The sequence below is a fragment of the Labrys okinawensis genome (assembly GCF_002982075.1).
Classification (GTDB): Bacteria; Pseudomonadota; Alphaproteobacteria; order Rhizobiales; family Labraceae; genus Labrys; species Labrys okinawensis_A.
In genome coordinates, this window is sequence record NZ_PUEJ01000003.1 from 338,011 (window position 1) to 393,475 (window position 55,465).

Annotated in this window: 53 protein-coding genes and 2 tRNA genes (2 of these 55 running past the window's edge); 25 read left to right on the top strand and 30 right to left on the bottom strand. The window is 65.0% G+C overall.

Annotated features, from left to right (window positions below; translation table 11 throughout):
• Positions 1-214 carry the beginning of a peptidoglycan editing factor PgeF gene (gene pgeF, locus C5L14_RS08650; protein WP_181161088.1) on the bottom strand. Its footprint begins 575 nt before the window's first position, so the window shows 214 of its 789 coding nt (coding positions 1-214); it begins with the start codon at positions 212-214; the stop codon falls past the left edge of the window.
• Positions 215-392: 178 nt separating this feature from the next.
• Between pgeF and C5L14_RS08655 the strand changes: the two genes are divergently transcribed.
• The gene (locus tag C5L14_RS08655) at positions 393-968 is read left to right on the top strand and encodes a DUF992 domain-containing protein (protein ID WP_245196556.1); all 576 of its coding nucleotides are present in this window, start codon (positions 393-395) and stop codon (positions 966-968) included.
• Between the two features lie 72 nt (positions 969-1,040).
• On the opposite strand, the gene C5L14_RS08660 is transcribed toward C5L14_RS08655, so the two are convergent.
• Together C5L14_RS08660 and lgt are read right to left on the bottom strand one after the other, a co-directional pair.
• Positions 1,041-2,129: a class I SAM-dependent methyltransferase gene (locus C5L14_RS08660; protein ID WP_105861634.1), complete on the bottom strand. Its 1,089-nt coding sequence runs from the start codon at positions 2,127-2,129 to the stop codon at positions 1,041-1,043.
• Complete coding sequence (lgt, locus tag C5L14_RS08665; RefSeq protein WP_105861635.1) at positions 2,126-2,986, bottom strand: prolipoprotein diacylglyceryl transferase; 861 nt, start codon at positions 2,984-2,986, stop codon at positions 2,126-2,128. The genes C5L14_RS08660 and lgt overlap by 4 nt, the downstream gene beginning before the upstream one ends.
• Positions 2,987-3,257: 271 nt before the next feature.
• On the opposite strand from lgt, the gene C5L14_RS08670 reads away from it, so the two are divergent.
• From C5L14_RS08670 to C5L14_RS08690, 5 genes are all read left to right on the top strand, one after another.
• Positions 3,258-3,512 carry an accessory factor UbiK family protein gene (locus C5L14_RS08670; RefSeq protein WP_105861636.1) on the top strand — a complete coding sequence of 85 codons (255 nt, stop codon included), beginning with the start codon at positions 3,258-3,260 and terminating at the stop codon, positions 3,510-3,512.
• A gap of 178 nt (positions 3,513-3,690) precedes the next feature.
• Positions 3,691-4,191, top strand: coding sequence for a YbjN domain-containing protein (locus tag C5L14_RS08675; RefSeq protein WP_105861637.1), 501 nt, complete (start codon positions 3,691-3,693; stop codon positions 4,189-4,191).
• 174 nt (positions 4,192-4,365) lie between these two features.
• Positions 4,366-5,193 carry a pyrroline-5-carboxylate reductase gene (gene proC, locus C5L14_RS08680; RefSeq protein WP_105861638.1) on the top strand — a complete coding sequence of 276 codons (828 nt, stop codon included), beginning with the start codon at positions 4,366-4,368 and terminating at the stop codon, positions 5,191-5,193.
• Between the two features lie 99 nt (positions 5,194-5,292).
• On the top strand, positions 5,293-6,033 hold the full coding sequence (locus C5L14_RS08685; RefSeq protein ID WP_181161089.1) for a TetR/AcrR family transcriptional regulator: 741 nt from the start codon (positions 5,293-5,295) through the stop codon (positions 6,031-6,033).
• On the top strand, positions 6,030-6,392 hold the full coding sequence (locus C5L14_RS08690; protein ID WP_105861639.1) for a tRNA-binding protein: 363 nt from the start codon (positions 6,030-6,032) through the stop codon (positions 6,390-6,392). The genes C5L14_RS08685 and C5L14_RS08690 overlap by 4 nt, the downstream gene beginning before the upstream one ends.
• Positions 6,393-6,726: 334 nt before the next feature.
• On the opposite strand, the gene C5L14_RS08695 is transcribed toward C5L14_RS08690, so the two are convergent.
• Positions 6,727-7,917: an acetyl-CoA C-acyltransferase gene (locus C5L14_RS08695; protein ID WP_105861640.1), complete on the bottom strand. Its 1,191-nt coding sequence runs from the start codon at positions 7,915-7,917 to the stop codon at positions 6,727-6,729.
• An 87-nt stretch (positions 7,918-8,004) separates the two neighbouring features.
• Between C5L14_RS08695 and C5L14_RS08700 the strand changes: the two genes are divergently transcribed.
• Together C5L14_RS08700 and C5L14_RS08705 are read left to right on the top strand one after the other, a co-directional pair.
• A complete protein-coding gene (locus C5L14_RS08700) occupies positions 8,005-8,799 on the top strand; it encodes an alpha/beta fold hydrolase (protein WP_105861641.1) in 795 nt (264 codons plus the stop codon).
• A gap of 18 nt (positions 8,800-8,817) precedes the next feature.
• Entirely contained in the window at positions 8,818-9,426 is a 609-nt protein-coding gene (locus C5L14_RS08705) for a TetR/AcrR family transcriptional regulator (protein WP_105861642.1), read from the top strand.
• 33 nt (positions 9,427-9,459) lie between these two features.
• Here the strand turns inward: C5L14_RS08705 and C5L14_RS08710 are convergent, their stop codons facing one another.
• The 3 genes from C5L14_RS08710 to C5L14_RS08720 form a co-directional block, all read right to left on the bottom strand.
• On the bottom strand, positions 9,460-10,812 hold the full coding sequence (locus C5L14_RS08710) for an ATP-binding protein (protein ID WP_105861967.1): 1,353 nt from the start codon (positions 10,810-10,812) through the stop codon (positions 9,460-9,462).
• A 95-nt stretch (positions 10,813-10,907) separates the two neighbouring features.
• Positions 10,908-11,621 carry a response regulator gene (locus C5L14_RS08715; RefSeq protein ID WP_105861643.1) on the bottom strand — a complete coding sequence of 238 codons (714 nt, stop codon included), beginning with the start codon at positions 11,619-11,621 and terminating at the stop codon, positions 10,908-10,910.
• A complete protein-coding gene (locus C5L14_RS08720) occupies positions 11,618-12,169 on the bottom strand; it encodes a MarR family winged helix-turn-helix transcriptional regulator (protein WP_105861644.1) in 552 nt (183 codons plus the stop codon). Before C5L14_RS08720 ends, C5L14_RS08715 begins: the two co-directional genes overlap by 4 nt.
• A 572-nt stretch (positions 12,170-12,741) precedes the next feature.
• Between C5L14_RS08720 and C5L14_RS08725 the strand changes: the two genes are divergently transcribed.
• Together C5L14_RS08725 and C5L14_RS08730 are read left to right on the top strand one after the other, a co-directional pair.
• On the top strand, positions 12,742-13,635 hold the full coding sequence (locus C5L14_RS08725) for a branched-chain amino acid aminotransferase (protein ID WP_105861645.1): 894 nt from the start codon (positions 12,742-12,744) through the stop codon (positions 13,633-13,635).
• A gap of 163 nt (positions 13,636-13,798) precedes the next feature.
• On the top strand, positions 13,799-14,149 hold the full coding sequence (locus C5L14_RS08730; protein ID WP_146126866.1) for a hypothetical protein: 351 nt from the start codon (positions 13,799-13,801) through the stop codon (positions 14,147-14,149).
• Positions 14,150-14,253: 104 nt separating this feature from the next.
• On the opposite strand, the gene C5L14_RS08735 is transcribed toward C5L14_RS08730, so the two are convergent.
• From C5L14_RS08735 to C5L14_RS08750, 4 genes are all read right to left on the bottom strand, one after another.
• Entirely contained in the window at positions 14,254-14,841 is a 588-nt protein-coding gene (locus tag C5L14_RS08735; protein WP_105861647.1) for a dihydrofolate reductase family protein, read from the bottom strand.
• A gap of 24 nt (positions 14,842-14,865) precedes the next feature.
• Positions 14,866-15,342 carry an SRPBCC domain-containing protein gene (locus tag C5L14_RS08740; protein WP_105861648.1) on the bottom strand — a complete coding sequence of 159 codons (477 nt, stop codon included), beginning with the start codon at positions 15,340-15,342 and terminating at the stop codon, positions 14,866-14,868.
• A complete protein-coding gene (locus C5L14_RS08745) occupies positions 15,335-15,685 on the bottom strand; it encodes an ArsR/SmtB family transcription factor (RefSeq protein WP_105861649.1) in 351 nt (116 codons plus the stop codon). The genes C5L14_RS08740 and C5L14_RS08745 overlap by 8 nt, the downstream gene beginning before the upstream one ends.
• Positions 15,686-15,969: 284 nt before the next feature.
• Complete coding sequence (locus C5L14_RS08750) at positions 15,970-18,246, bottom strand: heavy metal translocating P-type ATPase (RefSeq protein ID WP_105861650.1); 2,277 nt, start codon at positions 18,244-18,246, stop codon at positions 15,970-15,972.
• A gap of 81 nt (positions 18,247-18,327) precedes the next feature.
• Between C5L14_RS08750 and C5L14_RS08755 the strand changes: the two genes are divergently transcribed.
• Both C5L14_RS08755 and C5L14_RS30305 read left to right on the top strand, forming a co-directional pair.
• The gene (locus C5L14_RS08755) at positions 18,328-18,756 is read left to right on the top strand and encodes a MerR family transcriptional regulator (RefSeq protein ID WP_105861651.1); all 429 of its coding nucleotides are present in this window, start codon (positions 18,328-18,330) and stop codon (positions 18,754-18,756) included.
• On the top strand, positions 18,743-18,886 hold the full coding sequence (locus C5L14_RS30305; protein WP_181161090.1) for a hypothetical protein: 144 nt from the start codon (positions 18,743-18,745) through the stop codon (positions 18,884-18,886). Before C5L14_RS08755 ends, C5L14_RS30305 begins: the two co-directional genes overlap by 14 nt.
• On the opposite strand, the gene C5L14_RS08760 is transcribed toward C5L14_RS30305, so the two are convergent.
• Together C5L14_RS08760 and C5L14_RS08765 are read right to left on the bottom strand one after the other, a co-directional pair.
• On the bottom strand, positions 18,883-19,200 hold the full coding sequence (locus C5L14_RS08760) for a hypothetical protein (protein ID WP_105861652.1): 318 nt from the start codon (positions 19,198-19,200) through the stop codon (positions 18,883-18,885). The genes C5L14_RS30305 and C5L14_RS08760 overlap by 4 nt on opposite strands.
• A 363-nt stretch (positions 19,201-19,563) precedes the next feature.
• Positions 19,564-20,778 (bottom strand): alanine racemase, encoded by a 1,215-nt coding sequence (locus C5L14_RS08765; protein ID WP_105861653.1) that lies wholly within the window; start codon positions 20,776-20,778, stop codon positions 19,564-19,566.
• Positions 20,779-20,995: 217 nt separating this feature from the next.
• Between C5L14_RS08765 and C5L14_RS08770 the strand changes: the two genes are divergently transcribed.
• The 5 genes from C5L14_RS08770 to C5L14_RS08790 all read left to right on the top strand — a co-directional run bounded on the left by C5L14_RS08770 (position 20,996) and on the right by C5L14_RS08790 (position 24,840).
• A complete protein-coding gene (locus C5L14_RS08770) occupies positions 20,996-21,436 on the top strand; it encodes a hypothetical protein (protein WP_105861654.1) in 441 nt (146 codons plus the stop codon).
• Positions 21,433-22,098, top strand: a complete 666-nt coding sequence (locus tag C5L14_RS08775; RefSeq protein WP_245443311.1) for a ribonuclease T2 family protein — start codon at positions 21,433-21,435, stop codon at positions 22,096-22,098. The genes C5L14_RS08770 and C5L14_RS08775 overlap by 4 nt, the downstream gene beginning before the upstream one ends.
• A gap of 21 nt (positions 22,099-22,119) precedes the next feature.
• Positions 22,120-22,470 (top strand): cupin domain-containing protein, encoded by a 351-nt coding sequence (locus tag C5L14_RS08780; RefSeq protein WP_105861655.1) that lies wholly within the window; start codon positions 22,120-22,122, stop codon positions 22,468-22,470.
• A gap of 319 nt (positions 22,471-22,789) precedes the next feature.
• Positions 22,790-23,989, top strand: coding sequence for a low temperature requirement protein A (locus C5L14_RS08785; RefSeq protein ID WP_105861656.1), 1,200 nt, complete (start codon positions 22,790-22,792; stop codon positions 23,987-23,989).
• Complete coding sequence (locus C5L14_RS08790; protein ID WP_105861657.1) at positions 23,986-24,840, top strand: 23S rRNA (adenine(2030)-N(6))-methyltransferase RlmJ; 855 nt, start codon at positions 23,986-23,988, stop codon at positions 24,838-24,840. Before C5L14_RS08785 ends, C5L14_RS08790 begins: the two co-directional genes overlap by 4 nt.
• Positions 24,841-24,853: 13 nt before the next feature.
• Here C5L14_RS08790 and C5L14_RS08795 read toward each other — a convergent pair whose 3' ends face one another.
• Positions 24,854-26,107 carry an ROK family protein gene (locus C5L14_RS08795; protein WP_105861658.1) on the bottom strand — a complete coding sequence of 418 codons (1,254 nt, stop codon included), beginning with the start codon at positions 26,105-26,107 and terminating at the stop codon, positions 24,854-24,856.
• Between the two features lie 352 nt (positions 26,108-26,459).
• Here C5L14_RS08795 and C5L14_RS08800 point away from each other — a divergent pair, with 352 nt between their 5' ends.
• On the top strand, positions 26,460-27,167 hold the full coding sequence (locus tag C5L14_RS08800) for an SDR family oxidoreductase (RefSeq protein ID WP_105861659.1): 708 nt from the start codon (positions 26,460-26,462) through the stop codon (positions 27,165-27,167).
• Between the two features lie 4 nt (positions 27,168-27,171).
• Entirely contained in the window at positions 27,172-27,705 is a 534-nt protein-coding gene (locus tag C5L14_RS08805) for a 2,4'-dihydroxyacetophenone dioxygenase family protein (RefSeq protein WP_105861660.1), read from the top strand.
• 5 nt (positions 27,706-27,710) lie between these two features.
• Here C5L14_RS08805 and C5L14_RS08810 read toward each other — a convergent pair whose 3' ends face one another.
• Positions 27,711-28,163 carry a hypothetical protein gene (locus C5L14_RS08810; RefSeq protein WP_146126867.1) on the bottom strand — a complete coding sequence of 151 codons (453 nt, stop codon included), beginning with the start codon at positions 28,161-28,163 and terminating at the stop codon, positions 27,711-27,713.
• A 155-nt stretch (positions 28,164-28,318) separates the two neighbouring features.
• A tRNA-Gln gene (locus C5L14_RS08815) sits at positions 28,319-28,393 on the bottom strand.
• 143 nt (positions 28,394-28,536) lie between these two features.
• On the opposite strand from C5L14_RS08815, the gene C5L14_RS08820 reads away from it, so the two are divergent.
• Together C5L14_RS08820 and C5L14_RS08825 are read left to right on the top strand one after the other, a co-directional pair.
• Positions 28,537-28,613: transfer RNA gene (locus C5L14_RS08820), tRNA-Pro, on the top strand.
• A gap of 393 nt (positions 28,614-29,006) precedes the next feature.
• Positions 29,007-30,248 (top strand): polysaccharide biosynthesis/export family protein, encoded by a 1,242-nt coding sequence (locus C5L14_RS08825; RefSeq protein ID WP_105861662.1) that lies wholly within the window; start codon positions 29,007-29,009, stop codon positions 30,246-30,248.
• Positions 30,249-30,260: 12 nt separating this feature from the next.
• Here C5L14_RS08825 and C5L14_RS08830 read toward each other — a convergent pair whose 3' ends face one another.
• The 14 genes from C5L14_RS08830 to tssA all read right to left on the bottom strand — a co-directional run bounded on the left by C5L14_RS08830 (position 30,261) and on the right by tssA (position 48,957).
• The gene (locus C5L14_RS08830) at positions 30,261-31,184 is read right to left on the bottom strand and encodes a protein kinase domain-containing protein (protein WP_105861663.1); all 924 of its coding nucleotides are present in this window, start codon (positions 31,182-31,184) and stop codon (positions 30,261-30,263) included.
• On the bottom strand, positions 31,181-32,569 hold the full coding sequence (tagF, locus tag C5L14_RS08835; RefSeq protein ID WP_245443312.1) for a type VI secretion system-associated protein TagF: 1,389 nt from the start codon (positions 32,567-32,569) through the stop codon (positions 31,181-31,183). Before tagF ends, C5L14_RS08830 begins: the two co-directional genes overlap by 4 nt.
• A 6-nt stretch (positions 32,570-32,575) precedes the next feature.
• Positions 32,576-36,046, bottom strand: coding sequence for a type VI secretion system membrane subunit TssM (gene tssM, locus C5L14_RS08840; protein ID WP_105861664.1), 3,471 nt, complete (start codon positions 36,044-36,046; stop codon positions 32,576-32,578).
• Positions 36,043-37,554 carry a type IVB secretion system protein IcmH/DotU gene (gene icmH / locus C5L14_RS08845; protein WP_105861665.1) on the bottom strand — a complete coding sequence of 504 codons (1,512 nt, stop codon included), beginning with the start codon at positions 37,552-37,554 and terminating at the stop codon, positions 36,043-36,045. Before icmH ends, tssM begins: the two co-directional genes overlap by 4 nt.
• Before the next feature lie 13 nt (positions 37,555-37,567).
• Positions 37,568-38,908 (bottom strand): type VI secretion system baseplate subunit TssK, encoded by a 1,341-nt coding sequence (gene tssK, locus C5L14_RS08850; protein ID WP_105861666.1) that lies wholly within the window; start codon positions 38,906-38,908, stop codon positions 37,568-37,570.
• Positions 38,905-40,155, bottom strand: a complete 1,251-nt coding sequence (locus tag C5L14_RS08855; protein WP_181161091.1) for an FHA domain-containing protein — start codon at positions 40,153-40,155, stop codon at positions 38,905-38,907. Before C5L14_RS08855 ends, tssK begins: the two co-directional genes overlap by 4 nt.
• Before the next feature lie 10 nt (positions 40,156-40,165).
• Complete coding sequence (gene tssG, locus C5L14_RS08860) at positions 40,166-41,161, bottom strand: type VI secretion system baseplate subunit TssG (RefSeq protein WP_105861668.1); 996 nt, start codon at positions 41,159-41,161, stop codon at positions 40,166-40,168.
• A 16-nt stretch (positions 41,162-41,177) separates the two neighbouring features.
• Positions 41,178-42,956 carry a type VI secretion system baseplate subunit TssF gene (tssF, locus tag C5L14_RS08865; protein WP_105861669.1) on the bottom strand — a complete coding sequence of 593 codons (1,779 nt, stop codon included), beginning with the start codon at positions 42,954-42,956 and terminating at the stop codon, positions 41,178-41,180.
• Positions 42,949-43,458, bottom strand: a complete 510-nt coding sequence (tssE, locus tag C5L14_RS08870; RefSeq protein ID WP_105861670.1) for a type VI secretion system baseplate subunit TssE — start codon at positions 43,456-43,458, stop codon at positions 42,949-42,951. Before tssE ends, tssF begins: the two co-directional genes overlap by 8 nt.
• Complete coding sequence (locus tag C5L14_RS08875; RefSeq protein WP_105861671.1) at positions 43,451-44,272, bottom strand: type VI secretion system accessory protein TagJ; 822 nt, start codon at positions 44,270-44,272, stop codon at positions 43,451-43,453. The genes tssE and C5L14_RS08875 overlap by 8 nt, the downstream gene beginning before the upstream one ends.
• Positions 44,269-45,657 (bottom strand): type VI secretion system contractile sheath large subunit, encoded by a 1,389-nt coding sequence (gene tssC, locus C5L14_RS08880; RefSeq protein ID WP_105861970.1) that lies wholly within the window; start codon positions 45,655-45,657, stop codon positions 44,269-44,271. The genes C5L14_RS08875 and tssC (C5L14_RS08880) overlap by 4 nt, the downstream gene beginning before the upstream one ends.
• A gap of 79 nt (positions 45,658-45,736) precedes the next feature.
• On the bottom strand, positions 45,737-47,218 hold the full coding sequence (tssC, locus tag C5L14_RS08885; protein WP_105861672.1) for a type VI secretion system contractile sheath large subunit: 1,482 nt from the start codon (positions 47,216-47,218) through the stop codon (positions 45,737-45,739).
• Positions 47,219-47,244: 26 nt separating this feature from the next.
• Positions 47,245-47,760: a type VI secretion system contractile sheath small subunit gene (gene tssB / locus C5L14_RS08890; RefSeq protein WP_068288619.1), complete on the bottom strand. Its 516-nt coding sequence runs from the start codon at positions 47,758-47,760 to the stop codon at positions 47,245-47,247.
• A 132-nt stretch (positions 47,761-47,892) separates the two neighbouring features.
• A complete protein-coding gene (gene tssA / locus C5L14_RS08895; RefSeq protein ID WP_105861673.1) occupies positions 47,893-48,957 on the bottom strand; it encodes a type VI secretion system protein TssA in 1,065 nt (354 codons plus the stop codon).
• A gap of 371 nt (positions 48,958-49,328) precedes the next feature.
• Here tssA and tssH point away from each other — a divergent pair, with 371 nt between their 5' ends.
• The 4 genes from tssH to tssI all read left to right on the top strand — a co-directional run.
• Entirely contained in the window at positions 49,329-52,103 is a 2,775-nt protein-coding gene (gene tssH / locus C5L14_RS08900) for a type VI secretion system ATPase TssH (protein ID WP_105861674.1), read from the top strand.
• Positions 52,104-52,145: 42 nt separating this feature from the next.
• Positions 52,146-52,622, top strand: coding sequence for an Hcp family type VI secretion system effector (locus C5L14_RS08905; protein WP_105861675.1), 477 nt, complete (start codon positions 52,146-52,148; stop codon positions 52,620-52,622).
• 120 nt (positions 52,623-52,742) lie between these two features.
• On the top strand, positions 52,743-53,339 hold the full coding sequence (locus tag C5L14_RS08910; protein WP_105861676.1) for a hypothetical protein: 597 nt from the start codon (positions 52,743-52,745) through the stop codon (positions 53,337-53,339).
• An 84-nt stretch (positions 53,340-53,423) separates the two neighbouring features.
• A protein-coding gene (gene tssI / locus C5L14_RS08915; protein ID WP_105861677.1) for a type VI secretion system tip protein TssI/VgrG crosses the window boundary here: on the top strand, positions 53,424-55,465 show its 5' portion. Its footprint extends 316 nt past the window's final position; only the first 2,042 of its 2,358 coding nucleotides appear in the window; it begins with the start codon at positions 53,424-53,426; its stop codon lies off the right edge, out of view.

Below are 55,465 nucleotides of genomic sequence, written 5' to 3' on the forward strand. Positions count from 1 at the left end.
AGGTGATGAAACGATCGCGCGGCACGCCGAGGCTGTCGGCCATACGCCCCCGGTTCTCGCGGACATGCTCCTGGTTGTCGTCGGAGCCTGAACCGCCGTTGAGCGAGGCATAGATGCCGTTTGACACCCCTCCCTGGCGCGTGAAGAAGCCGTGGCGGATGCCGGGCAGGTCGAGGGCGGCATGCTGGAGAGCGATGGCGGACGAATCGGTCATGGCGGCAGGATCGGGACGAAGGGGAGAGATGTCAAACGGGCGTCCGCCGGGACCGGCGCAAGTCAGGATTGTGATACCGTCGATTTCGCGGCGGGAACCGTTGCGTTTTCAGGTCGTTGGTTCAAAGTGCTCCGGTATCCGGCCGTGGCCAGGAACGATTTTTTGAAATAGGTGCCCCATGAACATCGCGAAAACCTTGTCCGCATTTGCTTTGGCGGCCTTGCTGGCGCCTGCGGCGGCCGGCTCGGCCGAGGCCGCCGTCAGGACGGGAACGCTCACCTGCGACATTGGCGGTGGTATCGGCGTGGTGCTGGGATCACGCAAGCCGGTCGCCTGCCGGTTTTCGGACTTCAACGGCTACAGCGAACTCTATGACGGCACCATCACCAAAGTCGGCGTGGATGTCGGCTTTACCTTCGCCGGGCGAATGGTCTGGGCCGTGTTCGAGCCGTCCAATCGCCATGCGCCGCTGGGCGGCAATTATGCCGGCGTGTCGGCCGAAGCCAGCGCTGCCCTCGGCGTCGGAGCCAATGTCCTGCTCGGCGGCGGCAATGGCGGCGTGACGCTGCAGCCGATCTCGGTGCAGGGGCAGACCGGCCTCAACGCGTCGGCCGGCATCGGCAGCCTGCATATCCGACCCGTCGCGGCCCCGGTGATCATTCAGCCCGAACGGGTCTACCGTCCCCGCCACAAGGCGCATCGCCATCACTACAAGGCGAAGAAGCACCGCAAGAGCTGCCGCTGCAAGGTGTGAGGCCTTGCGGGAGGGCGAAGGATCGCAAGAGCCGCCTCGGAGCAGCCAGGCATGACCATGGCCTGGCCTCTCTCAGTTGCGCTCGGTTCCCGGCGCTGAAACGGCCAGCACCTTGAATAGCGAGCCCATGGCGCGCGGCGCGTCGTCAGTCAGGCGTTCCAGCGCCCTCGCTATCGCCTCCGCTTGCTCCGGCGTGGCATGGCGGCTGAGATTGGCGGCCATGGGACGGATGCCGAGTTCGTTGAGAAACTGGGCCTGCGTGGTGAGGATGTCGATCGACAAATGTCGGTCGGCGGCGATGCGGGCCAGCGTCTCGAAGCAGACATGGGTGGTCAGATCTGCCTCGCCGGGCCGGGCCAGCGGATCGACGAAGGCATGCCCCGCCATGGCCTGCAGCGTATCGCCCACGCCGAATTCGATATGCCCGTAGTCGATGATCAGGGCGGCGCCGCCGAACCGGGCCAGCCGCTCGGAAAGGCTGGCCATCACCCGTGAACCGGCTTCCGGATATTCCACGATGGTGCCGTCGAGCGCGCCACCGGAAAGGGACGGCGCCTGGCTGGCCGCTACGGGTTCCGGTGCAAGACCGAAGGCAAGCTCGTCATCGACCAGGCCGACAAGCCGCTCATGCCAGCGCCCGCCCCGATGCACCAGCTGGTGCACGGGCAGGGCGTCGAAGAACTCGTTGGCGATGACGATCGACGGTCCGTCGGGCAGGCCGGCGATGTCGTCATGCCAGGTCGGGTGCCGCCCCCCGAGGCTGTCGGCCAGGGCAGCGGCCTGAGCCTTGCGCAAGACGGGGCTCGTCTCGACCAGATGGAGCGCGATGGCATCGGCGAAAGCCGGCACGACCTTGCCGATGGCCCGCAGGGCGTCCGCCATCAGCGTGCCGCGTCCGGGGCCCAGTTCGACCAGGTTGATGCGGGAGGGCGAGCCGAGAATCATCCAGCGATGGGCCGCCCACAGGCCGATGATCTCGCCGAACATCTGGCTGATTTCGGGTGCGGTGGTGAAGTCCCCGCCCGCGCCGAGCGGATCGCGCGTGATGTAATAGCCGTGACGCGGATGGCCGAGTGCGAGCGCCATGTAGCGCGCCACGTCGATCGGCCCTTCCTGGCGGATCAGCTCCTTGATCTCGCGGGCGAGCGGGGTCTCGCTCATGCCGATTTCGATGCGTCGGAGGCCTTGGGTGCCTCGGGGCGGTGCACCAGGGCATAGATCACCAGGCCAAGGCCAGCCGCGACCATCGGCAGGGAATAGGCCTGGCCGACGGTCAGCACGTCCTGGATCCACCAGCCATCGGGCTCGCGATAGAGTTCGCTGAACGAGCGGGCGGCGGCATAGCCGATGCCGAACAGGCCGGCGATCAAGCCGGGCCGTTTCAAGGCACCCAAGCGCGTCATGATGGCAAACAGCACGAACAGGGCGAGGCCCTCCAAGGCGGCCTCGATCAACTGGCTCGGATAGCGCGGCGTCGGCCCCTGCGGAAACACCGAGAACGGACTCGATGGCGAAATCATGCCCCAGGACGAGCCCCAGGCCGGACGCCCCCATAATTCATCATTGATGAAATTGGCGATGCGACCGAGGAAGAGGCCGATCGGTGCGACGCAGGCGGCAATGTCGAGATAGGACAAGACCGGGATCTTGTTGAGCCAGGCGAACAGGATCACGGCGAGCGCCGCTCCCAGGAAGCCGCCATGGAAGGCCATGCCGCCTTCCCAGACCTTGAGGATCTCGATCGGGTTGGCGAGATAATAATCCGGCTCGTAAAGCAGCATGCCGAGCCGCCCGCCGATCACCACGCCGAGCGTGACCCAGATCAGCAGGTCATCGAATTGCAGCTTGGTGCCCGGTTGCACCGGCCAGAGCCGGGCGTTGCCGATCAGGCGGCGCCCATACCACCAGCCGCCGAGCAGGCCGAAAATATAGGCCAGCGCATACCAGCGGATGGCGAGCGGGCCGAGATGGATCAGCACCGGATCGAAGGCGGGAACGATGAAATATTGCTCAGGCATGAGGGCCTTTTGGTGACTGGAGATGACAGCGTCAAGGCAGAAGCTTCTAGGGCGTGTCGTCAGTTATGGTTTCGGGCTAGACGGGGAGCGATTTTGGCCGTCTGCAACGTCGCTTCGCTCGCCAAGACACAAGTCTTGGCAGCGCTCGCTCCTCCATCTCGCCATTTTTGACCTCATCTCGCTCCAAACCATAACTGACGACACGCCCTAGCGGGGCCAAGCTTTTATCGAGGTCTGGCCCGTGCTATCGACGCCGCAAAGGAGTTTCGTGATGCCACAGCAATCCGGCCGTATCTACGACGAGTTCGCCAAATTGATGACCGACGCCGCCGGCGTCGCCCAGGGCGTGCGCCGGGAAGTCGACAATGTCGTGCGCAGCCAGGCAGAGCGCATCATGCGCGATCTCGATTATGTCCGCCGCGACGAGTTCGACGCGGTGCGCGAGATGGCGATCAAGGCGCGCGACGAAAACGAACGCCTGGCGGTCCGTATCGCCGAACTCGAAGCCAGGCTCGCTGCGCGTTGAGCGCGGGGGCGCCCGCCGTGCGACAATAAGACCGGCACGGAATGAGAGGCCTCCTTGTGGACGGCGGGAACGAATCCTTGCCGATTCAGCCCGAATGCCGGAACTCTCCCCACACAGGCTGCGTATCGATCGGTATTCGCAGCGCCAATGCGCCTCCCCGGAGGCGCCGGGAGTTGCAATGTCGGTAATCGAGCTCCAGAGCGAGCGGGCCGGTCATCCGGTTGATCTCGTCGAACATCTGGCGAGTCTTCACGACTGGGCCTTCGACAGGCTCGGCGAAGACGAGATCTCCATCGTGGTGAAGGGGCATGGCTGCGACTATGCGGTGTCCTTCACCTGGATGGACGATATCGAGTCGCTGCATCTGGCCTGCTCCTTCGATGCCAAGATTCCCAAGCGCCGCCACGCCGATCTCCTGCAGACGATTGCGCTCGTGAACGAACAGCTCTGGGTCGGCCATTTCGATGTCTGGAATGCCGACCAGGTCATCATGTATCGCCATGCCCTGTTCCTGGCCGGCGGCGCCGAAGCCACGCCGCGCCAGTGCGAGGCCCTGATCGAGATCGCGGTGGAAACCTGCGAGCGCTATTTCCAGGCCTTCCAATTCGTGATCTGGGCCGGCAAGACCCCCAAGGAAGCGCTCGAAGCCGTGCTTTTCGAGACCGTGGGCGAAGCCTAGTATCTGGCGGCTTTCCGCGGTCATCGCGGACGCAGAGAAGCAATCCGGTCCTCATACTCTAGTGTTCCTGGGTTGCTTCGCCGCGCTCGCAGTGACGACCCTTTTCCGGCGACCCGAGGCCGCTCCGAGCCGGCGGCTGCCAAAGCCGGCTTTCCACCCGCAGGAGTTCTTCCCATGGCTGATACATTGGACATTGGCGGCAAGCTGTTGCTGCTGGGCGCCGGCAAGATGGGCGGGGCGATGCTGGAAGGATGGCTGAAGCTCGGCCTCGATCCTGCCGGGGTCGGGGTGATCGATCCCTATTTGCCGCCGGAAATCGCCGGCGACCTCTCCGTGAAAGGGATCGCGGTCAATCCGATGCTGGCCTCCTTCGGCACGCCGGCGGTGGTTCTCCTGGCGATCAAGCCGCAGATGATGGATGTCGCAATGAGCTCCGTCGCGCCTCTGTTCGGATCGGATACGCTGGCCGTCTCCATCATGGCCGGCAAGACCATCGCCAGCATCGCGGCATTGCTGCCGGCCGACACCGCCATCGTGCGCGCCATGCCGAATACACCGGCCGCCGTTGGCCGCGGCATCACCGCAGCGGTGCCGAATGCCTTCGTGACAGCCGATCAGGAACGGGCGGCCGATGCCCTTTTGCGGGCGACCGGCGCCGTGGAGTGGGTTGCGGATGAAAGCCTCATCGATGCGGTGACGGCGGTTTCCGGCTCGGGGCCGGCCTATGTCTTCCATCTCGTCGAAGCCATGGCCGAGGCCGGAGCCGCGGCGGGACTTCCTGCCGATCTCGCCATGCGTCTCGCACGTGCCACCGTGGCCGGGTCCGGCGAGTTGCTGCACCGGTCCGACCTGCCGGCGGCCACGCTGCGCCAGAACGTCACCAGCCCTGGCGGCACCACAGCGGCGGCGCTGGAGGTGCTGATGGCCGAAAACGGTTTGACGCCCTTGATGGAGCGGGCGGTGGAGGCGGCGCGCCGGCGCGCGGGCGAACTCGCTTCCTGAGGGCCGCGGAGGCCATGCCTGCCAACGCGCCGCATTGATCCGGACCGCAATCAGCCTATCTTTACCGGACGAGGCACATCGAAAAACGAGGTTCGAGCCATGGTTGCCAAGCCGAAAGCCGATAATGCCGTCGATCCGCGTCAGGCCGCGATAGAAGCCTTGCTGGCGCTGTGCGCCGACAATCCCTGGGGCGAGATCGGCCTGGCCGACATCGCCGGCAAGGCGGGACTGTCCCTGTCGCAATTGCGTGGCCTCTACCCTTCCAAGGGGGCCATCCTCGCCGCCTATTCCCGTCAGGTCGACCAGAAGGTGCTCGACGGCATCGACGAGGGCATGGCCGGAGAGCCGGCCCGCGAGCGGCTGTTCGACATTCTGATGCGCCGCATCGATGTTCTCTCGCCGCACAAGACCGCGATCGCCAACATTTCCAGGGCCTTTGCGCTCGATCCGCTCGCCATGGCCGCCTGGAACCGCGTGGTCACCAATTCGATGCAATGGATGCTGACGGCGGCCGATATCGACGCCGATGGCCCGATGGGAGCCGTGCGTGCGCAGGGCTTGGCGCTGGCCTGGGCTCGCATCATCAAGGTCTGGCTGAAGGACGAGGACGAAGGTCTTGCCACCACGATGAAGGAAGTGGACCGGCAGCTTCGCTCGGGCGAGCGCTGGATGGAGCGGGCCGACGACCTTTGCCAGATCTTCGCGCCATTCCGCCGTATCGCCGAACGGTCTTATGAGCGCCGCGCCCGCATGCGCGAAAGGCTGCGGGAGCGTTTTCACGATTTCGCCGAGTCGCGCCGGCGGGGCAGGGATGATCGCGACGATGCGGAGGCGGTGTGAGTAGCAGTAGCGGGCAACCGTCGGCCGAGATCGGCTTCGATGATTTCCTCAAGGTCGATATTCGCATCGGCACGGTGCTGGAGGCGGTGCCCCTGGAAGGAGCCCGCAAGCCGGCCTATCGCATGCGCATCGATTTCGGCGGCGAGATCGGCATCAAGGCCTCCTCCGCCCAGCTCACCGCCCTCTACAGGGCTGATGAGCTGGTCGGGCGCCAGGTAATGGCGGTGGTGAATTTCCCGCCGCGCCAGATCGGCAAATTCATGTCGCAGGTGTTGACGCTGGGCTTTCCCGGCCCCGACGGCGCCGTCGTGCTGGCGACACCGGAACGCCAAGTCCCGAACGGCTCGCGTCTGTTCTGAGGCGCTCCTTTCAAGATGTTTGGAACGAACCCGAAAAAGACTGGGATGGGGCAACGCGACCCCTCATCCGCCCCCAAAGTTCTTTACTTGAACGCGTGGTCTTGAAAGGACCACGCTATGGCACCTTCTCCCGCAAGGGGAGAAGGCGATCGACCAGCACTGAGCCTCGCGAAAATGATTCCCTTCTCCCCTTGTGGGAGAAGGTGCCGGCAGGCGGATGAGGGGGGAACCGCTCGATCCGGATTTCACACATCAACGCCTTGAAAAGGGTTGTTCTGAGAGCAGAGGCGGCGCGACCTCTCCGCGTAAGGATGGGATTCCACTATGCTTGTCCCTACGCAATCCTCTCGATTGCGATCGCCGTCGCTTCTCCGCCGCCGATGCACAGCGAGGCGATGCCGCGCCTGAGATCGTGGCGGGCCAGGGCGTGCAGCAGGGTGACGATGATGCGCGCGCCGGTCGCGCCGATCGGATGGCCGAGTGCGCAAGCCCCGCCATGGATGTTGAGGCGGTCGGCAGGGATGCCGAGGTCGTGGCGGGCGGCCATCGCCACCGCGGCGAAGGCCTCGTTGATTTCGAACAGGTCGACCTCTCCCACGCGCCAGCCCGTGCGTTCGAGCAGCTTTCGCATGGCCGGGATCGGCGCGGTGGTGAACCAGGCCGGATCCTGGCTATGCGTTGCGTGTCCCTTGATCTCGGCCAGCACGGGCAGGCCGTCGCGCTCGGCGATGGAGCGGCGGGTCAGGACGAGGGCGGCGGCACCGTCGGCATTGGCGGAGGAACTGGCGGCGGTGATGGTTCCGTCCTTGCGGAAGGCGGGCCTGAGCTGCGGGATCTTGTCGGGCGAGACCTTGAGCGGGTTCTCGTCGTTGGCAACCAGCCTGGAGCCACCCTTCCCCGGCACTTCCACCGGTGCGATCTCGGCGGCGAAGGCACCGGTTTCGACCGCCTTGCGGGCGCGGTTCAGGGTCTCGACGGCATAGGCATCCTGGTCGTCGCGGCTGAATTGATAGGCCTCAGCCGTCGCTTCGCCGAAATCACCCATCGGGCGGCCCCCTTCATAGGCGTCCTCGAGGCCGTCGAGCATCATGTGGTCGAGAAGGCGATCATGACCCATGCGGTAGCCGCTGCGGGCCTTGGCCAGCAGATAGGGCGCGTTCGACATCGATTCCATGCCGCCCGTCACCACGATGTCGGCGGAGCCGGCGCGAAGGAGATCGTGGCCGAGCATGGTTGCCTTCATGCCCGAACCACAGACCTTGTTGACGGTCGTGGCCCCCGTGGCGTCGGGCAGCCCGGCATGGCGGGCGGCCTGACGGGCCGGCGCCTGGCCAAGGCCGGCAGGGAGCACGCAGCCCAGCAGGATTTCGTCCACCCGATCGGCAGCGAGCTTCGCGCGTGCCAGGGCCTCCTTCACGACATGGGCGCCGAGCGCAGGGGAGGGCAGGCTCGAAAGGTCGCCCTGGAACCGTCCCAGCGGGGTGCGTGTGGCGGAGACGATGACGACGGGGTCGCTGGTGGACATGGCTCGATCCTCAATGACACTGCAGAGCGCTATTGCATGAGGGATGACATATAATATTATAACCATAATTTAAAGAGGAGAGCGGCCATGGACGTTTCGGAGTGCGTCGACCCGCGCAAACTGGCGTTGCGGATGATCACGCCCCGGCGGCTTCCCCCGCGCGCCGTGCCGATTCCCGAAGGCGCGACCCCCTTTTCCGTCGCGCATGATGGCGGCTTGATCGCCGGCTGGCGCTGGGGCCATGGCGAGCCCGTGCTCCTGGTGCATGGCTGGGAGGCTACCCATGTCGACATGCTTGCTTTCGTGGAGCCCCTGCTGGCACGCGGCCTCGGCGTGATCGCCGTCGATCTGCCGGCCCATGGCGCTTCCGAGGGCGTCTCGGCGACTATCCCGCAGATGGCCAAGGCCGTGACCGCCGTCGGGCAGACCTGCGGGCGCCTGCATGGCGTGATCGGCCATTCCGTCGGCGGGCCGGTTCTGACCGTCGCACTGGCCGGAGGGCTGGATGCGGGGCGCGTCGTCCTCATCGCCTCGCCCGCCAATTATGGCCGCCAGATGCGGGCGGCGGCGATGGCGTCGGGGGGCGTCGACGCCAGGGATCTCGCCCACCTGGCCGACGAGCTCATCCGCCTGGGTACTGAACTGCCGATCATGGATCTGCCCAGCTTCGCCGAACGGTTGACGCAACCGGCTCTTCTCTTCCATTCCAGGGACGACCGCGTCGTCGCCATTGGCGAAGCGCGGGAAATCGCCAGATATTGGCGAGGATCACGATTGATCGAGCTGGACGGACTTGGCCATGGCCGTATCCTTGGCGATGCCGGCGTGATCAGCCGAGCCGTGGACTTTCTGGCCGCGGATTTTCTGACGGTACCTTCCTGACGGGAGACGAGGTGCGCCATGCGCTATGACAAGGGCCATAAGGATGCGACGCACCGGCACATTCTCGAAACGGCCGCGTTGCGCCTGCTGCGCGATGGCATCGACGGCACCGGCATTGCGCCGTTGATGGCCGATGCGGGCCTGACCCATGGCGGCTTCTACAGCCATTTCACTTCGAAGGATGCCCTGGTCCGCGAAGCCGTAGCCCATACGTTGGCGCAGCGACGCGGCAAGCTGCGCCGCTCCGCCGAGCGCGCCGACGATCCGATCGAAGGGCTGATCCGCTATTATCTGCGCCCCATCCACCGGGACACGCCCGAAAAAGGCTGCGCCATCGCCGCGCTTTCCGGTGAGATCGCGCGCCAATCGGAGACGACGCGGGCCGCCTTCACCGAGGAACTCTTCGGCAGCATCGGCGTGATCGCGGATAATCTGCCCGGAGGCAATGCCGAAACGCGCCGCAGCACCGCCATCGCCATCATGGCCCTGCTGGCGGGAACGCTGCAGCTCGCACGCGTCGTCCCCGATCCCCTACAGTCCAATGCGATACTGGAGAACGGCATCGAGGCGGCGCTGAAGCTGGCTCGCGGCTCCGCCGCCGGTGGCGAGGACGGCAGGGGCGCATAGGCGGCGCCGAGCCCGCCCGATCACCGGCCGGCATCAGACCGGGATGCGTACATTCGCCCGCAGTCCACCCAGCGGGCTGGTGGCGAGGGTGATGTCGCCGCCGTGGAAGCGGGCGATGTCGCGGGCGATGGCAAGGCCGAGGCCGGTGCCGCCATGATCCTGGTTGCGGGCCTCATCCAGCCGGAAGAAAGGCTTGAACACGTCCTCGCGGCTTTCTTCGGGTACGCCGGGCCCGTCATCGTCGACAGTGACGATGAGGTAGCGTTGCTCGCGCACGCCGGTGATGAGGATGGTCCTGGCGAAACGCTGGGCATTGGACACCAGGTTCGTCAGGCAGCGCCGGAAGGCGTCCGGACGTACCACCACGATCGGATCCCCCTGGAAGCTGACCCGCGCATCCTGGCCCTGGCGTATGGCATTGGCACGCAACTCTTCCAGCAGCGCGGCGATGTCGGTAGGCTCGGCCTGTTCGGCGGCATCGCCGCGCGCGAAGGCGAGATAAGCCTCCAGCATGCGGCTCATCTCGTCGACGTCCTTTTGCAGATCCTCATATTCGGGACTGTTTTCGTCGAGCAGGGCCAAGGACAGCTTGAAGCGTGTCAGGATGGTGCGCATGTCGTGCGAGACGCCGTTGAGCATGGCGGTGCGCTGCTCGAAGGCGCGCTCGACGCGCCGGCGCATCTCGATGAAGGCGCTGGCGGCCTGGCGCACCTCGCGCGCGCCGCGCGGGCGGAAGTTCTGGACGTCGCGCCCCTTGCCGAAATCCTGCGCGGCATTGGCGAGCTGCTGGATCGGCCGGATCTGGTTGCGCAGGAACAGGATCGCCACCGTGATGAGGATCAGCGAGGAGCCGAGCATCCAGAGCAGGTAGATATAGGAGTTGGAGGCGAAGGTCTGGCTGCGGCGGGCGAAGACGCGCAGGACGGCATCGTCGAGCTTGACGCGGATCTCGACGAAATCCGAGCGGCCGACTGTATCGATCCAGAAAGGCAGGCCGATGCGCATGCGGATCTCGTCCGACAGGGCCTGGTCCAGAATGTCGAAGAAGGGGCGGGCTCCGCGCGGCGGCAGGTCCTCGAGGGGGCGAAACTCGATGCCGAGCGCAAGCTGCTTCTGGGCTACCAGCTGGAGCAGGTCTGTCGTGCCCTTGTCATGGGGCATTTGCTGGTAGAGCTCGACGATCGCCGCGATGTCCTTGGTGGTGGCGGCCGACAGCCGCGCCGTCACGCCCTGCCAGTACTTCTCCATGAACATGTAGGTGACGATGGCCTGCAGCAGCACCATCGGCGTGATGATGATCAGCAGCGAGCGGGCGTAGAGGCCCTTGGGCATGCGATCGCCGAGCGCCGATAGCACGCGCCCGGGGCCGGCAGCCAGTTCGCGCATCCGGGGCAAGACGATACGGGCGGCCTCGGAAGTCCGCGCCAAGCCTTTTCGGAGCATCGCCCCGGCAGATTGGAGGGCCGGTGGACGGGGCTCCATCACATGTCGACCATCAGGCGATATCCCGTGCCGCGCACCGTCTGCAGATAGACCGGATTGCCCGGATCCTTCTCGATCTTGCGGCGCAGGCGGTTCACCTGCACGTCGACGGTGCGCTCATTGGCGATGTCGGCGGCGGGGCCGGCGAGCGCCAGCCTGTCCACCGTCTCGCGCGGGATCTCGACCAGCAGGCGCAGCATGTCGCGCTCGCGTTCGGTGATGCGGACCGTCTCGCCGCCTTGCTGGAGTTCACCGCGTGAGACATGGAAGGTGAAGTCGCCAAAGGTGACGATGTCGCGCACCGGCTCGGTCGGTGTCGGCGCAACCGTCCGTTTCAGGATGTTGTTGAGGCGCAGCAGCAATTCGCGCGGCTCGAACGGCTTGGGCAGATAATCGTCGGCGCCGATCTCCAGGCCCCTGATGCGATCATCCGGATCACCGCGTGCCGTCAGCATCAGGATCGGCACGCTGGAACCGGTGCGGATCCAGCGGGTCAGGTCGAAGCCGTTCTCGCCCGGCATCATCACGTCGACGATCATCAGGTCGAAAGTGAATGCCTCGATGCGCTGGCGGGCGCTGGCGGCGTGCTCGGCCGTGGTCACGCGATAGCCATGCTCGCCGAGATAGCGCGAGAGCAGCGTGCGGATGCGGTTGTCGTCGTCGACCAGCAGGATATGGGGGGCGTCGTCAGGCAGGACGGCAACCTTGTTCATCGTTTTTCACCCCGGATCTTGTCGCTTCCGGTGACATTGCCTCGGATCAGCCGGGCGACTTCTGCCCGGCCGTCCGGATCGACCATGGCGAACAGGAAGCGTTGTGCCAGCTCGGGACCGGTCAGGCCGGCTTCTGCGAGTGCCCGCGCGATGCGCTGGGATTGGGTCGTTGCCAGTTCGACGGCCAGTTGCTTGCCTTTCACCGTGGTGGTCAGCAAGCGCTGGCGCCGATCTTCCCGGCCTTCGCGCTGCAGAATAAAGCCCTGGTCGACCAGATCCTTCAACACCCGGGCCAGCGATTGCTTGGTGATTTTCAGAATATCCAGCAATTCGGCGACAGTAAGATCCGGATTGCGGTCCACGAAATGCAGCACGCGGTGATGGGCCCGCCCGAAGCCATAGGCCTCGAGGGCATGGTCGGGATCGGCGACGAAATCGCGATAGGCGAAGAAGAAGAGTTCGATCAGCTCATAAAGCGGAGGCTCACCCCGGTCGGTTTCCGATCGGGGAGGCGAGACAGGGGAGAACGAGAAATTTACGTCAGTCATATTGACATATTTTCGTCAGATCGTTACGCAAACCGGGCTCACCGCGAAAGGATGTTCCGCCACAGCGTTTCGGGACTTGGCGGAATCGCCGAGAATCCAAAGACGCGCCGAACCAGACAGTTAGAGCAAAACAGCGTTTGCGTCTAAACGAGCTTGCTCTGCCACGGGTGGAAATCTCAACGTGCGAGGCACGGTGCCGTTTCCGGTACGAAACATAAGGGGATTTGCCCCCCGACGCAAAAGCGACGGTTGCCATTATCCAGCCACGTCCCGAGCGGAAAAAGACGCCCGTGGCGAACGGAACAGTTTCCGCAACTGCCTGCCAATGGCTATAACATTGCGGTTACCAGGGTGTTTTGCGATCTGCTGGGGCACCGGCAGGCGCAGGGCCTCGAACCAGGAGTTGGGGCAGGAGCGCTCAGGCATGAACGCGCTTTGCTCCAAAGCGTTTTGCGATTGGACGGAAGCGTTTCAAATCGCCAAGACGCGTCGAACCGAAGAGTAAGAGCAAACAAGCGTTTTCGCCAAAACGCGCTTTGCTCCAGGAAGCGCGAAGCGCTGGAGGATTTGTCATGTCGATGTTGCCCTTCGATCAACGCGATGGCTTTATCTGGCTGGACGGCCAGATGTTGGCCTGGGGCGATGCCAAGCTTCATGTCCTGTCGCACGGGCTGCATTATGGCGGTGCCGTCTTCGAGGGCGAGCGCTCCTATGGCGGCAAGATCTTCAAGTCCTCCGAGCATTCCGCGCGTTTCCGCCGTTCGGCCGAGATTCTCGACTTCGCCATTCCCTATTCGGTCGAGGAACTCGATGCTGCCAAGCAGGCCGTGCTCGACAAGAACGGCCTGAAGGATGCCTATGTCAGGCCGGTTGCCTGGCGTGGCTCGGAGATGATGGCCGTGGCCGCCCAGCATGCCACCATCCACACCGCCATCGCCGTCTGGGAATGGCCGAGCATGTTCGACATGGCGACCAAGATGAAAGGCATCCGCCTCGACGTGGCCGAATATCGCCGGCCCGATCCGAAGACCGCGCCCTCCCTGTCGAAGGCGGCCGGGCTCTATATGATCTGCACCATCTCCAAGCATCGCGCCGAGCGTCGCGGCTATGCCGATGCGCTGATGTATGACTGGCAGGGTCGTGTGGCCGAATGCACCGGCGCCAATGTCTTCTTCATCCAGGACGGCAAGATCCACACGCCGATCGCGGATTGCTTCCTCGACGGCATCACCCGCCGCACGGCGATCGACCTGGCCAAGGCCCGCGGACTGGATGTGATCGAACGGCGTATCATGCCGGACGAACTCGGCAGCTTCAGCGAATGCTTCCTCACCGGCACGGCGGCCGAGATCACGCCTGTCTCCGAGATCCTCGAGCATCGCTATACGCCGGGGACCATCACCCGCACGCTGATCGAGGACTTCAACCGGGCGGTGCGCCCGGAGAGCCACTCGGCTGCGGCCTGACCTTCGTCGGGGCCTAAGGACATGGAGAGGCAGGCCCGATGGCCTGCCTTTTGCGTTTCGGCGCCGCGGCTCTAAGGGAACGGGCTGTTGCCATGGCAACAGCCGGGGGCGCCAGCCCATGCTGGAATGGATGAAGAGGCAACGTCCAAAAGGGAGGCGAGCGATGAGGGCATCTGGATCCAGGGCTTTGGCCATGATCGCAGCCCTGATGTTCGCTGGTGCTTCTGCGTCGGGCGCCGCCGCCGCGCAGGCCGGACCGCAGACGCTGCGCCTGGCTCCGCTCCAGATCATGTGCTTTCGTGCCCCCTGTCCCTGGGGCGAGATGGCGATCAGGCCGGTCGACGCCTTGGATACGCCGCATCCGCTCTATCGCGGGCCGTTACCCAGGCTTCAGGCCCGGCCTGGCGATGCTGCCGTGATCCGTCGCGCCTGGCAGCGACGGACATGCCTGATCATTCGTGGCAGCGTGGAAGGCGCGAGCCTGCGTGTTTTCCGGATCCTGGATCGATGCTGAGTTCTATAGCGTTTTGCGATTGGACGGAGTTACCCAGAAGCGCAAAGACGCGTCGAAACAAAGAGATAGAGCAAATAGGCGTTCACGCTTGAACGCGCCTTGCTCTAGGCTCTGGCGTAATGCAGCACGGCGACACCGCAGGAGAAGGGGCGGGCGTCGACCAGCCTGAGCCGTGTGGTTCTGTGAAGTTCGCCGAGCATGGCCTTGCCGCTGCCGAGCAGGGCCGGATTGACGATGAAATGGAACTCGTCGATCAGTCCGGCCTCCACCAGGGACGAGACCAGGATGGGGCCGCCATAGACGATGATGTCCTTTCCGGGTTCGCGCTTGAGGCGGTCGACCTCCTCGGCGAGGGCCGATCCGGCAATCTCGGTATTGGGCCAACGCGATTGCTTGAGGGTGCGGCTGAAGACGATCTTGCGCATGTCGCCGATCGCCCTGGCGAAACTTGACTGGGGGCTGGCGGAATCCTCCGCAACCGTTTGCCAATGCTGGTGAAAGCCTTCCTCGGCCATCATGCGGCTGAGCAGGATGCAATCGGAGGAAGAGGTCAGCTCTTCGTGATAGCGCCTGAGCTCGATGTCCCAGCCCCAGTCAGGCCCCCAGTTCCACACCATCCAGTCATTGTTGCCGTCATGGCTGGAGCTGAAGCCGTCGGCGGATATCTGCATTTCCAGTTTGAGCCTGCGCATGGCGAGCCTCGTTGTGAGTGAATGTCAGGGCGCGATTTCCGTGAGATAGGTTTCGAGCCGGTCAAAGCTCTGATTCCAGCCTTCGCCATGGCCGTCCCGTGAAGCGAGGGTGGTGAAGACAGCTTGGTGGAAGCGCATCAAGGTCTGGCCGTCCTTGTCCTCGAAGGTGACGGTCACGATGGTTTCGGGGCCGGGATTGCCTCTGTCGTCCTCCCAGGCATGGGTGAAGACGAGGCGAGCGGGCGGCTCGACCGTCAGATAGGTGCCGCGGACCCAATGGTCGGTGCCGTCGGGCGCATGTAGGCAGGTGCGGTAGAAGCCGCCTGGACTGCAATCGAAGGCGTCCGAGGTCGCGGTGAAGCCCTTGGGACCGGGCCACCGGCTGAGGTGCTGCGGTTCGGTCCAGGCTCTGAACACCAGTTCGCGCGGCGCCTTGAACAGGCGGGTGATGACGAGCTCGTGCTCGCCGGCCGCCGGGGCGGCGTTGGTCGTGCTAGTCATGCTTGTCGTCCTTGTCGTTTCCTCGGGCCTGGAGCTCGGCGAGATAGTCGTCGAGACGGTCGAAACTGTCGTCCCAGAAGCGGCGGTAATGCTGGACCCAGTCGAAGGCTTCCCGCAGCGGGCCCGGATCCAGCCGGCAGGGACGCCATTGCGCCGAGCGGCTGCGCGTGATCAGGCCGGCCTTTTCCAGGACCTTGAGATGTTTGGAGATGGCGGGCTGGGTCAGCGTGAAAGGCTCCGACAATTGCATGACGGTCGCTTCGCCCTGGGCGAGCCGGGCCAGGATGGCCCTGCGGGTGGGGTCCGCCAGGGCCGAGAAGGTATCGCTGAGATGGTCGGGCATCGTATATAGCCATGTAATTAATTAACCTAACAGCTATATACGATCGTCGGCGAGAGAGGTCAAGTCTTGTGGAGACTGTGTCTGGCGAGGTGCAAGACCCCTCATCCCCCTGCCGGGACCTTCTCCCGCAAGGGGAGAAGGGGTTTTGTTTGGCGAGCGCAGCGGTGCTCAGCACATTGCGATTGAGATCGGCCCCTGCCGATCAAATCCCTTCTCCCCTTGCGGGAGAAGGTGGCGGCAACCGGATGAGGGTGACGCGCGACCCGAAAAGACTGCGGTCTGTCTCAGCCGATCTTCGCCCGCAGCAGGCGGAGGGCGTTCATGGTGACCAGCACGGTCGCACCGGTATCGGCGAGGATGGCCGGCCACAGGCCGGTGATGCCGGCAATCGTGGTGACCAGGAATACCGCCTTCAATCCGAGTGCCATCGCGATGTTCTGGTGAATGTTCGTCATGGTGCGGCGCGACAGCGCGACCATGCCGGCCACGTCGCTGACGCGCCCATGCAGCACGGCGGCGTCGGCCGTTTCCAGGGCGACGTCGGTGCCGCCGCCCATGGCGATGCCGATATCGGCGGCCGCCAGGGCCGGGGCGTCATTGATGCCGTCGCCGACCTTGGCCACCGTCAGCCCCTGGGCCTTGAGTTCGTTGACGATGCGCTGCTTGTCCTGCGGCAGCAATTCGGCATGCACCTCCAACCCGAGCTTGTGCCCGATCGCCTGGGCGGTGCGGGCATTGTCGCCCGTGAGCATCAGGGTGCGCACGCCGGCCGCACGCAGGGCCGACAGCCCGGCGATGGCGTCCTCTCGCGGCTCGTCGCGCATGGCGATCAACCCGGCCGGGATGCCGCCCGCCAGCAGCACCGAGACGGTCTTGCCTTCCTGGTTGAGGGCTTCGATACGGGCCGTGATCTCGGCCGGAAGCGCTGCCTGACTTGCTGCCGCCTTGGGCGAGCCGAGGAACAGGGCAATACCGTCGACGCTGCCGGTCACGCCCTTGCCGCCAAGCGCCTTGGAATCCGTGGCGACGGGAGCGGGGATATTGCGTTCGGCCGCCTTGCCGAGGATGGCGGTGGCCAGCGGATGGCTGGAGCCGGCCTCCAGGGCCGCGGCCAGCCGCAGCACCTCGGTTTCGTCGCGCCCGAGCGGCACGATATCGGTCACCTTGGGCTTGCCCTCGGTGAGGGTGCCGGTCTTGTCGAAGGCGGCGGCGGTGATCTTGCCCACGGTTTCAAGCACGGCGCCGCCCTTCATCAGCAGGCCGCGGCGCGCGCCGGCCGAAAGAGAGGCGGCGATGGCGGCCGGCGTCGAAATGACCAGGGCGCAGGGGCAGCCGATCAAGAGGATCGCCAGGCCCTTGTAGATCCACTCGTTCCAGGAAGCGCCGCCGACGAACGGTGGCAGCACCGCCACCAGGGCGGCCACGAGCACGACGCCCGGCGTATAATAGCGCGAGAAACGGTCGATGAAGCGCTCGGTCGGCGCCTTGCTCTCCTGGGCTTCCTCGACCAGCTTGATCACCCGCGCGATGGTGTTGTCGGCGGCGGCGGCCGTCACCCGGATGCGCAGCGCGCCATCACCATTGACGGTGCCGGCGAAGACATTGTCGTCGGTTTCCTTGCGCTTGGGCGTGCTCTCGCCGGTCACAGGCGCCTCGTCTATGGCGCTCTCGCCCGAGACGATGACGCCATCGGCGGGAATGCGGTCGCCCGGCCGCACCAGGATCACGGCGCCGACGGCGAGACTATCGGCCGGCACTTCCTTGGTGCGTCCCTCTTCTTCGAGAAGAGCGGTCTTGGGCACCAGGCTGGCGAGGGACTGGATGCTGGCGCGCGCCTTGCCGGCGGCGACGCCCTCCAGCAATTCGCCGACCAGGAAAAGGAAGACCACGGCGGCGCCTTCCTCGGCGGCCCCGATGATCACCGCGCCGACGGCGGCGATGGTCATCAGCATTTCGATGGTGAAGGGCATGCCGTATCGGGCTGCCACCAGAGCGCGCCGCGCGATCGGAATGAGGCCGACCAGCATGGCGATGTCGAACGCCCAGACCGCGATCGCAGGCAAGAGGTGGCCGATGCCATAGGCGGCCACCAGCGCGATGCCGGCGGCGATGGTCAGGACGCCCTTGCCCGAGCGCCACCAGGGTCCGGAGGAGGGACCATGATCATGGCCGTGCAGGCCCGCAAGGGCCGGAGCCTCGCCCTGGGTGCCATGATCATGGTTGCCATGCTCGTGCCCATGCCCGGCGTGGCCATGGTCATGGCCGCCGCAGGCGCCATGATCGTGGTCGTGCTCGTGATCGTGCGCGGGCTCGGCGGCACCGGCCGGCGGCGTCGCAGCGGTCAAGGGCGAAACCTTGTAGCCGAGGCGGCGAACCCTGTCCTCGACGACGCCGAGATCCTGGCCGTCGCCATGCTTGACCGTCATCGTACCCGCGGTCACCGAGACCGAGATATCCTCCACGCCGGTGACGCCGCGCACGGCCTTGTCGATCTTGCTGGCGCAGGAGGCGCAGTCCATGCCCTCCACGCGGTAACGGGTCTGGGTCGCAGCGATAGCCATTTCGAGTCTCGCATTTCGAATGGGTTGCATCTTCTGCGAAGGCAACTACATCCTCTAGTGGCTAGAGGAGCAAGCGGAAAAATGAAGCTTTCAGGCGTGGCGATCGGCGAAGCCGCCAAGCGCAGCGGCGTCAAGGTGCCGACCATCCGTTACTACGAGCAGGTCGGCCTGCTGCCGGCGCCGCCGCGCACGGACGGCAATCGGCGTCTCTACGAGGCGGCCGATGTGCGCAGGCTCGCTTTCATCCGCCATGCGCGCGAACTCGGCTTCGAGGTCGAGGCGATCCGTACCCTGCTCGATCTGCAGGACAATCCCGGCCAGTCCTGCGCGGTGGCCGATGCCATAGCCCGGGCCCGTCTCGCCGAGGTGGAGCAGCGCATTGCCAGCCTGCAAGCCTTGAAGGCGGAACTGCAGCGCATGGCCGAAGGCTGCCGGCACGGTCGGGTCGACGAATGCCGCGTCATCGAGATCCTGGCCGACCACGACAAATGCCTGCATGGGCATCACTAAGCAAGGCGTCTCGTCGAACCTCGACGGTAGGACGGTCGGCCTGTCGCGCCTGGCTGGCGATCTGACTTCCCATGTCGCCGGCGCGGCCATCCCGATCGACCGCAGCTTGGCGCGGGCGATGATTTTTTAGTTTCGGACCAACCCGAGCCTTTGCTTTGCGCTGGCGAGGGTGGGTCCCGCGGCAATCACCAAATTCATTTGAGTGGGCGTGCAGACCGCCTGCGCCAAACCAGTGACAGAGCCGATTTCCGGCATCACCTTGGTGAATCTCAGTGTAACGACGATCGAATTTGCCTGCTTGCGTACGTCGATAAGTCGGCCGCTCATTCCGGCAAGTTCAGGGGAATGCTCGGCCAGAGTCTGAAATTTCTGCCGAAGTGCGGCACTGGTCAGGTGGGGATCGGACAAGGCCGTCTGAACACCCTGTGCGCTTTTGCCCGACATGGGCGCCGTCCCAGCCGCAACGAAACCTGGTCCGCCGCAAGAAGTATTTTTACAGATGAGCATCTTGCTAATGCGGACTTTCGACGCCCCAAGTCCCGCATAGGATTGCGGCTCGAACCAACCTCGTGCAGCCAGGCGCATGTCGGAAGCAGGTGACAAGCGCTCCGAAGGGCCTGCACACGAAGCCAAAGCAAGACATACAGAAAGAAAACCAAGCAAGCGAATCAAGTGTGCCCCCAGGCTATAAGAACAGATGATCTGTTCTATTGCGGCATCACGCTAAGAGAGCGCCAGAGGGTAAGCAAACGATTTCGGAGCGGAAGACGTCGCGTCCAACGAGAAGATCGAGGCAGGGAAACGAGGCTACTCCGCCGCGATGGGAATGCTCACGCCCGGCTCTTCCTCGAACGGGGTCTCGAGTTCGACGAACCTGTCGGGAAAGAAGCCGTTGAAATGAGTGCGCAGGCCGAGCGAATAGGCACCGATATGGCCGATCTCGATCCAATCCCCGGTGTCGATCGTCTCGGGCAGATAGAAGGGCCGCGTCAGGATGTCGACGGAATCGCAGGTCGCGCCGCAGATGCGGAACGGCAGGAGCTTGTCCGGCGAGCCGTTGCGGCGCTTGCGGGCAGGGTCGGGGATGAAGCGGGTCGGCAGCAGCAGCTTGCCCGTCCATGAATCGGAGAGCGAGGCCCAGACACCGTCATTGATGTAGAGGCGCTGGCCCTTCTTGAGCAGCACGCGCACCATCACAGACAGGCAGCGCGCCACGATCACGCGGCCGGGCTCGGCCACCAGGGGCAGATCGTCCAGCTTCCAGTCGGCGATGTCGGCGCGGATCTGGCGCATCAGCGCCTCGGTCGTCGGCGTGCCCTGGTTGGAGCCCTTCTTCTTGGGATCCACGCCATATTGCGCGGGAAAGCCGCCGCCGATGTCGAGGCTGACGATATCTTCCTTGATGCGCGAACGCACCCAGGCGACGGAGGCCAGCGCCCGTTCATAGGTCTCCGGATCCTCGACCTGCGAGCCGACATGGAAGGCGATGCCGGTCTTGAAGCCGATGCCGGCCATGCGATCGAGCAGTTCGACGGCGTGGGTCGGCGTGGCGCCGAACTTCTTGGAGAGCTCGTAGGCCGCCGCCCCCTTGGTGGCCAGGCGCAGGAACAGCGTGATCTCCTCGGGCGGAATGTCGAGGGCGCGCACGATGCGCAGGATCTTGGCGACTTCATCCTCATGGTCGAGCGAAAGCTCGCGGATGCCGTAGGTTTCCAGCGCCAGCCGGATGTGGGATTGCGCCTTGACCGGATGCATATAAAGAAGTTCGCACTCGGGAGAGGCAGCCCGGGCCGCCTCGAATTCGGCGGGGCTGGCCACGTCGAAGGAAGTGATGCCGGCCTCGGCCAGCACCTTGAGGATCATCGGCTCGCCATTGGTCTTGACGGCATAGGCGGTCTTGCCGGGGAATTGCGCCATGAATTCGCGCGCATCGGCCGCCAGGACCTGCGGGCGGAAGCCATAGACCGGCTCATCCGGGCGGAGTGCCAGCACAGCTTCGCGGGCGGTGGTGAATTTCTGCATGGCCGAATCAACGCCCCGTTTCATGAACCCATGTTTAAGCCGGTTCACGGCTGCTGCAAAACAGCCGGGTTTCCTGACAGAAATGTGACGGTGGCGGCGAGGGGAGATGGGGCCGCGTCATACCCGACCGATTGCGACTCGGTCCCGCGGCTTGGCGCTTGACGGGCGGCCTTCACGCGGACAGATTCGCTAGGTTGCTGATTTAAGGATTCTCATCATGCGTATTGCCGGTCTTGCCGCCGTCCTGCTGGCAGCGTCCTGCGCGCCGGCTCTTGCCGCCTCGGCGCTGGAGAAGAATTTCTGGCTGTCCGGACCCAATTATGACGGCATTCTGCCCCATTGCGCCGACAAGGCTGTCTCCGATGAGATCGCCGCGCGCTTTTCCCGCAAGGAGGCCAAGTACTGGCACTCCAACCTGGCGATCCAGCAGATCGACCGTCACCGCCAGGTCGCCTTCTCGCCCTGGGGGCCGAGCTATATTCCGCGTCGCTTCTGCGTGGCGCGGGTGTTGACCAATGACGGCCATTATCGCCGCGTCTCCTATTCGATCGCCGAGGACACCGGCTGGATCGGCGCGAGCTGGGGCGTGGAATGGTGCGTCGACGGCACCGACCATAATCTGGCCTACGCGCCCGCCTGCAAGATGGCGCGTCCGTGATCCGTTGCCTGCTCGCGGCCATTTTGATGATGGCGGCGAGCAGCAGCCTTGCCGCGCGTGAAATCCGCGGCGGGGCGCCGGGCGATTTCGACCTCTATCTGCTTGCCCTGACCTGGTCGCCGGGCTTCTGCGCCACCGGCGGCACGGCCAAGCAGCCCAGCCAGTGCGGGATCGGTTCGCGCCTCGGCTTTCTCGTGCATGGCCTCTGGCCTCAGGGCGAGCGCGACTATCCCACCGAATGCAATCCCGGTGCCTTCGTGCAGCGGCGCGATCTTGCCGCCACCGGGGGCGTGATGCCTTCGGAGGGCTTGGCCCGTTACGAATGGCGCAAGCACGGCACCTGCTCGGGCCTGTCGCCCGCCCGCTATTTCGAGGCGATGGCGACGCTCTATCGCCGGATGGTCATTCCCGACGCCTATCGCAGCCCGGCGCAGGACAGCCGCGCCGCGCCGCTCGAGATCGAGCGGGCTTTCTCGCAGGCCAATCCCGGCCTGCGGCCCGACATGATGACGGTCGTCTGCGGCCGCGGCGAGCACGGCAGCGTGCTCACCGAACTGCGCATCTGCCTGAGCAAGGATTTGCGCAATTTCCGGCCTTGCCCGGCGCAACTGCAGGTCCAGGGCTGCCGGACGCGAAACATTCTGATACCAGCGCTCAACTGACATTGGTCTTGGTGAACCGACATGGCTCTATGGCTCAAATTCGCAGGCACAGGGGAAGGGGAGGCCGAGGCAGGCGCCCCCAAGCCCGAACGGCTGGAAGCCGGCAATCCGGCCTTCCGCACCTGGAACAGCTATGAGAGCGCCGACGGCAAGACCTTTTGCGGCATCTGGGAGGCGACGCCGGGGCGCTGGCGCGTCGTCTATGAGGAATGGGAGAGCTGCACGCTGCTCGAAGGGCGCTCCATCGTGACGCCGGATGGCGGGGTGCCGGTGGAATTGCGGCCCGGGGACACCATGATCCTCGAGCCGGGCTTTGCCGGCAGCTGGGAAGTGGTGGAAACCACGCGCAAGAGCTATGTGATCCGGCTTTGATCCAATTTCCCGGATGAGATGCGAAGGCTCGCTTTTTTCGCCCGCGAGTAGGCTTCGATGGCCCGTTCATGCCGAAAGCGGCTCATCCCGCCGAACCGCCCAGCCGGATGCGCGCTTTGAGGATCGATCGCGACGTCCTGCCGATCCCTTAGCTGGCCTGATCATCCCCGCCGTCCGGCGGAGGCTGTCATATGGGCCTGGCTAGGCGATCAGGACTGATCCGTGGACTTCTCCTTGCCAGGCTGCCGGGCTGCCATTTCCCCTCTTGCCACTCCGGCGGGTTCCCGGCGATATGGGCTGGGCGGAGGTAAAAGGTACAATGGCAGCACATCAGGGCGGCACCACCAGTTTTCTACGTGAGCGCGATGGTCATGAGGCCCGCGTTTCCTATGCGGAACTCTTCTTTGATCTCGTCTATGTCTTTACGGTGACGCAGCTTTCCCATTCGCTTCTGGAGCACCTTTCCTGGGGCGGGGCGCTGCAAACCCTGGTCTTGTGGTTCGCCGTCTGGCTGGCGTGGCAATATACCTGCTGGTTCACCAACTGGTTCGATCCCGAGAAGACACCGGTTCGCATCTGCCTGTTCGTGCTGATGGCGTTGGGCCTCGTGATGGCCGCAGCCTTGCCGGAAGCCTTCGGGGAACGCGGGCTGATCTTCGCGATCTGCTTTGCGGCCATCCAGGTCGGGCGCACGGCCTTCGCCGTGTTCAGCCTGGGGACCGGCACGCCGATCTCCCGCAATTTCCAGCGCATGATCGGCTGGAACCTGATCGCGGCCTGCATCTGGATCGCCGGCGGCCTTGCCGAGGGCGAGGCCCGCATCGTGCTGTGGATCATCGCGGTGGCCTGCGAATATTTCGCCCCCTGGTTCGGCTTCTGGCTGCCCGGGCTCGGCCGCTCCGATCCCGGCAAGGAATGGACGGTGGAAGGCGGCCATATCGTCGAGCGCTGTGCGCTGTTCGTCATCGTCGCGCTGGGCGAATCCGTCCTGGTCACCGGCGCCACTCTAGCCAAATCGACGGCCTGGGATGCGCCCGGCCTGATCGCCTTCTTCGTCGCCTTCCTCGGTTCGATCGCCATGTGGTGGATCTATTTCGACATCAGCACCAAGGATGCCACGGAAGCGATCGTCGAATCCGAAAATCCCGGGCAGATCGCCGCCTATACCCATTATCTGCACGTGGCGCTGATCGCGGGCGTGATCGTCACCGCCGTCGGCAACGATCTGTCCATCGCGCATCCCGCCCATCACGTCGATTTCAGCGGCATGGCGGTGATCTTCGGCGGGCCGGCGATCTATCTCGTCGGCAATGCGCTCTATAAGCGCCTGATCTATGGCGGCGTGCCGATCACCCATGTCGTCGGCCTGCTGGCACTGGTCATTGCCGTGCCTTTCGCCTTCATGACCGATCTCCTCATGATCAGCGGCATCACCACCGTCATCATGCTCGTCGTGGCGATCTGGGAAGGCTATATCGGCAGGAAAGCGAAATCGAAGGTTCCGCATCACGCATCATGAACTATCGCCATGCCTTCCACGCCGGCAATTTTGCCGACGTCCTCAAACATATCGTGCTGGCGCGTATCCTGACCCTTCTCAAGGCGAAGGAGACGCCCTTCCGCGTGATCGACACCCATGCCGGTACCGGGCTCTACAGTCTCGAAGCCGACGAGGCCCGCCGCACCGGCGAATGGCGGGACGGCATCGGCCTGGTGGCGGCAAATCCGCCATCGGCGCGGGTCGCCGGGCTGATCGCGCCCTGGCACGGCCTGTGCCAGGGGCTGATGGCCCAGTCCCCGCCGCTCTATCCGGGCTCGCCCTGGCTCGCGGCGGATCTGACGCGGGATCAGGATCGCCTGGTTTTTTGCGAAAAGCACCCCGAGGATGCCGGCCGGCTCAAGGGCAATTTCGCCCGTGGCAAGCGGGTCAAGGTGATGGAGGGCGATGCCTGGGCCCTGCTGCCGGGCTTGCTGCCGCCGCCCGAGCGGCGCGGCCTGGTCTTCATCGATCCGCCTTTCGAGGAGGACAACGAGTTCCGGGCCATCGCGGACGGGTTGGCACAGGCCCTGCGGCGCTGGGCTACCGGTATCTATGCCATCTGGTATCCGATCAAGGGCATGCGCGAGGTCGAGAGTTTCGCACGCAAGGTGGCCGCACTGCCCGCCAGCCGCATCCTGCGCTTCGAGCTCAGCCGCTACGCCGTGCAGCGCATCGACCGCCTCAATGGCTGCGGCATGATCATCGTGAACCCACCCTGGAAGCTGGACCAGGAATTGCGGGCCGTGGGGGACTATCTCGCACCGCTTTTTGCCAAGGAAGGCAGTGGTCTCGTGCGGCTCGACTGGCTCAAGGAAGAAGAGAGGCGCTAAATCCTGGTCAGGATCAGGCTAAGCGGGTCTCTCCCAAGGAGGCGATCGGCCGTGCGCTGGCCGACAGGGTGGCCCGCGGCGCGAAGTCGATGAACAGCGGCAGGCTGGCCGCACCCAGGGCGTGGGCGATCGAGCCGAATGTCCCCAGCCGCAGCACCGGCGCGCTGCGCGCTTCGGGAATGGCGGCGGCAAGCGCCGTTTCGAGGCGGGCAACGATTTCCCGCATGATTGGGGGCCCGAGGTCTCCGTCAATGACCACATTGGGAACGTCGAGCAGGGCCTGTGCCGACAGGACCGGTCCGACCAGGGCATCGACACAATCGGCGACCCATTCTTCCAGCGCCGCCGGATTGGCGGCGATGGCTGCCGGCAGATCGTGGGGGCCGACGATTTTGTGGCCGTGCCAGCCGAGATGGCGCATCAGGGCCGCGATGGAGGCCCGTGCCAGCAGGATGTCATAGGGGCCTTTGGGCGGAGGCACCGAAGGCAGGCGCGAGGGCGGCACGGGCAGCATGGCGACATCGCCGGCATTGCCCTGGGAGCCGCGGCGATAGTCGCCGCCCAGCACCACGCCGCCGCCAATGGCCGGTCCGATGAAGAAGTAGACGAAATCATCCGATTCCCGGCCAAAGCCGTAGAAGAGCTCGGCTATGGCGGCGGCGGTGCCGTCATTCTCGGCATGGACGTCGAGGCCGGTCAGGCTCTGCAGGGCCGCGGCAAAATCGTAGCCCTCCCACAGCGACAGCGTGTCGATCTCCAAATTGAGCCGGTCGAGCCAGGCACCGAGATTATAGGGCTGGGCCAGGCCGATGCCGAGCACGCGCCCGGGAGACAAGCCGTCGGCGATGGCCTTGAGATCGGCGACGTCGGCAGCCACCACCGCCAGGGCCTCCTGTGGAGCGGGCAGGGGATAGTCGTGCGAGCGCTTGTCGATGAGATGGCCGCCGAGATCGACAAGGGCGGTCTCGATGCGGTTGCGGTCGATGCGCACGCCGATGCCATAGGCCCCGGTCGGCTCCAGGCGCAGCAGCGTCGCCGGCTGGCCGCGCTGGCCGTGATAGCGCTTGCCGACCACGGAAATCAGTCCGAAGGCCTGCAGGTCCGAGACGATTTCGCCGATCGCCGTGTTGGTAAGGTTGGCGGCACGGGCGAGATCGGCCTTGGAGGCCTCGCGCAGGCGTCGCAGGCGCTGCAGCACGATCCGGTGGTGGTAGTGACGGATGCGCGCGGAGGTCAATCCGCGTTCCGCCATTGACGCGGGCGCCATGGCTTCCCTCCCCCTTACCGCCTGGAGCAAAATGCGTTCAGGCATGAGCGCGTGTTTGCTCTCACTTACTGGTCCGACACGTCTTTGCGATTGGAAATCATTCCATCAAAGCACAAAGCGCGCTGGGCGAGGCCACGGTCATCACGCCGCCCTTTATTTATTGCCGTTGAGTAAATTCAAGTTGAGCAAAGGTGTCAAGTAACATGCGGCGGTCCTGCCTGCTGATGCATTGAAGAAATCGTGTCGTTCTTGGCCGTTTCTCATCGTCGCACCCGGATTGACGCCGGGCAGGGGGTATTGTCAGATCATTGCAAGGTGTCCGCCTCAGCCGGAGCACCGCGGTGAATGGATCATGCAATTCGATTTCAAGGACAGGCAGGTGCTGGTCAGTGGCGGCACCAGTGGGATCGGAGCCGCCATCGCGGCGGGTTTTGCCGAAGCCGGCGCCAGCGTCGTGGCGGCTGGCTTGCCGGGCGCGACGGCTCCTCCCGGCATCGAGACGGTGGAACTCGACGTGAGGGACGGCGCTGCCGTCGCCGCGCTGGCCGGGCGCTACGAGCGGCTCGACGTGCTCGTGAACGCCGCCGGCATCATCCGGCGGGGCGCCGAGCATGAGCCCGAGACGTTCGAGGAGGTCGTCGACATCAATCTCAACGGCACCATGCGCCTGTGTGCCGCCTGCCGCAGCGCTCTGGCGGCCTCCGGTGCCGGTGCCGTGGTCAATCTCGCCTCCATGCTGTCCTTCTTCGGCGGCGGCCTGGTGCCGGCCTACAGCGCCAGCAAGGGGGGTATCGCCCAGCTTACCAAATCGCTGGCCATCGCCTGGGCCGGCGAGCGCATTCGCGTCAATGCGATTGCTCCAGGCTGGATCGAGACGCCGCTCACCAAGGCGCTGGTCGAGGACCCTGCCCGCAGCGGCCCCATCCTGGCGCGCACGCCGCTCGGGCGCTGGGGCGTGCCGGCGGATCTGGTCGGGCCCGTGCTGTTCCTATGTTCCCCCGCCGCCGCTTTCGTCACGGGCACGATCCTGCCCGTCGACGGCGGCTATCTGATTGGATGAAGCCATGACTGCGCCCGACCGCAAGCTCGACCAGAGCCGGATGCCCTATCAACTGCCGATGCCCGCGGAAGCGGCCCCCGAGATCGTGGTGCCGCATGTGCTGCCCGATGACGAGCGTGTGTGGGTGCCGCAGATGGAGAATGTCTGGTTCCGCCCCCTCTGCCTGCATGCCGGGCAGGGCTATTGGGTCAACCTGCTGCGCGTGCGCAAATCCGGCGTGCTCTCGCGCCACCGCCATCCGGCGCCGGTGCATGGCCATGTCCTCAAGGGGCGCTGGCACTATCTCGAGCATGACTGGGTGGCCGAGACCGGCTCCTATGTGTTCGAGCCGCCCGGCGAGACCCATACCCTCGTGGTGCCGGAGGATTGCGAGGAGATGATCACCCTGTTCCACATCACCGGCGCCATGATCTATGTCGATCCCTGGGGCAAGGTGACGGGGTTCGAGGACGTCTTCTCCAAGATCGACATGTGCCGGGCCCATTACGCCGCCAACGGCCTGGGCCCTGACTATGTCGAGCGTTTCATCCGGCGCTGAGCCGCCTATTGGGGGGCGGGGTGCTGCGCCGGCGCAGCGGGTTTGTCGCCGCCATGCGGGCGTGGCACCATGGCGAGCACGGCGGTTTCGAGGGACTTGTCACGGTGCTTCAGGCAATAGCCGCGCAGATGGGTGCGCAGGGCGACCGGGTCGGTGAGATCGGCAAGGGAGCGTCCGCTGCCGAAATGCCCGGGATTGGCCTTGGCATAGCCTTCGATATAGCCGCCCGCCCAGGCGATGATCTGGCTGTCGAGGATATCGCGGCGGCGTACGGCGAAGCCGCAGCGCATGTCGCCATAGTCGACCGCCTGGCTGACGGGCGCATGCGGCTTGGCGGGCGCTGGGGGCTTGCCGGCCAGCGCCGCCTTGTCGGCGGGAGGCTTTTCTGTCGCCAGCGCCGGCGGAATCGGGAGGCTGCCGAGACAAAGGGCGCCTGCCAGGAATGCTGCCATCGTCATGCGCACATTTGCCTCCATCGCATTGATTTGCTGCGCCATGCTGCGCAAACAAAAGGGCGGGCGCAAGGCGTCGTGCCTAACACGGAAACGCAAATTTCCGACTGGGCGTGTTGGCTCTGAGGGAGGCGTGGAAATCCGGCCGGGCAGGGAAAACCTGGCTGGGGCGGGAGGGTTCGAACCTCCGAATGGCGGAATCAAAATCCGCTGCCTTACCACTTGGCTACGCCCCAATCGGTGCGGCTCAATAAACGGTTCGCTCAGAGGCTGCAAGATAGGGCTACAAAAAAGCGCAGCGAAATTCATCACCAAAAAAGCGCATATCCTGCTTGCGGCTCGCCGACGATCCCGCTATAGAGCCGCCCACGACTGGATACGGAGTGTGGCTCAGCCTGGTAGAGCACTACGTTCGGGACGTAGGGGTCGCAGGTTCAAATCCTGCCACTCCGACCAGTCGATTTTCCCGAGCCCCAACCCCTAGATCGGCAAGCCGCAGACGTCGCTCCTGGCGGTGCTGGCCGCACGTGCAGCCGGCATGCCCATGCTGCCGTACTGGTACGCGAAGCAGCATCTCGGTGTCTTTCCCGCCGAAAGTCATGATGATACCGTCTCTGGCAAGTGCATAGCCGTTGTTCCGTGAAGTATGGCGGGGCGGGTGCCTCAGCGCTTTACAGCTGTTACATGGGTAACTGAGTACAGTGCAACAACTTTATGACAATGGCTCGTCGCGGAATAGATTGCCGCTTGTTTAAGCTTTGGCGTTATTCCGTCACCGACGTAGAGATATTGTCTTTAATGTGGCATTTGGATATCTGTGCGATTAACGATTCGTTATGAGGATTGGGAATGCGGAAGCTGCTGGGCGTAGGCCTGCTTGTCGTGCTGGGTAGCTGCTCCAGTCCATCCGACGGCCCCAGTGCCGGGAGTTTCCTGAATGCGCGCCAGCCCTATACGAATGAGCGTGTTCCGGTCGTCGACATCACCTACGCCGCGCAGATGGCTCAGGGGCCGGGCGCAAGCGTTTCGTCCTTCGCCGGCACGCCGGGTCTCGCGAAATTGCGTTCGGCCGGATATACCGGCACCCAGATCAGCCGCGGCGACGTCCTGCAGATCACCGTGCTGGATACCGGTGAGGATGGCCTGTTCTCGCCGACCAACAGCAAGACGCTGGATCTCGGGCGCTTCACAGTCGATGACAATGGCTCGATCGACATTCCTTTCGTCGGCAAGCAGCGCGTAGCGGGTTCCTCGCCGGAAGCGGTGCAGAAACGCATCGTCGGCAGCCTCAAGGGCTCTTCCGTAAATCCCCAGGCCGTGGTGACCATCGTCGACCGGCCCAACAGCGCGGTTGCCGTTTCCGGCGCCGTGCGTGCGGCCGGCCGCATGGCGATGGCTTCGGGCAAGGAGCGCATCCTCGATGTGGTGGCGAGAGCCGGTGGCGCCACCGGCCCTGCCAATGCGACGACGGTGACCGTCATTCGCGGCAATCAGCGCGCCGACCAGAGCCTCGACCAGGTGATGGCCGACCCCAAGCAGAACATCTATCTGCAGCCGGGCGACCAGGTCATCCTGGGGGGCAACACGCCGAGCTTCACCGCGATGGGGGCGTTCAAGAGCGCCGGTGAGTTCAATTTCGAACCCGGCCAGCTCACCTTGGCGCAGGCCATCGCGCGTAGCGGCGGCCTGCTCGATGACCGGGCCGATTCCCGCTACGTCTACCTGTTCCGCAAGCGCGCCTATTACTGGACGACCAAGGATTGCGTGCTGGTGCGGCCCTCGCCCTATGGCAACGGCACCATGCCGCCGCGCACCAATTGCCCGGAAGCCATGGCCTCGCCGCCACCGCCTCGCGCCGTGATCTTCCGCATCAATATGAGGGATGCCTCCAGCCTTCTGATGATGCAGCAGGTCCAGATGGAGAGCGGCGACATGCTCTTCGCCAGCAATGCCGGCATGGTCGATTTCGCCAAGCTCTTCACCGTGTTCCAGAAGAGCGTACCGACGGCGGCGGCGCCGCAGCCGACGGGAGGCATCCCCTCCAGCCCGCCCCCGGCGCCGGGCGTGTCGCTGAACCTGCCGTCCCACTGACGAGGCAAGGCTTCAGGGAACCATCCGGCCGCTTCGCAGCATCGCCAGGGCAATGCTTGCCGATGCCGGCCGCCCGTCCGGGTCGGGATGGACCAGTCGTGCTGAGAATTCCTGCAGGAAATCTCGTGCATCGGTGGGAACCGCAGCTCCTTCCAGCAGCATGGACAGGATCCGTCCGCAGGCATAGAGGTCCGCCCGGCCGTCGAGCGGCTCGCCGGCCTGCTGTTCGGGGGCGCTGAAGCCCTCGCGGCCGGCCTTCGCCAGATCGACATCACCATGGCGCTGCCCGGCTTCCAGGGCGATGCCGAAATCGGCGATGCGCAGCGTGGCGAGATCCTCGCCGTCATAGAGCAGGTTGTCCGGCGCGAGATCGGCATGCACCAGTCCTGCTTCATGCACCGCCTCCAGCCCCGACAGCAGGGCGGCGGCGGTCGCGAGGATCTCGTCGTAGCAGGATGGAGCTTTCTGCATGCGCTCCGAGAGGCTGAAGGGCAGCCAGTCCATCAGCAAAGCGGGCCGTCCGTCGGCAAGCCGCAGGGCGGCGGTGGCGGCGGCGACGTGGCGGTGGCGCAGCCTGGCGCCGAAACCGGCCTCGCGCAGCAGGAGATCGCGGGCGACGACATTGTCGGCCTGGTCGGGTCGAAGTGTCTTGAGAGCGTGGAGGGTGCCGAGATCGCGATGGCGGAGCCGATGGATCTCGGTGAGTGCGCCCTCATGGGCCCTTGCTTCCTGGGCGAAGCTGTTGGCGATGAAACCCGGGTCCGCCGCATCCAGCCGGTCTATGCGCCGGTCGAGCGCATCGCGCACGCGATCGGCCAGCAGCCGGGTCTCGGCGGGCGGACGTGGTCCTGCGCCGCTTCGGCTGAGGGCCTGCCACAAGGCGGCGAAGCGAGTGGCGACCGCCTCCAGGTCTTCCGGTAGCGGTTCCCCGCTCATGCGGCTTGGACTGCGACGACGATGGCGCTGACATTCTCACGCACATTGGCGATGAGAGCGTCCTGGACCAGGGCAGCGGCAGCCTCCTTCACCGGCTGCTCGGCGATGGTGGCGGCGATGGTGCGCTCGTCGAGGACACGCGCGAGCGCGGCGCTGCAGAGGAGAAAGCGATCACCGCGCTGTGCCCTGTCATAGACGATTTCGGGCACTAGCTGGCGGGGCGCACCGATGCTGCGCGCGAGCGCGAAACGCAAGCCGATCTCGACATGGTCACGCGTCAGGCAGCGCATCATGCCGTCGCGCATCAGGTAGCAGCGGGCATTGCCCGCCCAGACCACGGCGAAATCTCCGTTCTCGACGGCGAGGCTGACGACGCTGGCGCTCGGGGGCTCCACCGCGCCGGGGAAGCGAATTGATTGCACCAAGCTATGCGCCCGCCCGAGCTTGCCTTTGACATCCTGTACCAGGGTCTCGAGCATATCGGCCGGAGAGACATGGGCCAGCGTGTTGGTGACGATCTTTGCCGCTTCCGCGGCGCCGTTGCCGTCGCCGACCCCATCGGCGACCGCGAAAAGGCGCGGATTGTCGGAGACCAGCAAAGCGTCGGCATTGATCGACAGGCGGGTGCCGGCGTGGGTGGCATAGCCGCGCTCCATCGCCAATGCCGGCAGCGGAGGTGCCTCCACCCGCGGGGGAGCCATCTCGGTTTTCTCGACCGGAGGGGGCGATGTAGGTGGCCGGGAGGGCTGCTTGACGGTGGGGTTGCCGCCTTTCAGCAGGCGCACGAAATCGCCGGCACGCGGGGCCCCTTGAGTCTTGAAGCCGCTGGCCCGCCCCGTGCCGCTCTCGACGGTCCACCATAGCGAGACGCGGCCATCGGCGGCGCCGGGCGGTGGTGGCGGCACCGGCCGGGCCTGGGGCAGGCGCAGGCGCTTCAGACCGCCGAGAAAGGCCGTGATGTCGAAATCGCGCAGCGTGGAGGTCTCGGCAATCGCTTCTGCGGCGGTGAACCAGCTCTCGTCGAAGCAGAAAAGGCGCGCCGGACCTTCATAATTGCCGAGCCGTGCCGCGATCACCAGGGGGAAGCTGCGGCCGACCCTGTCCCGGCTCGGCAGCAGGATGCCGACCATGGTGGCATGCCCCCACAGGGATCGCTCGATCACGAAACGCCAGGGCGGGGAGGCGTGGAACAGGTTTTCCCATTGCGTGCCGAGCGTCTGCTCGCTTTCCTGCAGGCCCGATTGCAGCCAGTTGACGAGCTCGGTCTCGGCCTGGCGGCCGAGGCCGGTCGAGACGAAATCGCCATGGCTCGGCACCTTGCCGAAAAAGCCGATGCCGTCATTCTCGGAAGGAGCCGGATGGGATGCGCCGCGCGGAGCCATCATTCCCCCTCAGAACTGTGAGGGGCATTTGAAATCCGCGATCGCCTTCAGGCGATAGGGATTGAGCGTGCCGCCGAACTGCACCCTGAACTCGGCGCTCCTGCCGTCCTGGCTGAAGCGGGCTTTGAACAGATCGGTACCTTCAGCAGTGATCACGGCCTTGTCGAGCAGCCGGAAGGTCGCCCATTCTCCGGATGCCTGTATCTTTTGATTGAATTCAGTGGGGCGCACGACGACCCAGGAGTCGGCCGTGGCGCCTTTCGAGGGCCACTCGAATATCTTCGCTTGGGGGCTATTCTTGACGAGGCTAAGTATCTCCCCAGCGGTTGAGAGCACTGCCATATCAGCGGCGTCATTCAGGGACACGCCGGTGATGGTGATACGAATCGAAGGCATCTCGCTATCGTTCGGGAAGAAAGCCTTGCGGATCTTATCGGCGTTCTCGAACTGAGCCAGCGCGTCGCTTGCTATACCCTCGGTGCCAGGCGCGCCTTTCCAGCGCCAGGGCGTGGCGGAAGTATCGACGAAAGCCTGCAGCTCGTTTTGAAAGAAGCTTGGGAAAAGCCCCTTCGGACCGAAAAGCCGGGCGAAATCCGTCAGCGCCATGTCCTCCCTGGCAGACCGTTCGAAGGGATAGCGCCCAGTCATGATGGTGGAGCAGAGCCTGGCGCCGTCGCCGGCCCATTTGTCGGCCGCCTCGTTACGGGCGGTCTTGGACGCCAGTGCGCCGACATCCCCGACAAGTCCCGCTACCAGATCGTCGATCGGAGGCGGCAGGCGTCGGCTCTCTTCCGCCAGGGACTGGACGGCGGCGGCGAGCTGGCTGTCGGTGTTGAAGATCTTGTTCGCCGGCTGTGTCGACCCGGCGGCGCGCGAGAGCTGGGTATACATGGCTCCGAGGAGCGGCTTCAGGGCCTGGATCTGCGAGCGCGGCTTTTCTGAACTGGTGGTCTCGCTCTGCTTGGGTGTCTCCAGCGCTTCGCGCAGGCGGCCATAGGGATCGGGGACGCTGATCGTGCTGTCGTTCAACGCAACGCTCTCCCCGCCTTGCGGGGCCATCGCGACGGAGGCGTTCGCCTGGGGCCTGAGATCGGCAGCCTTGGCGATGGAACGCGCCAGGGATTCGATCGGGCCCGGCTCGCTGGAGAGGACGCGAAGCGTATCGGCGGCATCGGCCAGCGACTGGAACGGCTTTATGCCCAGATCGGCCAGCAGGTTCGCCCAGCGTTTCTCGTACTGATCGAAATAGAGCTGCAGCGCAGCCAGGGACAGGCTCTCCACCGTCATGCCGCCGCTCGGCGGCTCGCCACGGACCCAGTGTTCGTCCAGCGCCTGGCGGGCGGCTTCGGCGACCTCCGGCAGGATGACGGAGCGATAGCCTTCGCCGGTGAACAGGCCGGGAATGCCTTCGCGCAGAGCAGCCTTGGATTTACGCTGGAACACCCGTTCGCCGAGCGGGCCGAGCGCATCGGCGGGAACCCAGGGCGCCAGGGCGCGGACCTCCCGGTTCTCCTCCAGGATGTCATAGGCGCGTGCCGCCAGGCTCTGCCCGCTGATCGCCTGCCGCGCCTTGGCGACCAGGGTCTGGTCGATATCGATCGGCGGCAACCGCCTCGCCACAAGCTGTTCGACATGCTGGAGAAGCTCGCGGCGGGCGACCGCCCGTCCCTCGCCGGGATAAAGGGCATCGAAGATCTGCTCGGCTTCCTGCGAGGCGAATTGAGCGTCGACCTGGCCCAATCCGCCGAGCATGCCATAGAGTTTGAGGGCATCGAAGGTCTGACGGACATTGGAGGTGTCGCCCAATTGCTTCTGCAACTGCACCATCAGGCGCGGCAGCAGCAGCGAATTGAGGGCACGCTGATAGGCTTCGCGCTGGCGGCCGGCGATCTTGTCCCTCTGGTCCAGCCCAAAGCCGATCTGCCACGTATCGGCCCCCGAAAAGCCATCGGTCACGCCTCTGATATTGTTCAGCGCCGGCAGGATGCGCAGGAAATCGGTGTCGGTGACATCCCGCACCGGAATGCCCTGCACCAGTTTCTCATAGGAACTGATGCGCTCGTCGGCCTGCGCCAGGGCGCGGGAGTTCTGGAAATAGGTGGCGATCCAGCTCGAGAAGACCACGCCGAGGACCACGGCCGAGGCGCCATAGGCGATACGGCGCAGCATCAGCTGGCGGCGGGTCAGCCGCTTGTCGCGCGCGACGAGCGCGGCTTCTCCGAAAATGACTTCCTTGAATAGGCGCGGCAGGAAGTAGCTGCGGCGCATGCGTGTTGCGCTAGCGGCCCCGGGTATCTCCGCCTGTGTGCCGGAAGCGAAATAGATGCCGCGCAGCAGCGGGGACTCCACCAGCTTCGACCCGGCGCAAAGTTCCACCAGAACCTCGTGCAGGCGCTCCTTGAGGGCGGCGAGTTCGGCGGGGAAACGGAAGATGCGGCCGCGTATCTCGCTGTCGGGTTCCTGCTGCAGGCGCTCGATCAGCATGGCGTCGACACGCTGCTGGAGCAGGCTGAATTCCTCCAGGAAACGCTCGGGCAGATTCTCGGCCTTGTAGCTCTCGTCGAGACCGAAGGTGGTGCCCCAGACCTGTTCGCGATCGCTGGCATTGAAGCCGTCGAAGAACTCAACGAAGCCGGTGAGCAGGTCCGATTTCGTCAGCACGAGATAAACGGGGACGCGAGCCTGCAGATATTCGTCGAGTTCCGATAGGCGCTGGCGGATGGCGCGCACCTCTTCCAAGCGCGCCGCCGGCTCGCGGGTCAGGATGTCGGCGATCGACAGGGTGACCAGGGCGCCATTCACCGGCTGCGAGCGGCGGTGCTTCTTCAGGAGGGTCAGGAATCCCTCCCAGCCGGCCTTGGAGCTGCCGTTGAGATCATCCTGTGTGGTGTAGCGGCCCGCCGTATCGATCAGGATGGCTTCGTCGGTGAACCACCAGTTGCAGCTGCGCGTGCCGCCGATGCCCTGCACGGAATTGGCGCCGAGCGCATCACCGAGCGGAAATTTCAGCCCCGAATGGGTGAGGGCCGTGGTCTTGCCCGAGCCGGGCGCCCCGAAGATCACATACCAGGGCAGTTCATAGACATAGCCGAAGCGTTTCTTGGTGACGCGGCGCAGCAGCGCCAGGGCCTGCTTCAGGCGATCGCGGATTTCGCTGACTTCGGCCTGCTGGCTGGCGGCGGCTTCCGCCTCCGCGTTTTTTTCAAGATCGGCGACCAGCGCCTTGTCGCGCTTGCGGGCCTTGTAGATGTTGATGCCTATATAGGCGAGACCGGCAACCAGCACGATGCAGATGGCGATCAGCCGATTGGTCGCGCTGGCAAGCGGATAGAATTCGCCATAGCCGATGAGGTGGCCGTAGAACCAGATGATGAGGCAGAGCGCCGCGATCCAGACGATGGGCAGGAAGCGTTGGCCGAGCAGCGTGCCATAAGCTTCGACATAGGAGCGGATCGTATAATAATAGCTGAGCGGGTTCATGGCGTGGCGCCTCCCGGCCGTGCGACGTTGCGATTGACCGGCGGCAGGCTCAGGACGAGGGGCGAGCCGGTGTAGCCGTCCTCGGGCTTGCCGATCACCAGGATCTCCGTGCGGCGGTTCTGTGCTTGCCCTTCCTTCGTGTCGTTGGAGGCGACCGGGTCAGCCTCGCCTCGGCCTTCGGTGGTAAGGCCGCCGCCGCGGACATAGGTCTTCAGGGTGTCACCCACGGCCCGAGCCCGTGCCTCCGACAATTGTTGGTTGTTCTGGATGCGCCGGTTGCCATTGAATTTGAACGGCGTATTGTCGGTATAGCCGATCACTTTTGCCTCGAATTGCGCGATTTGTAGTGCGAAACCGATCTTGTCGATCAGGTCCTGAAAACCAGGATTGATGTCGGCCTTGCCCGTATCGAACAAGCCTGCATTTTTGATGCGGACTAGCACCTGGCCATTGTCGTTCCACAAGCTCACGAGCTTCTGGTCTACCTCCGGCTGCAGGAAGTTCATGAATTGCCGGATACGTTTTTCACCCACAGGTTCCGGGGGGAGCTCCGCCTTGGCCTGAACCTGGACCGGGGGCGGATCCTTCGCCTTGGGAGGCGGCGGGATGAAGACGCTGGGCGCCTCGTTGGGCGGCAGGTTGGCGAGGCGTGCGAATGTGCCGTCAGAGGCCCGGTCGAGCGAGAGCGAGAAGAAGAGATAGCCGAGCCCGAACAGCAGAGCGAGGATGCTGAGCAGCGTCCAGAGCGCCGCAGCGGTACGCAGGGGCTTGTGCCTGGCGATAACGCCACGCCAGTGCGGCGACAATTCCCGTTCGAAGGCGCCATATTGGCCGAGCAGCGTCTTGTAGAGGCTGTCGCGGATACGGCTGAGTTCGAGCGCCCCGCGGGGGGAGACGCGGGTGCGTCCTTCGAAGGCAAGCGACAGGCACAGATAGATCAACAGCAGCAGATCCTTGTTGGCGCCCGGGCTCTGGTGAAAATAGTCGAGCAGTTCGAAGAACTTGTCGCCACCGGTGACGTCCATGTGATACGTCGAGACCAGGCCCGAGCGGGCCCAGCCGGCGCGTACGCCCCAGGGTTTGCTCAGCACCACATCGTCGACGGTGGCGCAGACGACGTAATGCGCGGCACGAGCCCGCTCCGGGCTTATCCGGGCGCCAGCGAGGTCGCGCTCATAGCGGTTGATCGCCTCGGTGGTGGTGCGGCGCAGTTGCTCGATGTCGGGCTGGTCCGCGGTGTGGCGCAGGGCATGGGCGAGATTGAGCAGGGGAGCGGCGGAGGCCACGATGGTGGGGACTTCCTCGCCGCCGAAGCGGAAATTCCGCACCAGCGTGTCCGCCGACCAGCCGCCGGAGCGCAACGGCTCGGCCGGGCCTGCGGCGTCCTGCGGCGCATCGTCCAGCATCTCCGCCATCTTGCGGGCGACCTGCTGCTTCCTGGCGCCGTCCTCGGTGAGTTCGACCACCGTCGGCAGGGACTGCCAAGGCGCTGTGGTTGCCTTGTTCATCGGCTGGCCTCCTTCACTCCCTCAGTGCCCAGAGTTCCATCTCCAGGCCCGGAAAGTCGCCGGCGAGATGGAGGGCGATGGCGCCCGACGTATCGAGCTGTTTCCACAGCGGGTTCTTGGTATCGAGCTCGAAATAGATCGTGCCCGTGCGATAGGGCAGCTGGCGCGGCAGCACGGGCAGGGGCCGGACGGGAATGCCGGGCAGGGCGACGTTGACCAGTTCGGCGATGCGCTCCACCGGGCCCACCTTGATCTGGGCCGGCAGGCGGCGGCGCACCTCCTCGGCCGGCATCTCGGCCCTGACGGCCAGCACGAAGCCGGCATCCTTGAGCAGGGTGCGGTCGTTGATGGTGCCCACGCGCACGCCATGCCGGCGCTCGGCAAGCTCGATGGCGACGGCCGCCTGTTCGAGCACGGCCGAGAGCGAGGTCCTGAGATCGTCGAACACGGCGGCGAAGGTCGCCTTGAGGTCGTCGTGCCGATAGGGCGGGAATTCGCTGGCGCGCTTGGAATCCATGGTGAAGGTGGCGAGTTCCCCGGCGAGCTGGATGCAATGCTCGTAGAAGGTCATCGGATGGATCCGCGTCGCATTGGCGGCGATGTGGCTGAGCAGCGGATCGGCCCGGTTGAGGATATGCAGCAGGAAGTAGTCGCCGACCTCGGCGGTGCCGCGGATGGTGGGATCGCCGATGCGCTCGGCGATCGCCGCCGCGCGGTGGCGCACGATGCCGAGAAGTTCGGCCATGAGTTCGCTGAGCCGCGCTTCGGCAGCGCAGTTCAGGCACGGGGCGATGTAGTCCGGATCGAGCAGCACGGCCTTGTCCGAGCGCACTTCGATCACCCGGGCCAGACCGATCAGCTCATAGCCGGCGAGGTCGTCGCCGCTCTTGAGATAACGCAGGCTCAGCCGGCCGACATCGATGGGGGCCATGAAGTCGGTCTCGACATTGGCATCCGGCGCCTCGTAATGCGAGGCGACGAAGCGCACGCCGGGCGAGGACGCCCCGCCATTGACGGCGATGTCGGCGCGTCCGGGCCGGCGGGCCGGCAGCGCCAGATAGATGATGGCGTTCTTGGTGGCCTCGTCGAGCTCGAGCGGCGCCGGCAGGTCGGTGTCGAAGGGGGCTTCGAAGGGCGTGCCGTCGGGCAGGGTGCCGCGCAGATTCGCCAGGGCGAACTGCCCGATCGCCAGGGCGCCGCGGTCGATCCCGATCTCGGCGATACCCCAGGGATAGGCGGCAAGCTCACGCGTGGTCGCTCGAACGAGCCGCTCCGTCCAGCGGTCGGCCTGCTGGAAATGCTGCACGCGAAGGAACATTCCCTCGCTCCATGCGACCCTGTTCTCGTTTCTCATGCGACTTCGTCGTCCTTGCTTGTCGTGCTGTGCGCAGTCGGGGCCGGCTCGCCGCCGACTGGTTCGTTCCTAGCCGGCTCGAGCGAGCGCAGCATTGCCCTGCGAAACAGGTCGCGGACGGAAAGATCCCGGCCCTCGGCCTCGAATTGCCGGCGATAGGCCTGCCAGTAGGCCCCGTTGCGGCGCCAGGGCAGGCTGATCGCGCTGGCATCGATGCTCGCCTCGATGATGCGTGGCTCCAACTGGGGCCCGACTTCGCGAACCAGGGTGCCGAGCGCGTCTGCAAGCGCCTGCTGGCGTGCCAGCAGGGTTTCGAGCCGCCTCAGCAGGGCTTCCTCTCGATCGAGGCCGAAGACATCGGGTGCCGGTGTCAAGGCGGGGGGGTCGATCTCGAACGGGACGAAGGCCCTTTCGAGTGCTTCCTCGCATTGGGCCAGCAGGCTGTCGCAGCGCGGCGGCCAGGAAAAGGGCGCCGCCATGGCGGGCAGGAAATCGGCTGGATCTTCGTCCCGTTCCGTGGGAGCAGCCGCCTCAATCGCATCGTCATTTGCCGGCGAGGTTTCGGCATTGTCCTTGCTGCGCCCACGGGCCATGGGCACGGACACGAAGGTAGCCCGACCATGTTCGAGGCGGTTGCCGTAGTCGAAATCCTCGTTCCAGTCGTCCGGCAGAACCGGCTTGATCGCCTTGGGATCCGGCGGGCCGTCCCAGCCGATCTCGACATGGCGCGAGGAAGGAGGGGCCTCGCGCTTGCGACCCTTCGCTACGGGAGCATTCGGCTGCGGCAGCGGCCAGTCATCCGAGAGGCGACCGCCCATTACCCCGGTCGCGATCTGCCCACCCGGTGCGATATCGGCGAGGATGGCGGTGATCGTCAGATTCTCCGGGCTGACGGCAAGGCCCGCCTCGGGGTCGACAATGTCGCGGTCGGCTTCGCCGATGACCGACACCGCAAAGGCATGGCCCCCCAGTTCCAGGCGTGACTGGTGCCGCAGGCGGGCAGTCTCGCCCTCCAGGACCAGGACACCGTCGACACGGGTGCCGTTGGCGCTTTCGTCGCGCAGCAGATAGCCGTCGCGATCGCGCAGAATGGTGCAATGGAGCTTGGAGACGGTGCGGCCCGCGTCCGGCACTTGCCAGTCACAATCGATCGATCGTCCGAGCGTTCGGCGCCCGCGTTCCAGCACCCAGGGTTGCGCCCCTGTCCCGGCTCCGTTTCCCTCGACCTGCCTGAGTTCCAACCGCATGGCCCTCTCCTCACGAGACCGGTTGAAGCACCGCCTGGCGCTCGGTGATGACGGCATCGTCACTGTCCCGCGCCGCCGGGGCGATGCGCGCCCAGCTGTTCCAGCCCAGGCGTGGTGGATCACCTGCCTGGCCGAGCTGGCAGAAAGGAACGTGTTCTTTCCTGAGGACGACCTGGATGTCGAAATCGAGTCCGCAGCCGACGAACAGGCGCGTGAGCGCGAAGAGCTCCTGAATGTCGCGGCTCCCCGGCGCCAGGGACAGATAGTCCCGATAGTCGAGCGGACCGATCACCACGCGGAAGGTGCTGGAGAGATCCCGGATGGCCGAGCCCGCCATGGCATCGAAACCGAGGCGCACCGTGGGCTCACGCCTCATCCGGCTCTGCTCGTGTTCGGGCACGCTCAGCCAGCGCCCCTGGAAGAGCTCGATTTCGACCGGCAGGCCGCTCACTTCGCGCAGCATGGCCCTGAGATTGCTGACATTGCGGGTCCGGGCCGCGAAGAAGCCGCTGAAGCGCAGCAGCACATCGTCTTCGGTGCCGCTGCGTTCGCGTAGCCTGGCGGTGCCGAAGCCGGTGAGGGACAGCAATGTCTTGATGAAGCCATTGCGCCCTTCGCGGGTGCCCCAGCGCAGCAGACGGGCGAGCCGGTATTTCTCGCAGGCATCGACGAACAGTTCGTCCATGCGGGCGCTGAACAATTGCAGGAAGGCCGCGAGTGAGGAGGATTTGTGGCGTTCCTCGCGCATGACCAGTTCGTTATAGGAAGGCGGCAGCGAACCCAACGGTCCGGCGAGCCCTGCCAGGGCGCTGCGCAAGGTGGCCTGGCCTTCCTTCCGTCGAAAGCCCGATACCGGCAGGGCGGCCGGCGAGACCCCGATGTGCGCGGCGATCGCAAGCTGCTCCTCGCTGGCCTGGGCGACGCGGAAGGCCGTGGTCGGTTCAAAGCGCCCGGGGTCGCGTTCGAGCAGATCGGCAAGGGTGTCTGTGCTGGGGTCGGGAAGCATGGCGTGCAAGGACCTCCTAGAGCAGCGGCCGTTCGGCCGCACGGGCGGGCCAGGTGGCGACCGGCTTGGATTGGCCCTTGATGGAGGCCGTCAGCCGCGTGAAGCTGTTGACCGAGGTGTAGAGACCGCAGAAGCGGTCGAGCACGCTGCCGAACAGAAAGGCGGAAGGGCGATCGATCGCGGCCGGATCGAACTCCACGGTGATCTCGGTGCCGGGCACCATGCCGCCCCGGATGCGGGCGGTGGCGGCCCGCGCCTCCACCCGGATGATGGCGTCGACGAGCTGGCGGGTCTCCGGCAGGTCGCGGAAGGCATAGAGCGACAGGATGTCCTTGAGCGCCGCCCCGCCATTGTCGAACAGCGAGACATGGTTGAGCAGGAGATGCGACATCAGCCGCCAGTGGCGGCCATCCTCGTCATTCATGCGCACGGCAGGCGTCGGTGCGATCAGCGCCTCGATCCGCCCGACAGCCTCGTTGCCGAGCGCGAGCTTGAGGTAAGGGTGGCCGCCCCCGAAGGGCAGGCGCTCTGGAAGGGCGCGATTGAGGCACCAGGCATCGACGCTCGCCACGGCGTCGATATTGCCGGTCACGCGGCGGTTGTGATCGACGAAGGCGATGTCGAGATCGCAGGTACCGTCGTCGGGGTCGAAGCGCCGATAGCACTGCCAATAGGCGGCTGCCGCGCCTGACCGCTGGGTGCGGCCGAAGAAGGGTTGGCAGGATTGCTGCTCGCCTTTCGGTCCCGTCAGCGTCACCTTCTCGACGGAATAGATCTCGCGCGTCCGCTGCCGCCGCGAATCCGACAGCAGCCGATATTCGGTGCGCGTGCCGTCGAGTGCGAGCGGCTCGCAGGTCTGGCGGAACAGATTGACCACCGGGGTGGCATGCAGCACCAGGTCCCGGGCGGTGATCGAGCGCTCGAGCTTGCTGTCCGTCTCGCCGAGATAGACGAAGATCTCCAGCCCGTCGCCATGCCAGCGCTGCAGCCCGTCGATCTCGAAGAACAGGAACTTTTGGGGCAGGGCGAAGAATTCCGTCAGCAGGCGGTATCCGGTAAAGCTCGTGCTGGGATAGGGCAGCATGGTCTCGTCGGCGGAAAAGCCGACGGGCTTGAGGTGATCGGCCGGCAGGAAGATGGCCTTGTCGTCGCCTGCATGGCGCGCCAGCGCGATGCCTTGCGTGTGGTTGACGAGCAGTTCGTACAAGGCGCTCGCCTGCCGCCAGGGCGAGGCGATGTAGAAGCGCAGGCGCTTGACCCCGAGTTCCGACAACGGACGGCGTCCCGCCAGGGAGCGGATCGACAGCCGCAGGCAGCCGGCCGCACCGGCATGGCGGGAAAGCGGCGCCTGGATCGGCTGTCCCGACAGCGTGACCGCACCGATCTCCACCGGTGCGATTTCGACGTCCTGCGTGGTCAGGAAGCGGCAGGTCTCGCCTCCGACCGGCTCGGCCTGCACCTCGGTGTGGCGCGGCAGTACCTGCGTGGCAGCCAGCGTTTCGCCTGGCGCGAAACGCACGATGCTCATGGAGGGCAGGGGGGCGAGATAATGCGGATAGAGCGTTTCGAGCAGGCCGTCGGTGAGCTCGGGAAATTCGTCGTCGAGCTTCTGGCGCACCCTGGCCGCCGAATAGGCGAAGCTTTGGATGAGACGCTCGACATGGGGATCGTCGGCGACCTCCCCGGTCAGGCGCAGGCGTCCCGCGATCTTGGGGAAGACATCGGCAAAGCGCGATGCCCGCCGGCGGAGGGCCGACAATTCCTCATTGTAGCGCCGCAGGAAGCCCTCAGCCATGCGCAGCCTCCACCTGGAAGCGCTGGCTGGAGGGGTCGATGGTCGATTCGAAATTGATCGGCGGCATGCCGTCATAGAGGCGGAAGGTCGCCTCGATACGCATGCGCAACGTCCTTTCGCCCTGGGTGCGGTTCTTGAGGATGGTCACGCGGATGTTCGACAGCCTCGTCTCGAACAGGGCGATGCGCCGCTCGATCACGCGTGCCAGCTGCAGTTTGGCTTCGTCCGTGACCAGATTGGCCGAGACGATGCCATCCACGCCGTAGCTGACCAGCGCATCCCCGAGCTCCGCCAGCCTGTCCGGCGGACTGGTCGGACAGCGCCTGGTATTGAGCAGCGCCTCGAGGTCACGGCGGATGGCCTCGCGCATCTCGCGTGCCTGGTCCGCAAGACTGAGTGCGGGATCCTGGGCGAGATCGGGTGTCGCGTCGAGCAGTCGATCAAGGATCGAGCGCGACAGGACCTGCTCGCGGGCCCGGAACCGTTCGAGCGGGTCAACCATGGGCAGCCTGCTTGCGCCGTGCGGTTTCCGGCATGCCCAGCGTCTGCATGTCGTGGAAGGAGACTAGGTCGTCGCCGGCCAGGAAGCAGCGCTGACCGCGGCCGGTGGTGATGCCCGAGGGTTCGGCGATCCATTCGGTTTCGCGCCCCAGCAATAGTTTTTCCTCGGCCGTGCTGCCCTGATAGATCGCCGGCAGCAGCACCGGCGCGGAGGCGCCGTCGATCAGCGACAGCTCAGCACGCCGGAAGGCGAGATCACGCGGCCGGGCGATCGGCTCGACCGCCACCGAGGCGATCTTGGCGAAGTCGATCCACAGATAAGCGCCGCCCGTCATGATGACCTCGAGCGCATGCGGCACCCGGTCGTCGAGATCCCGGAAGTCGCCGACCGGCCTGCCGTTCCACAGCATCGGCCGTTCGCCGCGAAGCCGGTCGAGGGCTTCCAGCGCGGGCCTTGCCGCGCCGCCCTCGCGATGGATGATGGCGAGTTCGATGGCTGCCTTGTCGAGCGCGCTCGGCCCCTGGGGAAATTCCGGCACGGCGCCGGCCTCGAACCAGGCCTTGCGGGCGGCCATGGCCCGCAGCTGGTTGCGCAGCAGGGCGAAGCCCATGGTGTCCTGCGGCGCTAGGGTCGCGGCGAGGCTGCATTGCGCATCGGCGCGTTCATAGTCGCCGGCGAGGACGAGCAGGTCGATATAAAGGTGGCGGGCGTCCCTCTCAGAGGGGTGGGTCCGCACATGCGCCTTGGCCTGGTCGAGAGCCTGGCTCAAGGAGCCTTCAGACAGGGAGCTGGCGATGCTGGCGGCGAGCGTCATGCGGTCATCCTTCTGGGCAGGGCGGCCGTGTCGACGCTGCTCGTCGGCGGCGCCATTTCGGCAATGAGGTGGAAGCTGGTCGATACGTCGTCGAGCTGGAAATGCGGTTGCAGCCGCACGGTGCAGATGAAGGTGCCGGGCTTGCCGGCAAGCTCCTCGACCGCGATGCCCGCCGAGCGCAGCGGATAGCGCGTGCGAAGGGGCAGGTCGGCATCGTCATTGCCGAGCGTGTAACCCGACAGCCACTCCTCGAGCTTGCGCTGCAGCGCGGTGGCATCGGCCAGCCGGCCGACCTGGTCGCGCATGATCACCTTCAGATAGTGTGAAAAGCGCGAGGCGCAGAGCACATATTGCAGCATGGCGGCAAGGCGCGCGTTCTGGCGTGCATTCTCATTGGCATAATGCTGTGGCGCGTGGAGCGACTGGTTGGCGTTGAAGATGGCCGAAGCCGACATGTAGGTGGTGCCGATCGGCACCAGCCCGTGATCGCAGAATTGCTGTTCCTGTCGGCTGGTCAGGCGCACTTCGACCGGCGCCTGGGCAGACAGGCCCTGGCTTTCGGTCGCAAAATCATAGGCAGCGAGTTCGGACGCGCTCAGCATGCCGCCATCGATGGCGTCCTGGGTGACGCCGCGTATGTCGGCGAACCAGCCGGACTGGATGAAATTGCGGATCACGATGGTTCCAAAGGCGAAGGCGCCGTTGCCCCACAGCAGGCTGGCGCCATCTGCCGATATGGTTTCGCGGAAGGGGAAGCCATCGTCGCGCCGCCGCGAATAGGGCTCGTAGGGCTGACGCATCAGGACGCGCGGCGCGACCAGGCCGAGGAAGCGCGTGTCCTCATGGGTTCGCAGGCGGTTCCACCGCATGCGATCAGGGCTGGTATCGAGCCAGTTGAGATCCTGCACCCGGTTGAGTTCGGAAAAACTGTCGAGCCCGATCGCGCGCGGGGAGGCGCCGGCCACGAAGGGGCAGAATGCCGCCGCCGCCACCATGGCCAATTGTGTCAGCGTGCCGACCACATCGCCGCCCTCCTGGGGATCGGTGGGCGAAATGTGATAGTCGCCGATGAGCAGGCCATAGGGCTCGCCCCCCGGCATGCCGAATTCGCGGTTATAGACCAGCTCGAACAGGTGGCTCTGGTCGAAGTCCGCTGCGCGTTCCATGCCGCGGGCCAGCTCCTTCCAGCTCAGTCCGAGCAGCTTGACCTTCACCTCGCTCGAGCGCGAGGCGACGCGCACCAGCATCGCCAGCCCGCGCCAGCGTGCTTCCATCGCCTGGAATTCGGGATGGTGCAGGATCGCGTTGACCTGGCGATTCAGCGCCTCGTCGATCAGGGCGATGAGCCGATCTGCTCTGCCTCGCAGCAAGTTCTCGAAACCTATCGTCGGATATGGCTTCCAAAGGAAGCCGACAGTGCCGCCGGGCGGGCCGGCGGCACGGCTCACTGACTATTTCGCCAGATCAGTTCTTGGCGGGAATGCGAGCAACCATGCGCAGCGAGGTCGTCAATTCCTCCATCTGCAGCCAGGGGCGCATCCAGGCCACGGCATTGTAGGAGCCCGGCTTGCCCGGAACTTCCTGTACCGTCACCTTGGCATCGCGCAGCGGATAGCGCGCCCGGGTTTCCTCGCCGGCTTCGTCATTGGCGTTGACGTAGTTGGAGATCCAGCGATTGAGCCAGGCTTCGCAATCCTTGGCTTCCATGAAGGAGCCGATCTTGTCGCGGCCCATGACCTTGAGATAGTGGGCGAAGCGCGAGGTCGCCATCATGTAGGGCAGGCGGGCCGAGACTGCGGCGTTGGCATTCGCCTCGGGCCGGTCGTAGAGCTTGGGCTTGTGGGCGGTCTGGGCACCGAAGAACACGGCATAATCGGTGTTCTTGTAATGGCACAGCGGCAGGAAGCCGAGCTTGCCGAGTTCGGCGTCGCGCCGGTCGGTGATGCCGACCTCGGTCGGGCATTTGAGATCGAGGTCGCCGTCGTCGCTGGAGAAGATGTGCATCGGCAGGTTCTCCACCTTCCCGCCATTCTCGGCGCCGCGGATGGCGGTGCACCAGCCATATTTGGCGAAGGCCTCGGTCAGGCGCGTGCCCATCACATAGGCTGCGTTCATCCAGCAATAGTTGTTGTGCGGGAGTTCGCCGGTCTTGGAATCGCCGGTCTCATCATAGCCGAATTCGTCGATGGGATGCGTCTTGGGCCCATAGGGCATGCGGGCGAGCACGCGCGGCAGAGCCAGGGTGACGAAGCGCGAATCGTCGCTTTCGCGCAGCGAACGCCATTTGGCATATTCCACCGTCTCGAAGATCTTTTCCAGATCGCGCGGGCGCGCCAGTTCGCGATAATCCTCGAAGCCGAACATGCGCGGGCTCGCGGCCGAGATGAAGGGCGCGAAGGCCGCCGCCGCGATCGAGGACAGGCCCTGGAGCAACTGGACGTCGTCGAAGGAGTTGTCGAACTCGTAATCGCCGATGATCGCGCCCATCGGCTCGCCGCCGGGCGTGCCGAATTCGTCCTCATAGATCGACTTGAACAGGCGCGACTGGTCGAACTCGACGGCCTTGGACAGGTCCCTGGCGAGATCGCGCTTGGAGGCGTTGAGCACCCGGATCTTCAGATTGACGCTGGTCTCCGAGTTCTTCACCAGATAGTTCAGGCCGCGCCAGGCGCCCTCGAGTTTGGTGAATTCGGGCGACTGCATGATCGCCGCGAGCTGGCGCGAGATCGTCTTGTCGATGGCGGCGATGGCGTTGTTGAGCGTCACCGTCAGGTTGCGGTCGTAGACCACCGTGCCCTTGAGGGCCTGGTCGGTCAGCGTGCGCAGCAGGTCCTGGGCGCGGTCCGGCTCGGTCTGGCGCGTGGCCGACACCACCTTGGAGAGCAGGCTCTCTTCCGCAGTCGTTTCGACGACGACGTCGCGCTGGGCTTGGGTCTTCGCATTCATGGCTCGATCCTCGTATCGCTGCGGCGTCAGTTCGCCGAGCCGTCCTTCTTGTTGCCGCCGAGTTCGCCGACCAGTTGCTTGATGTCGGACTGGTTCTGCAGAATGTTTTCGAGCAGCCGCTCCAGGTCCTCGGAACGATCGGCCTTGCTCATCAGGTCGCGCAGCTGGTTGCGGGCGTCGAGCAGGGCCTTGAGCGCCGGCACCTGGTTGACGATCGCGCCCGGCTCGAAATCTTCCATGCTCTCGAATTTGAGATTGACGGCGAGGTCGGTCCCGTCATCGGCGAGGGTGTTCTCGACCGCGATGTTGAGGCCGGGCGTCATGCGGCGCATGACGTCGTCGAAATTGTCGCGATCGATCTGCACGAATTTGCGCTCGCCGAAAGGCTTGAGCGGCTGGGTGGGGTTGCCGGAGAAATCGCCGAGCACGCCGACGACGAAGGGCAGCTCCTTGACGACCATCGCCCCTTCGGTTTCGACTTCGTACTTGATGTGGACTCGGGGCTTGCGCACCCTTTCGAGCTTGGCGTGAACGCTTTCCATCTTGGTCTTCCTGTCTGTGCCGGGGGCACGTTGATAAAATTGGCACGCTGATCGGTTTCTTGCGTCGTTCGGAACGGGAGGCGCCCCGGGGCGGGGAAGGCTTCAATCCACGCCCCGGCACCGGGGAGCCTCTCAATTGTCCCGTTTTTCGGTCTTGGCCTGGATCCCGGCCGCGGTCAGGACGGCGTTGCGCGTCTGCGCCTCGGGCAGGAGCTCGGCCAGCAGTTCGGAAAAGTCCATGCGCCCTCTGCGCACCAGAGTTTCGATGGCTAAGGAAATCGGCGAATGCGGTTCCGTCCGTCGGAAATGACGGGCGACGGCGAGCAGAATTTCGAAAGCTTCCTCACGTGAACCGATGCTGCCGGGAGTGAGGGGGCGCGGCGCTGACGGTGCCGGAGCGGCGCTATCGGCGTTGGGCGCCTGGACTTCGGCCCCAGTGCCCGGCGCCGTAACATCTTCTTCCGCGCCGAGACCGGTGAGGTCGCGGATGGCAGCGGCGACCTCCTGCAGCACGTTGCGGGTGTTGGAGCTTGGCGGTGCCCGGTCCCCGCAGCGTTCGGTCAGGACCGCCGCCAGTTTGGTGAAGGAGGCGATGCAGTCGTTGACGACAGCCAGATGGGCCGCCATGGCGGCCATTCCCGCCTCCGCCGCCGCTTCGTGCAGGAGGTCACGTCGCTCGGTCTCTCCGGCCCGCTGGGCGAGCTGATAGTCCCACAGCGAGTGCTGGGCGAAGCCGCCATTGGGCACCAGCGAGGTCAGGCGAATCGCCTGGATCAGCGAGCCTTCGCCATTGACGCCATTGAGGCCGGCGAGGGGAGCCAGCCGTTCCTCGATATCGTCGTCGCCAATGGAGTGCAGCTCTTCCCAATAATTGTCCAAAAGCGACATCATGGCGGTGAAGCTGTCCTGCAGGCCCTCGAATCCACGCAGCCTGAGCTGCGCCTCGGCAAGCCAAGCAAGGATTTCGATATCCTTGCTGTTGGACGACAAGATCTGCAGACCTAGTTCGTTGACCTCATGCCAGGCCGGTGTAAGCCGAATATTGTCATTCGGAGACGCGCCGCGCTCGACGCTTCGAGCAGCATTGCGAGCATCCTTAATCCGATAATACTTTTCCTGATATTTGGGAGTTACCCGAATATTCTCCCCGCATGGGTTATCCTGCCCAATTGGAGAGATGATCTCCCTTAAATCCATCAGCACAGCGGCCCCAAGCTTTAAACTCCTGACACATCCCGATGGCAGTCTGCTTCCAAAGGCTCAAGCATTCTGTTTCCAAAGGTACAGTAATGTCAATGCCACAGCCGGTATGATGAATTAATGACGGAATACGGTATTACTCTACAGTTTTCCAATCGATGAAGAATCATATGAATCACGTCGTGCAATTGTCATCAAAATGTCATGTACTATTGTACCTCCAATTTCAGGCTAGACTCGCAGTGGTGTACCAGTATCTTGGCTTTTGTAATAATAGCTCTATAGACGAAAAATAGGAATCCTGCTTAACTCACTTGACGTTACGGCGCATTGGCGTGTGAGCAGAAAAACCTACGTGGAATTCGTGGATGCCGAATATCGATCTCAACCAACTTGTCAGGATGTTGGGACCGGAGCTGCGTGTCGCTCTTGAGACAGCTGCATCCATTGCCGCGCGCAACGCAAACCCCACCGTGGAGGTGGTGCATTGGCTGAGCGGCCTCGTCCAGGCCCCCGGCCTGGTGGCGCGATTCGAACAGGCAGGGATCGGCGTCGAAGCGCTCAGGCGCGAACTCGACATGGCCATTGCCGATCTGTCGCGGGACAGCCAGGCGCAGCTGACCTTGTCGCAGAATGTGCTGGCGCTGGCTCGCGAGGCGTGGCTGGTGGCCTCGCTGCAGTTCGGGCGCAGCCGCGTGGAATTCGGTGATCTCCTGGTGGCGCTGGCCACCGAGCAGAATCTCCGCATCGTGGCGCGGGCCACGGCGCCGAGCCTGCGCGACATCGACCTCAAGGCCGTCGAAGCGGCGCTTGCCGATCTCAAGACGGGGGAGGCGGATCCGGCTCCCGCCGGAACGCCGCCGGCCGGGGTTGCCGCCGGCGAGAGCGATTTCCTGCGGCTTTACACCCAGGACATGACGGCGGATGCCCGTTCCGGGCGAATCGATCCGGTGATCGGGCGCGACCGCGAATTGCGCCAGGTTATCGACGTCTTGATGCGCCGCCGGCAAAACAACCCGATCCTGGTTGGCGAGGCCGGGGTCGGCAAGACGGCGATCGCCGAGGCGCTGGCCCTGGAGATCGCAGCCGGCAACGTGCCGGCTCTGCTGAAGGACGTCCGCCTGCTGTCGCTCGATCTCAGCCTCCTGCAGGCCGGAGCGGGCGTGAAAGGGGAATTCGAGCGCCGGCTCCACGGCGTGGTGGATGCGGTCAAGGCCTCGCCGGTGCCGATCATCCTGTTCATCGACGAGGCGCACAGCCTGATCGGGGCCGGCGGCCAGGCCGGGCAGGGCGATGCCGCCAATATTCTCAAACCCTCGCTAGCGCGTGGCGAGCTGCGCACCATCGCCGCCACGACCTGGGGCGAATATAAGCGTTTCATCGAACGCGATGCGGCGCTGACCCGTCGTTTCCAGACGGTGAAGGTCGACGAGCCCGACGAAGAAACCGCGATTCGGATGCTGCGCGGCGTCGCCGGTGCCTTCCGGTCGCATCATAAGGTTCGCATCCGCGACGAGGCGCTGGCCGCGGCGGTACAATTGTCCGCACGTTACATTCCGGCCCGCCAGTTGCCCGACAAGGCGATCAGCCTGATCGACACAGCTGCGGCGGCGGTTTCCCTGGGGCGGCAGGCCGTTCCGGAGGCGATCCGGTCCTTGCGGGGCGAGCGCGATTTGCTGGAGGTCGAGGCCGCCTGGCTCGCCAAGGAGCCGGAGAGCGCGGAGGGCCTGGAACGGCGCAGGCGCATCGACGAGCGGCTCGCGGCGATCGCCGGCGAAATCGAGGGGCTCGAGGCGCGTTTCGAGGCCGAGGCGCGCCTGGTGGAGGAAGCCGATCGGCTGGAGGCGATCCTGTCGGGTGAAAATGAAGCGGGCGAGCCGTCGGCGCCGGGCGGCGAAGATGGCAAGGTCGCGCCTTTCCCCGAACAGCCCGGTACCCGCGAAAGCGTCCGCGCTGCGTTGTCGGCGGCCGAAGGCAGTCTCGCCGAACTGGTCGGCGAGGCGCCCCTGCTGCCGCGTGCCGTCGACCGCGAAGTGATCGCTGCCCTGGTGGCGCGCTGGACCGGTATTCCGGTGGGCAAACTGCTGACCGACCAGATCGAGGCGGTCAAGACGCTGGAGGCTCGCCTCAAGGAGCGCGTCATCGGCCAGGACGGCGCCATCGGCCGCGTCGCCTCGGCGATGCGCACGGCCCGGGCAGGGCTCAACGATCCGCGCCGGCCGCCGGCCGTGTTCCTGTTCGTCGGCATGTCCGGCACCGGCAAGACCGAGACGGCGCTGGCGCTCGCCGACCTGCTCTATGGCGGCAGCCAATACCTGACCACCATCAACATGTCGGAATTCAAGGAGGAGCATAAGATCTCCATGCTCCTGGGCTCGCCGCCCGGCTATGTCGGCTATGGCGAAGGCGGCGTCCTGACCGAAGCCGTGCGGCGCCGGCCCTATGGCGTGCTGCTGCTCGACGAGATCGACAAGGCCCATCCCGGCGTCCAGGAGATCTTCTACCAGGTCTTCGACAAGGGCACGCTGCGCGACGGCGAAGGCCGCGACATCGATTTCAAGAACACCACCATCGTGATGACCGCCAATACCGGCTCGGAGTTGCTGGCCACGCTGGCGGCCGATCCCGACACCATGCCCGAAGGCGAGGCGCTGGAGGGGATGCTGCTCGGCGAACTGCAGAAGCAGTTCAAGCCCGCTTTCCTCGGCCGCACCACCATCCTGCCCTTCATGCCGCTCGGCAGGGAGGCGCTGTCGGGCATCGTCGACATCCAGATCGGGCGGATCCGGGACCGCGTCGCGGCGAGCTATGGCAGCGAGGTGGCCCTGCTGGCCCAGGCGCGCGAGGCCCTGGTCGCCCGTGCCGGCACCAGCGAGATGGGCGCGCGCGCCATCGAGGCGATGATTGCGCGCGAACTCCTGCCGGACCTGTCCACCTTTTTCCTCGATCAGGTCGCCGCCGGGCGCAAGGCGGCGCGGATCGAGATCGGATTTGACGGCCACCGTTTCAGCATTGCCGCTGGGCCGGCGGTGGCCGCCAAGGAATTCGCCGGGCCGGAGAGACGGCCGGCGGATAAAGCAGCCTCGAATGGCAAGAAGGCTCATTCGGATGCGGTACGACCCAGAAAGGCGCGAGCGCCTTGACCTGTCTTAAGCCGATTCAACTTCGAACAGGAGAGAAGTAGTATGCCGATTTATCTGCAGCTCGATGGTATCCAGGGCGACGCCACCCAGGAACAGCACAAGAAGTGGATGGATATCGAAGCCATTCACTGGAACGTTTCGCGCAACATGAATACCTCGGCGGGTTCCGCCGCCAACCGTGAAGCCTCCGAGCCGACGATTTCGGAAGTGATCCTGACCAAGGTCAGCGATTCCTCCTCCACCCGGCTGTTCCAGGAAGCCTGCTCGGGCCGCACCGGCAAGACGGCGGTGATCCATCTGGTGTCCACCGGCAGCCCCGGCAACACCTATATCGAATACACGCTGACCAACACGCTGATCGCCAATTATTCGGTCGATTCCAACGGCGACCGCCCGGTCGAGACGATCCGGCTGAACTTCACCAAGATGCAGGTGAAGTACACCCCCTACAACGAGGACAACACCTCGGGCTCGCCGACGATCGCCACCTACGATCTGGCCACCACGAAGGCCGCCTAAGCGTTTCTCCATGCTGGACGCCGGCCGCTCGCGGCTGGCGTCCAGTTCGTTCTTTCATGCCTCGAATTTCTCGGCCGAGGCGCCACCGACACAGGCTTCAATCAGCGAAGGGGTAGCACGATGGGATTCCAGGATGGCGTTCGAAAGGTCTCTCTCACACCCCAGCATCTCATCGTCGAAGAAAAATTCACCAGTAGCCCGCTGTTCGACATGGTCGCCCCTAGCCAGAAAGTGAAGGGGCTCAAGGTTGCCGGCGTGAAGCATGTGCATGGCCTACGGCGCGTGATCACCCTGGCCCGGGTCGAAGACGTCTATTTCAAGGGACGCAAATTGCCGGGTCTGCCGGGGTTCAGGGAACTGGCCGAAGAATGGATTATGCCAGGCCAGCAGATCACCACCCGTGCGACGGGCGAGTTGACCCTGTCGCTCGATTATGTCGGGAAATACAACGCCTTCAACGCCAACCTTTTCAGCAGTACTGCGAAGAAGATTCCTCTCGGATTTATTGATTATTTGGGAGAAGACCCGGCGCCCGGTGTAATTCTGCAGACTAATGCTGCGGTGCCTTTCATCCAGTATGGAGACGAAAATCTCATCGCCGCCGCCTATTACAACTCCAAGACGAGACGCCTGGAGATATTGCGGCAGTTCAACGTCAAGACGCTCGCTGACGATTTCATGCGGCGCTTTGCACCCGAATACGGGGCAGGATCTTAAGCGAGTGCTTCGACGGCCGGGAGGGCGATCCTCCCCGCCGAGCGTGAGGTTTGTATCCAAGCATCAGATCAGGAATTGCATTCGATGGACGGCGACGCCAGCTCAGCATCCTATATCCAGGCCGAACGCATCCTGCGCATCGAGACGCCTTTGGGCGCCGACGTGCTGCTGCCCGAACGTGCGGAGATGCGCGAGGCGGTGAACGACCTGTTCACGCTTCATGTCGCGGTGCGGTCCAAGAAGACGGACATCAAGCCGAACGAGATTGTCGGCAAGCTGGTCGACGTCTCCCTCGAGCTCGGCCAGGGCGAGCGGCGCACCTGGAACGGGCTGGTGGTGCGCCTGGTCGAGGGGCCGCCGGTGACGCGGGGCCTCAGAGCCTACAGCCTCGAGATCCGGCCCCAGCACTGGCTGATGAGCCAGCGCTCGGATTGCCGGATCTGGCAGGACAAGAGCTCGCTCGACGTCGCCCGCACGCTCCTGTCCGAGCACAAGCTGATCGCGCCGGTGACCTCGGGCGTCATCCCCGAGCCCAAGCCCCAGCATTATTCGGTGCAGTATAACGAGACGGACCTTGCCTATCTCCTGCGCCGGCTGGAGGAGGACGGGCTGTTCTTCTGGTTCGAGCATGAGGGCGGTTCGGCCGGCTCGGTCGCCGCCAAACATGTCATGCATATCGCCTCGCATGTCTCGGGCTATACCAGCGGGCCGGAAACCGACGTGCGCCTCGCCATGGGCTCGACCGACCGCAACCATCTCACCAAGTTCGAGCGCAGCTTCACCTATGTGCCCGGCAAGCGCTCGGCGGGAGACTGGAACTTCCTTACCCCCGGCTCCGTGCCCTCGGGCGAGACGCCGAGCCTGGTCTCGCTGCCGGGCAACGAGGCTTATGAGCTCTATGAATATCCCATGGTCGGCGGCTATGGCTCGGACAGCGCCTCCGAAGGCATCGCCAATGACCGGGTCGAGCGCCAGTCCAAGCTGAGGATGCAGGCGGCCGAGGCCGATTACGAACGCATCGAAGGCGCGTCCACCATCCGCACGCTCTCGCCCGGCCGGCGCTTCAAGCCCTATGACGTCGCCAATCCCGGCAATAGCTACGAGGAGCATGTCACCTTCCAGATCGTGCATGTGGCGCGCGACCGCTCCTATGAGACCAATGAAGGGGATCCGGACTATTCCAACCGCTTCATGGCCCTGCCGAGCCGGGTGCCGGCCACGCCCCATCGCTCGACGCCGCGCCCGCGCATCGACGGCACCGACATCGCCATCATCGCCGGCCCGCCGGGCGAGGAGATCCACCCCGACAAATATGGGCGGGTGAAGGTGTGGTTCCCCTGGGACCGCCGCGCCAAGAAGGACGGCACCGACACCTGCTGGATCCGGGTGGCGCAGAACTGGGGCGGCGGCAATTGGGGCGGCCAGATCATCCCGCGCGTGGGTATGGAAGCGATCGTTTCCTATCTCGGCGGCGACCCCGACAGGCCGATCATCACCGCGCTGGTGCCGAATGCCGCGCAAAACGTGCCCTACCAGCTGCCCGAGCACAAGACCAAGAGCATCTTCCGCTCCAATACCTACAAGTCGAAGGACCCGACCAAGTTCAACGAATTCTCCTTCGAGGACGCGCCGGGCCAGGAGAATTTCCACCTGCACGCCCAGAAGGACATGACGAGCAAAGTGCTCAACAACCAGATCCACACGGTGGATGCCAGTGCGCTGCACAGCTACGGCCAGCAGCACCAGCTCACCGTGGGCGCCAACATGAACCATCAGGTCGGCGGCGGGCTGAACCAGGTGGTGGGGGCGACCACGGGCGCCGGGGCGGCTGCCCTCCTGGCGCCGCTCGCCGGCCTGATGGGCCAAAGCGCCGGCATGCTGCAGCAGGCCATGGCGATCGCCGGCCAAGCCGATGGTGGCGCGTCATCATCGGATACCGCATCCGGTCAGGCCAGTCTCGCTGGGACATTCGGGACACCGGCCAGCCATGCAACGTCCCTTGCCGGTTCCATATTGGGGGTCGCCTCCGGCGGTTTCGACCGGGCCCTAGGCTCGCTGGGTTCGCTGGCTCCCGCTACTTTTGCTTCGCTCGGAGGCGCACCCATGTCGGGCGCGGGCGCGTCCCT

Excerpts from the sequence above, each read along its gene's own strand:
- C5L14_RS08655 (WP_245196556.1), top strand. The coding sequence starts at position 393 with ATGAACATCGCGAAAACCTTGTCCGCATTTGCTTTGGCGGCCTTGCTG.
- C5L14_RS08660 (WP_105861634.1), bottom strand. The coding sequence starts at position 2,129 with ATGAGCGAGACCCCGCTCGCCCGCGAGATCAAGGAGCTGATCCGCCAG.
- lgt (WP_105861635.1), bottom strand. The coding sequence starts at position 2,986 with ATGCCTGAGCAATATTTCATCGTTCCCGCCTTCGATCCGGTGCTGATC.
- C5L14_RS08670 (WP_105861636.1), top strand. The coding sequence starts at position 3,258 with ATGCCACAGCAATCCGGCCGTATCTACGACGAGTTCGCCAAATTGATG.
- C5L14_RS08675 (WP_105861637.1), top strand. The coding sequence starts at position 3,691 with ATGTCGGTAATCGAGCTCCAGAGCGAGCGGGCCGGTCATCCGGTTGAT.
- proC (WP_105861638.1), top strand. The coding sequence starts at position 4,366 with ATGGCTGATACATTGGACATTGGCGGCAAGCTGTTGCTGCTGGGCGCC.
- C5L14_RS08685 (WP_181161089.1), top strand. The coding sequence starts at position 5,293 with ATGGTTGCCAAGCCGAAAGCCGATAATGCCGTCGATCCGCGTCAGGCC.
- C5L14_RS08695 (WP_105861640.1), bottom strand. The coding sequence starts at position 7,917 with ATGTCCACCAGCGACCCCGTCGTCATCGTCTCCGCCACACGCACCCCG.
- C5L14_RS08700 (WP_105861641.1), top strand. The coding sequence starts at position 8,005 with ATGGACGTTTCGGAGTGCGTCGACCCGCGCAAACTGGCGTTGCGGATG.
- C5L14_RS08705 (WP_105861642.1), top strand. The coding sequence starts at position 8,818 with ATGCGCTATGACAAGGGCCATAAGGATGCGACGCACCGGCACATTCTC.
- C5L14_RS08710 (WP_105861967.1), bottom strand. The coding sequence starts at position 10,812 with ATGCGCGAACTGGCTGCCGGCCCCGGGCGCGTGCTATCGGCGCTCGGC.
- C5L14_RS08715 (WP_105861643.1), bottom strand. The coding sequence starts at position 11,621 with ATGAACAAGGTTGCCGTCCTGCCTGACGACGCCCCCCATATCCTGCTG.
- C5L14_RS08720 (WP_105861644.1), bottom strand. The coding sequence starts at position 12,169 with ATGACTGACGTAAATTTCTCGTTCTCCCCTGTCTCGCCTCCCCGATCG.
- C5L14_RS08725 (WP_105861645.1), top strand. The coding sequence starts at position 12,742 with ATGTCGATGTTGCCCTTCGATCAACGCGATGGCTTTATCTGGCTGGAC.
- C5L14_RS08730 (WP_146126866.1), top strand. The coding sequence starts at position 13,799 with ATGAGGGCATCTGGATCCAGGGCTTTGGCCATGATCGCAGCCCTGATG.
- C5L14_RS08735 (WP_105861647.1), bottom strand. The coding sequence starts at position 14,841 with ATGCGCAGGCTCAAACTGGAAATGCAGATATCCGCCGACGGCTTCAGC.
- C5L14_RS08740 (WP_105861648.1), bottom strand. The coding sequence starts at position 15,342 with ATGACTAGCACGACCAACGCCGCCCCGGCGGCCGGCGAGCACGAGCTC.
- C5L14_RS08745 (WP_105861649.1), bottom strand. The coding sequence starts at position 15,685 with ATGCCCGACCATCTCAGCGATACCTTCTCGGCCCTGGCGGACCCCACC.
- C5L14_RS08750 (WP_105861650.1), bottom strand. The coding sequence starts at position 18,246 with ATGGCTATCGCTGCGACCCAGACCCGTTACCGCGTGGAGGGCATGGAC.
- C5L14_RS08755 (WP_105861651.1), top strand. The coding sequence starts at position 18,328 with ATGAAGCTTTCAGGCGTGGCGATCGGCGAAGCCGCCAAGCGCAGCGGC.
- C5L14_RS30305 (WP_181161090.1), top strand. The coding sequence starts at position 18,743 with ATGGGCATCACTAAGCAAGGCGTCTCGTCGAACCTCGACGGTAGGACG.
- C5L14_RS08760 (WP_105861652.1), bottom strand. The coding sequence starts at position 19,200 with ATGTCGGGCAAAAGCGCACAGGGTGTTCAGACGGCCTTGTCCGATCCC.
- C5L14_RS08765 (WP_105861653.1), bottom strand. The coding sequence starts at position 20,778 with ATGCAGAAATTCACCACCGCCCGCGAAGCTGTGCTGGCACTCCGCCCG.
- C5L14_RS08770 (WP_105861654.1), top strand. The coding sequence starts at position 20,996 with ATGCGTATTGCCGGTCTTGCCGCCGTCCTGCTGGCAGCGTCCTGCGCG.
- C5L14_RS08780 (WP_105861655.1), top strand. The coding sequence starts at position 22,120 with ATGGCTCTATGGCTCAAATTCGCAGGCACAGGGGAAGGGGAGGCCGAG.
- C5L14_RS08785 (WP_105861656.1), top strand. The coding sequence starts at position 22,790 with ATGGCAGCACATCAGGGCGGCACCACCAGTTTTCTACGTGAGCGCGAT.
- C5L14_RS08790 (WP_105861657.1), top strand. The coding sequence starts at position 23,986 with ATGAACTATCGCCATGCCTTCCACGCCGGCAATTTTGCCGACGTCCTC.
- C5L14_RS08795 (WP_105861658.1), bottom strand. The coding sequence starts at position 26,107 with ATGGCGCCCGCGTCAATGGCGGAACGCGGATTGACCTCCGCGCGCATC.
- C5L14_RS08800 (WP_105861659.1), top strand. The coding sequence starts at position 26,460 with ATGCAATTCGATTTCAAGGACAGGCAGGTGCTGGTCAGTGGCGGCACC.
- C5L14_RS08805 (WP_105861660.1), top strand. The coding sequence starts at position 27,172 with ATGACTGCGCCCGACCGCAAGCTCGACCAGAGCCGGATGCCCTATCAA.
- C5L14_RS08810 (WP_146126867.1), bottom strand. The coding sequence starts at position 28,163 with ATGACGATGGCAGCATTCCTGGCAGGCGCCCTTTGTCTCGGCAGCCTC.
- C5L14_RS08825 (WP_105861662.1), top strand. The coding sequence starts at position 29,007 with ATGCGGAAGCTGCTGGGCGTAGGCCTGCTTGTCGTGCTGGGTAGCTGC.
- C5L14_RS08830 (WP_105861663.1), bottom strand. The coding sequence starts at position 31,184 with ATGAGCGGGGAACCGCTACCGGAAGACCTGGAGGCGGTCGCCACTCGC.
- tagF (WP_245443312.1), bottom strand. The coding sequence starts at position 32,569 with ATGATGGCTCCGCGCGGCGCATCCCATCCGGCTCCTTCCGAGAATGAC.
- tssM (WP_105861664.1), bottom strand. The coding sequence starts at position 36,046 with ATGAACCCGCTCAGCTATTATTATACGATCCGCTCCTATGTCGAAGCT.
- icmH (WP_105861665.1), bottom strand. The coding sequence starts at position 37,554 with ATGAACAAGGCAACCACAGCGCCTTGGCAGTCCCTGCCGACGGTGGTC.
- tssK (WP_105861666.1), bottom strand. The coding sequence starts at position 38,908 with ATGAGAAACGAGAACAGGGTCGCATGGAGCGAGGGAATGTTCCTTCGC.
- C5L14_RS08855 (WP_181161091.1), bottom strand. The coding sequence starts at position 40,155 with ATGCGGTTGGAACTCAGGCAGGTCGAGGGAAACGGAGCCGGGACAGGG.
- tssG (WP_105861668.1), bottom strand. The coding sequence starts at position 41,161 with ATGCTTCCCGACCCCAGCACAGACACCCTTGCCGATCTGCTCGAACGC.
- tssF (WP_105861669.1), bottom strand. The coding sequence starts at position 42,956 with ATGGCTGAGGGCTTCCTGCGGCGCTACAATGAGGAATTGTCGGCCCTC.
- tssE (WP_105861670.1), bottom strand. The coding sequence starts at position 43,458 with ATGGTTGACCCGCTCGAACGGTTCCGGGCCCGCGAGCAGGTCCTGTCG.
- C5L14_RS08875 (WP_105861671.1), bottom strand. The coding sequence starts at position 44,272 with ATGACGCTCGCCGCCAGCATCGCCAGCTCCCTGTCTGAAGGCTCCTTG.
- tssC (WP_105861672.1), bottom strand. The coding sequence starts at position 47,218 with ATGAATGCGAAGACCCAAGCCCAGCGCGACGTCGTCGTCGAAACGACT.
- tssB (WP_068288619.1), bottom strand. The coding sequence starts at position 47,760 with ATGGAAAGCGTTCACGCCAAGCTCGAAAGGGTGCGCAAGCCCCGAGTC.
- tssA (WP_105861673.1), bottom strand. The coding sequence starts at position 48,957 with ATGGATTTAAGGGAGATCATCTCTCCAATTGGGCAGGATAACCCATGC.
- tssH (WP_105861674.1), top strand. The coding sequence starts at position 49,329 with ATGCCGAATATCGATCTCAACCAACTTGTCAGGATGTTGGGACCGGAG.
- C5L14_RS08905 (WP_105861675.1), top strand. The coding sequence starts at position 52,146 with ATGCCGATTTATCTGCAGCTCGATGGTATCCAGGGCGACGCCACCCAG.
- C5L14_RS08910 (WP_105861676.1), top strand. The coding sequence starts at position 52,743 with ATGGGATTCCAGGATGGCGTTCGAAAGGTCTCTCTCACACCCCAGCAT.